The organism is Bradyrhizobium sp. URHA0013, from assembly GCF_000518345.1.
Taxonomy (GTDB): domain Bacteria; phylum Pseudomonadota; class Alphaproteobacteria; order Rhizobiales; family Xanthobacteraceae; genus Bradyrhizobium.
Map to the genome: position 1 here is coordinate 114,162 of NZ_JADK01000010.1, position 47,796 is coordinate 161,957.

40 protein-coding genes, 1 tRNA gene and 4 pseudogenes (1 of these 45 cut by a window edge) are annotated in these 47,796 nt (G+C 59.2%); 25 read left to right on the plus strand and 20 right to left on the minus strand.

The features are described 5' to 3' along the window. Positions 1-2,757, plus strand: partial view of a MupA/Atu3671 family FMN-dependent luciferase-like monooxygenase gene (locus tag N551_RS35650; RefSeq protein WP_051462782.1) — the 3' end only. It extends 2,805 nt beyond the left edge of the window; only the last 2,757 of its 5,562 coding nucleotides appear in the window; its start codon lies beyond the left edge, outside the window; it ends in the stop codon at positions 2,755-2,757. Positions 2,758-3,056: 299 nt separating this feature from the next. Here the strand turns inward: N551_RS35650 and N551_RS0116795 are convergent. The 3 genes and pseudogenes from N551_RS0116795 to N551_RS35655 form a co-directional block, all read right to left on the minus strand. Beyond that, positions 3,057-3,132 (minus strand) — tRNA-Thr (locus N551_RS0116795). Between the two features lie 12 nt (positions 3,133-3,144). Further along, positions 3,145-3,291 carry a hypothetical protein gene (locus N551_RS38015; protein ID WP_155809749.1) on the minus strand — a complete coding sequence of 49 codons (147 nt, stop codon included), beginning with the start codon at positions 3,289-3,291 and terminating at the stop codon, positions 3,145-3,147. A 560-nt stretch (positions 3,292-3,851) separates the two neighbouring features. Then, a pseudogene (locus N551_RS35655) lies at positions 3,852-4,324 on the minus strand (NYN domain-containing protein); the annotation flags it as partial. Between the two features lie 249 nt (positions 4,325-4,573). On the opposite strand from N551_RS35655, the pseudogene N551_RS0116805 reads away from it, so the two are divergent. Continuing rightward, positions 4,574-4,850: pseudogene (locus N551_RS0116805) on the plus strand (DapH/DapD/GlmU-related protein); the annotation flags it as partial. Positions 4,851-5,397: 547 nt separating this feature from the next. On the opposite strand, the gene N551_RS0116815 reads toward N551_RS0116805, so the two are convergent. Further along, positions 5,398-5,781 (minus strand): hypothetical protein, encoded by a 384-nt coding sequence (locus tag N551_RS0116815; RefSeq protein WP_245287791.1) that lies wholly within the window; start codon positions 5,779-5,781, stop codon positions 5,398-5,400. A 668-nt stretch (positions 5,782-6,449) separates the two neighbouring features. On the opposite strand from N551_RS0116815, the gene N551_RS35660 reads away from it, so the two are divergent. The 6 genes and pseudogenes from N551_RS35660 to N551_RS0116850 all read left to right on the plus strand — a co-directional run bounded on the left by N551_RS35660 (position 6,450) and on the right by N551_RS0116850 (position 12,901). After that, positions 6,450-6,902 carry a hypothetical protein gene (locus N551_RS35660; protein ID WP_051462784.1) on the plus strand — a complete coding sequence of 151 codons (453 nt, stop codon included), beginning with the start codon at positions 6,450-6,452 and terminating at the stop codon, positions 6,900-6,902. 153 nt (positions 6,903-7,055) lie between these two features. Then, positions 7,056-8,115, plus strand: a pseudogene (locus N551_RS39295) (IS1182 family transposase); the annotation flags it as partial. A 121-nt stretch (positions 8,116-8,236) separates the two neighbouring features. Then, positions 8,237-8,545, plus strand: a complete 309-nt coding sequence (locus N551_RS0116830; protein WP_027567905.1) for a hypothetical protein — start codon at positions 8,237-8,239, stop codon at positions 8,543-8,545. Continuing rightward, entirely contained in the window at positions 8,542-9,075 is a 534-nt protein-coding gene (locus N551_RS36605; protein WP_027567906.1) for a sensor histidine kinase, read from the plus strand. Before N551_RS0116830 ends, N551_RS36605 begins: the two co-directional genes overlap by 4 nt. Further along, on the plus strand, positions 9,062-9,370 hold the full coding sequence (locus tag N551_RS36610) for a sensor histidine kinase (protein ID WP_027567907.1): 309 nt from the start codon (positions 9,062-9,064) through the stop codon (positions 9,368-9,370). Before N551_RS36605 ends, N551_RS36610 begins: the two co-directional genes overlap by 14 nt. Positions 9,371-11,293: 1,923 nt before the next feature. Continuing rightward, positions 11,294-12,901, plus strand: a complete 1,608-nt coding sequence (locus N551_RS0116850) for an NAD(P)/FAD-dependent oxidoreductase (RefSeq protein WP_027567909.1) — start codon at positions 11,294-11,296, stop codon at positions 12,899-12,901. A 410-nt stretch (positions 12,902-13,311) separates the two neighbouring features. Here N551_RS0116850 and N551_RS0116855 read toward each other — a convergent pair whose 3' ends face one another. Beyond that, on the minus strand, positions 13,312-14,283 hold the full coding sequence (locus N551_RS0116855) for an MBL fold metallo-hydrolase (protein WP_027567910.1): 972 nt from the start codon (positions 14,281-14,283) through the stop codon (positions 13,312-13,314). A gap of 623 nt (positions 14,284-14,906) precedes the next feature. Between N551_RS0116855 and N551_RS0116865 the strand changes: the two genes are divergently transcribed. Genes N551_RS0116865 through N551_RS0116885 form a run of 5 tightly spaced genes read left to right on the plus strand, consistent with a single transcriptional unit; the run spans position 14,907 to position 19,454 of the window. Then, a complete protein-coding gene (locus tag N551_RS0116865) occupies positions 14,907-16,142 on the plus strand; it encodes an ABC transporter substrate-binding protein (RefSeq protein ID WP_027567912.1) in 1,236 nt (411 codons plus the stop codon). 6 nt (positions 16,143-16,148) lie between these two features. Beyond that, positions 16,149-17,048: a branched-chain amino acid ABC transporter permease gene (locus N551_RS0116870; protein ID WP_027567913.1), complete on the plus strand. Its 900-nt coding sequence runs from the start codon at positions 16,149-16,151 to the stop codon at positions 17,046-17,048. Then, positions 17,045-17,998: a branched-chain amino acid ABC transporter permease gene (locus tag N551_RS0116875; protein WP_027567914.1), complete on the plus strand. Its 954-nt coding sequence runs from the start codon at positions 17,045-17,047 to the stop codon at positions 17,996-17,998. The genes N551_RS0116870 and N551_RS0116875 overlap by 4 nt, the downstream gene beginning before the upstream one ends. Next, positions 17,995-18,747, plus strand: a complete 753-nt coding sequence (locus tag N551_RS0116880) for an ABC transporter ATP-binding protein (protein ID WP_035961470.1) — start codon at positions 17,995-17,997, stop codon at positions 18,745-18,747. Before N551_RS0116875 ends, N551_RS0116880 begins: the two co-directional genes overlap by 4 nt. Continuing rightward, complete coding sequence (locus N551_RS0116885; protein ID WP_027567916.1) at positions 18,744-19,454, plus strand: ABC transporter ATP-binding protein; 711 nt, start codon at positions 18,744-18,746, stop codon at positions 19,452-19,454. The genes N551_RS0116880 and N551_RS0116885 overlap by 4 nt, the downstream gene beginning before the upstream one ends. 59 nt (positions 19,455-19,513) lie before the next feature. On the opposite strand, the gene N551_RS35675 is transcribed toward N551_RS0116885, so the two are convergent. Further along, a complete protein-coding gene (locus N551_RS35675; protein WP_197031147.1) occupies positions 19,514-20,191 on the minus strand; it encodes a winged helix-turn-helix domain-containing protein in 678 nt (225 codons plus the stop codon). Positions 20,192-20,337: 146 nt separating this feature from the next. On the opposite strand from N551_RS35675, the gene N551_RS0116895 reads away from it, so the two are divergent. Next, complete coding sequence (locus tag N551_RS0116895) at positions 20,338-21,315, plus strand: tripartite tricarboxylate transporter substrate binding protein (RefSeq protein WP_081747855.1); 978 nt, start codon at positions 20,338-20,340, stop codon at positions 21,313-21,315. A 21-nt stretch (positions 21,316-21,336) separates the two neighbouring features. After that, a complete protein-coding gene (locus N551_RS0116900) occupies positions 21,337-22,350 on the plus strand; it encodes a methyltransferase (protein ID WP_027567918.1) in 1,014 nt (337 codons plus the stop codon). Positions 22,351-23,086: 736 nt separating this feature from the next. Here N551_RS0116900 and N551_RS0116905 read toward each other — a convergent pair. The 10 genes from N551_RS0116905 to N551_RS38040 form a co-directional block, all read right to left on the minus strand. Continuing rightward, positions 23,087-23,563, minus strand: a complete 477-nt coding sequence (locus N551_RS0116905) for a hypothetical protein (protein ID WP_027567919.1) — start codon at positions 23,561-23,563, stop codon at positions 23,087-23,089. 87 nt (positions 23,564-23,650) lie between these two features. Continuing rightward, positions 23,651-23,980 (minus strand): hypothetical protein, encoded by a 330-nt coding sequence (locus N551_RS38830; RefSeq protein ID WP_027567920.1) that lies wholly within the window; start codon positions 23,978-23,980, stop codon positions 23,651-23,653. A gap of 595 nt (positions 23,981-24,575) precedes the next feature. Beyond that, positions 24,576-25,013 (minus strand): hypothetical protein, encoded by a 438-nt coding sequence (locus N551_RS0116915; RefSeq protein ID WP_027567921.1) that lies wholly within the window; start codon positions 25,011-25,013, stop codon positions 24,576-24,578. Between the two features lie 53 nt (positions 25,014-25,066). Beyond that, the gene (locus N551_RS36615; RefSeq protein ID WP_155809752.1) at positions 25,067-25,909 is read right to left on the minus strand and encodes a hypothetical protein; all 843 of its coding nucleotides are present in this window, start codon (positions 25,907-25,909) and stop codon (positions 25,067-25,069) included. Positions 25,910-26,635: 726 nt separating this feature from the next. Continuing rightward, positions 26,636-27,079: a DUF4399 domain-containing protein gene (locus tag N551_RS0116925; protein ID WP_027567923.1), complete on the minus strand. Its 444-nt coding sequence runs from the start codon at positions 27,077-27,079 to the stop codon at positions 26,636-26,638. 17 nt (positions 27,080-27,096) lie between these two features. Then, positions 27,097-28,650, minus strand: coding sequence for an SUMF1/EgtB/PvdO family nonheme iron enzyme (locus tag N551_RS0116930; RefSeq protein ID WP_027567924.1), 1,554 nt, complete (start codon positions 28,648-28,650; stop codon positions 27,097-27,099). 795 nt (positions 28,651-29,445) lie between these two features. Continuing rightward, complete coding sequence (locus tag N551_RS0116935) at positions 29,446-29,880, minus strand: nuclear transport factor 2 family protein (protein WP_027567925.1); 435 nt, start codon at positions 29,878-29,880, stop codon at positions 29,446-29,448. Between the two features lie 29 nt (positions 29,881-29,909). Continuing rightward, positions 29,910-30,068, minus strand: coding sequence for a hypothetical protein (locus N551_RS38835; protein ID WP_197031148.1), 159 nt, complete (start codon positions 30,066-30,068; stop codon positions 29,910-29,912). 421 nt (positions 30,069-30,489) lie between these two features. After that, on the minus strand, positions 30,490-30,759 hold the full coding sequence (locus N551_RS0116950; RefSeq protein ID WP_051462794.1) for a phasin family protein: 270 nt from the start codon (positions 30,757-30,759) through the stop codon (positions 30,490-30,492). Between the two features lie 193 nt (positions 30,760-30,952). Next, positions 30,953-31,108, minus strand: coding sequence for a hypothetical protein (locus N551_RS38040; RefSeq protein WP_155809754.1), 156 nt, complete (start codon positions 31,106-31,108; stop codon positions 30,953-30,955). A gap of 445 nt (positions 31,109-31,553) precedes the next feature. Here N551_RS38040 and N551_RS38045 point away from each other — a divergent pair, with 445 nt between their 5' ends. After that, positions 31,554-31,721, plus strand: coding sequence for a hypothetical protein (locus tag N551_RS38045; RefSeq protein ID WP_155809755.1), 168 nt, complete (start codon positions 31,554-31,556; stop codon positions 31,719-31,721). Between the two features lie 782 nt (positions 31,722-32,503). On the opposite strand, the gene N551_RS0116965 is transcribed toward N551_RS38045, so the two are convergent. Beyond that, complete coding sequence (locus N551_RS0116965) at positions 32,504-32,773, minus strand: hypothetical protein (protein ID WP_027567927.1); 270 nt, start codon at positions 32,771-32,773, stop codon at positions 32,504-32,506. 693 nt (positions 32,774-33,466) lie between these two features. On the opposite strand from N551_RS0116965, the gene N551_RS0116970 reads away from it, so the two are divergent. Genes N551_RS0116970 through N551_RS0116985 form a run of 4 tightly spaced genes read left to right on the plus strand, consistent with a single transcriptional unit; the run spans position 33,467 to position 37,195 of the window. Continuing rightward, positions 33,467-34,381, plus strand: coding sequence for an ABC transporter permease (locus tag N551_RS0116970; protein ID WP_027567928.1), 915 nt, complete (start codon positions 33,467-33,469; stop codon positions 34,379-34,381). Beyond that, the gene (locus N551_RS35685) at positions 34,378-35,265 is read left to right on the plus strand and encodes an ABC transporter permease (protein WP_081747856.1); all 888 of its coding nucleotides are present in this window, start codon (positions 34,378-34,380) and stop codon (positions 35,263-35,265) included. Before N551_RS0116970 ends, N551_RS35685 begins: the two co-directional genes overlap by 4 nt. After that, a complete protein-coding gene (locus N551_RS35690) occupies positions 35,265-36,242 on the plus strand; it encodes an ABC transporter ATP-binding protein (RefSeq protein ID WP_035961472.1) in 978 nt (325 codons plus the stop codon). Before N551_RS35685 ends, N551_RS35690 begins: the two co-directional genes overlap by 1 nt. Then, positions 36,239-37,195 carry an ABC transporter ATP-binding protein gene (locus N551_RS0116985; RefSeq protein ID WP_027567929.1) on the plus strand — a complete coding sequence of 319 codons (957 nt, stop codon included), beginning with the start codon at positions 36,239-36,241 and terminating at the stop codon, positions 37,193-37,195. Before N551_RS35690 ends, N551_RS0116985 begins: the two co-directional genes overlap by 4 nt. A 30-nt stretch (positions 37,196-37,225) precedes the next feature. On the opposite strand, the gene N551_RS0116990 is transcribed toward N551_RS0116985, so the two are convergent. Next, entirely contained in the window at positions 37,226-38,806 is a 1,581-nt protein-coding gene (locus tag N551_RS0116990; RefSeq protein ID WP_245287795.1) for an ABC transporter substrate-binding protein, read from the minus strand. Positions 38,807-39,012: 206 nt separating this feature from the next. Between N551_RS0116990 and N551_RS0116995 the strand changes: the two genes are divergently transcribed. Genes N551_RS0116995 through N551_RS35695 form a run of 3 tightly spaced genes read left to right on the plus strand, consistent with a single transcriptional unit; the run spans position 39,013 to position 41,485 of the window. Then, positions 39,013-39,423: a hypothetical protein gene (locus N551_RS0116995; RefSeq protein ID WP_027567931.1), complete on the plus strand. Its 411-nt coding sequence runs from the start codon at positions 39,013-39,015 to the stop codon at positions 39,421-39,423. 50 nt (positions 39,424-39,473) lie between these two features. Continuing rightward, positions 39,474-40,727 carry a YcaO-like family protein gene (locus N551_RS0117000; protein WP_027567932.1) on the plus strand — a complete coding sequence of 418 codons (1,254 nt, stop codon included), beginning with the start codon at positions 39,474-39,476 and terminating at the stop codon, positions 40,725-40,727. Beyond that, on the plus strand, positions 40,724-41,485 hold the full coding sequence (locus N551_RS35695; protein WP_081747859.1) for a TfuA-like protein: 762 nt from the start codon (positions 40,724-40,726) through the stop codon (positions 41,483-41,485). The genes N551_RS0117000 and N551_RS35695 overlap by 4 nt, the downstream gene beginning before the upstream one ends. 24 nt (positions 41,486-41,509) lie before the next feature. Here N551_RS35695 and N551_RS0117010 read toward each other — a convergent pair whose 3' ends face one another. Continuing rightward, on the minus strand, positions 41,510-42,610 hold the full coding sequence (locus N551_RS0117010; RefSeq protein ID WP_027567933.1) for a hypothetical protein: 1,101 nt from the start codon (positions 42,608-42,610) through the stop codon (positions 41,510-41,512). 364 nt (positions 42,611-42,974) lie between these two features. On the opposite strand from N551_RS0117010, the gene N551_RS35700 reads away from it, so the two are divergent. Then, positions 42,975-46,325, plus strand: a complete 3,351-nt coding sequence (locus N551_RS35700; protein ID WP_081747860.1) for an adenylate/guanylate cyclase domain-containing protein — start codon at positions 42,975-42,977, stop codon at positions 46,323-46,325. A gap of 270 nt (positions 46,326-46,595) precedes the next feature. On the opposite strand, the gene N551_RS0117020 is transcribed toward N551_RS35700, so the two are convergent. Beyond that, positions 46,596-47,117 (minus strand): hypothetical protein, encoded by a 522-nt coding sequence (locus tag N551_RS0117020; RefSeq protein WP_027567934.1) that lies wholly within the window; start codon positions 47,115-47,117, stop codon positions 46,596-46,598. Between the two features lie 452 nt (positions 47,118-47,569). Here N551_RS0117020 and N551_RS38050 point away from each other — a divergent pair. Continuing rightward, positions 47,570-47,796 (plus strand): annotated as a pseudogene (locus tag N551_RS38050) (IS21 family transposase); the annotation flags it as partial.

Sequence of the window (47,796 nt, forward strand, 5' to 3'; positions counted from 1 at the left end):
CCGTTCCTGGAATACCTCAAGACTTCGACCGACCTCATCTCCAAGATGCGATGGGAGATGACCGCATTCGCCAAGGGCGATGAACGGCAAGCATCGGCCGCGCCGCAGATGAGCCTCACGAATCTGGACGCCGAGGAACTCGACGTCATTATGGAGCACGCGTTCGAGCGATACTTCACGACCGCGGGCCTGTTTGGATCACCGAGCTCGTGCCTGGCGGCGATCGATAAGCTGAAGCAGTCCGGTGTCGACGAGATCGCCTGCCTGATCGATTTCGGCGTTTCGGCCGACGATGTGTTGGCCAGTCTTCCCTATCTGGACGAATTGCGCCGCTTGGCCAATCCATCCCTTGCTCCGGTCTCCACCGAGCCCGATCAGGATGTCGCTTCGCAGATCCGCCGCCACAGTATTTCTCATCTCCAGGCCACCCCGTCGCTGTTGGGCATGCTGGTGTCCGACGATGCCTCGCTCGATGCGTTAGGCTCGCTGCGCATGCTGCTTCTGGGCGGCGAGCCCCTGCCGCAGACATTGGTTGAGCGATTGCGGCGACGCTATCAGGGTGAAATCCGCAATATGTACGGCCCCACGGAGACATGCATCTGGTCAACCACCAGTGCCGTAGGGGGCGCAGATGACGCGATCACGATCGGAAGCCCAATTGCGAATACCAAGGTTCACGTCGTCGATCGAGCTCTGCGACCGCTGCCAGTTGGCGTCCCCGGTGAAATCCTGATTGGAGGCGCCGGCTTGGCGCGGGGCTATCTGGAACAACCGGAGCTGACCGAAGAACGCTTCGTCCCTGATCCCTTTGGCGATTCCGGAGCTCGTCTCTACCGAACCGGCGATCTCGGAATGTGGCTGCCCGACGGAACGCTTGCACACCTCGGACGTCTCGACCATCAGGTCAAGATCCGGGGTCACCGGATCGAGCCGGGCGAGATCGAGGCTGCATTGAACCGCCATCCCTCGGTGCAGCAGAGTGCGGTCGTGGCCAGACCGGACGCGACAGGTGTGCAGCAGCTCGTCGCTTACATCGTCTCGCCCAATCGTGGCAGCGCTCCAACGATTGATCACTGGGGGGCAATTTGGGACGAGACCTATCAGCATGGCGGCGACTCCGAGACCGCCGGGTGGAGGAGCAGTTATACCGGCGATTCCATCCCTGAAGCACAGATGCGCGAGTGGATCGCGTGTACGACAGAGCGGATCCAGCAACTGCTGCCCCGCAGGGTGCTGGAAGTCGGCTGTGGAACCGGCATGATCCTCTTCCGCGTCGCGCCGAACTGCGAACTCTATCATGGCATCGACCTATCCGAGGCAGCCCTGGCGCGAGTGAAGGCCGAGGCCACGCGGCGAGGTCTTGCCGGCGTAGTCTTGGAGCAACGCGCCGCCGACGCGCTGGCTGCCGTCGAGGGCGGTCCCTTCGACACGATCGTCATCAATTCAGTCGCCCAATATTTCCCGAGCGTGGCGTATCTCATGGACGTGCTGGCGGCCGCCCTCGAGAAGCTGGCTCCAGGCGGCGCAATCTTTGTCGGCGATGTGCGTCATCGCGCGCTGCTGGAGGTAATGCTCTGCGAGATCGAATTGCAGAAGGCCGCGTCCGACGTTCCGGCAGGCGAACTTCAGGCCCGGCTGCGGAAGCGGCTCGAAGAGGAGCCGGAACTGGTGCTGGATCCGCATCTGTTCTTATCTCTTCCACTGCGGCTTGCTGATATCGAGGAAGTACAGGTCGAACTCAAACTCGGCCGCGAGCCGAGCGAGATGACTCGCTTCCGCTATGACGTGGTGATCAGCAAGCGCGGCGGATCCCCGCGGCGGTCGATAGTCGCGGACATCGAGAAAGCTCCCGAGCCTTGCACGCTGGAGAGCTTGAGGACAATGGTACGGTCCCGGACGACCTCACTGCGTATCACCGGCATCCCCAACGCGCGGGTCGCGGCGCCCCTGGCGGCGCTGCGCGCTGTGCAGTTGCGCTCTCCCACCATTCGCCTGGGTGAGATCGCCGTGGGTCCAACATCGGGAGTCGATCCCGAGGACGTGCGCATGCTCGATAAAAGCTATGAGGTGGCCATCGAATGGTCCGCCGCGGGGCCGGGATGTTTCGATGCCGTTTTTAGGCCCTCGCAACGGATGGAGGCAGTCGGGGCGATGGCGGGCATTGCGGTAACGGACAAAGCTCCTGCCGACGTTGACGTGTCCGCGTACGCAAATCGGCCGGCGCTCCGGGGCGCTTCTGGAGGCAATCGCTTGCCCGACCTTCGACAGCATTTGCGCAGCGCATTGCCGGAGTACATGATTCCCACGGCGTTCGTGCCGCTGGAAGCGCTGCCGCTGACCCCCAACGGCAAGCTGGACCGCCAGGCGTTACCTGCACCCGATGGTGCACGTCGCGAGACCACGACGCGATTTAATCCGCCAGCGACCGAGGTAGAGCGCAAGCTTGCAGCCATCTTCCAGGAGCTGTTGGGCGTGAACGAGATCGGGATTGACGATAATTTCTTCGAGTTGGGCGCCAATTCGCTCATGATGGTCCGCGTGGTGGAGAAGATCCGCGCGGAACTGGGACTGCAGATGTCCGTCGTCCGTGTGTTCCAGTATCCAACGCTAAGCAGCTTGGCCGGCGCAATCGCGAATTCCGGCACCACTCGCGGCAACACTGCAGCGCCTCCGGAACATAACCGTGGGCAGCTTCGCAGGGACATGATGCAGCGCAGACGCGAGATACGGAGCGGCTCCAAGACCAATAGAAATTAGGAGACCGCTAAGGCGCATCATCCGAAGCAGCGGAGACGAAAGCTGACCAGAATCCAACCGAGCTGTGGAACGGCTCGGTGCATAATCGGCAAAGCCACTTCGTTCGCTTAAGCATTTGCGAAGGTAGCGGACGAGAGCTCGCAGCATTGCGGCGACGTCCCGTAGATTCTTAGTATTGCTGTCCGATGTTTTGGTGAAGGCGCAAAACGCTAACGTCGCTCATCTTCCCTGGATTCATGGGAGCAAGAATGCCGAGAAACGACGAACGCAATCAACGCGTGCGAGCGTTGGGGAAATGGTGGTGCCGATTGAGAGGAATCGAACCTCCGACCTCCGCCATACAGGGACGGCGCTCTACCACTGAGCTAAACCGGCTTTAGAATATCTTCACTGCAACTGCTCGCGTCCAGGCTCAGTCCGAGCGAGTGCACTTTTGAGACGTCGCTGCATATTGGCAATCATCGCCAAGCGTTCTTCAATCGCCTCAATAGAGTTCAACTGGCAATCATTTGGCGTCTGAGCTGAAGCGCTCATTGATATTCTCCCAGCAATAAAAAAATAGATCGCAATCGAAGGGCTGTGCCGGCCCCTATCTCTACTGTGCAAGAACGAACCGGCGGAAGCAATATAGCCGTTGGATTATCCTAACTCGGCAAGGTTAACAGCGCTATCCCTCTCGCATCTCAAGGCAGCGCGTTCCGTCGAGCTTTGAAGAGGACTACCTTGGGGTACGGCTATGTTCGTCGCCTCACTTCACCGCGCTTGTCGGAGGAAGAAATCAGCGCGGCAATGAAGGAGTTGCGGAGACTGCGCGTTGAGGTTGCGGTAACTGAGATTGAGTCAGCTCTTCGTCGTTCCAATGTGCGAGTCCTGCGGCCGCGAGGAATTGCCCACCATCGTTGCCTCTCTCAAGGCGCACAGATCCGTAATCTATCGCATCCTGACGGGGGTAGAATCAGATCAGGCTCTCAACGGATCACGTACAATGCCGGGAGGTTGAGGTGGTAAACGACCGTTTTGATCCTATGGCGGCGGACCTTGCGTAGCGCTTAGAAATACAGCGACGATCTCGGATGCAATCCAGTTGCTACAGGTTACTCTCGAGGATCATTTCTCTTTGGTTCCGGTGAGAATCTTTGCAGATGACCGCGCCGCTCGCGCTCGCCGCGATCACGCGGGGTGGGGCGTTCGGAAGGGTCGCGGCCGAGCTTGGACCGGAGCTCGACGAGATCGGTGAAGACGTCGGCCTGGCGGCGCAGCTCGTCGGCGATCATCGACGGCTGGCTGGCGATGGTGGAGATCGCGGTGACCCGCACGCCGCGGCGCTGGACGGCCTCGACCAGGGAACGGAAGTCGCCGTCGCCCGAGAACAGCACCATCCGATCGATGTGCTCGGGAGTTCCATGGCATCCACGGCAAGCTCGATGTCCATGTTGCCCTTGACCTTGCGGCGGCCGGAGGCGTCGATGGACGCCTTGGACGCCTTGGTGACGACGGTGTAGCCGTTGTAGTTCAGCCAGTCGATCAGCGGGCGGATCGAGGAGTATTCCTGATCCTCGATGATGGAGCTGATGTGGATCGCCCATGCGCCGTTAGTCTCATGACGAGGTGTCATCCAGCGGGCGTCATGCTTTTGGCTGCTGAAGCGGGCTTGCGGCGATGGCCATCTCTCACCCGGTCCACGCGCGGCGATACCGGCTTGGATTATGTGCCAGTGCTCGCTTGAGCCCTCGGCCCTGACGGCACCGGTTTGCAGATCCGATGGCATCTCCCTTTCAAGCTTCGAGAGGCCTATCTGCTCAGGGACGCGCCGGCCGCTGAATCCAACATCGGCGCCGGCACCATTACCTGCAACTACGACGCCTTCAAGAAGCACAAGACGATCATCGGGCAGGGCGCCTTCTTCGGCACCAATTCCTCGCTGGTCGCACCTGTAACAATCGGCAGCGGCGCCTATATCGGCTTGGGCTCGGTGATCACCCGCGACGTGCCTGATGACGCCATGGCGTTGGAGTAGCCCGCAGACCATCCGCGAAAGTGGCGCTGCCCGCTATCGCGAGATGAAGGCGGGTGGCAAGAAGCCGGCGAAATGAGCGCCGCTAACCGAGGCGCGCGGTATGCTTGCGATCTTTGGAGCAAGGCCCGCGCGCTTTTTTGTCATAATTGGTCCCAACTGTCCCATCTGCTTCGGCTTAGATTTTGTCTGCGAGAACCACCCGGACCGGGCTTGGAGCGAGTGGGGCCGGTGAGCCGTGCGCCTGCAACAGTCGCCGGACATAAACGGGGGAATTGAAGAGCCGGATGCCAGCCATATCATCTAAGAGGCAGGTGCGAAGAAGCGCCACCAGTGACAAGCCGCCTGATCGGCTCAAGCGAGCCGCGGATCGCGAAAACATCGGCGTAGCAGTCCTCAATTCAATGGCGCACTTATCATGGTAGCGATTTGGCGCTCCTTGGTCGGATGCACCCAGATGTCAGGCGTGATCTGCCGCACATCGGTCAACTTGAACATGCGTACAGGCAGCCAACGCGGCGTATTCACAGGCCGGCGGTCGGACTGCCTCGGGCCGGCGTGTTTGCTCTGACACATGCGCGGGAGCCGCGGGTTGCCGTCGGCTCCGACGCAAAGCAATCATTGTGCTAGGTCTGACATCGCATCTGCAGGTTCAATGCTTTGAAAAGGCCATCGAAGGCAACTGACGGGCACGGCTTGGCCTCAGCGACAGGTTTTGCGCGACTGGCGCCAATGATTGCCTTGGAAGTTCCGTACCGGGGCCGAGGTCTGGGGAGCATGATCGCTGATTTTGTGTTTGCGCTGAGCTTCTGCTGCTCGATGATCTTCGAAGGTGCTTGCGCGATGAACGCGATGTGGTCCGGTGGATGCACCAGTTCGCTCGAGGAAAGCGGCTGCGGCCGCGCCTTGAATTGCGGAATTTCGAGCCGGTCAGCCTTCATCAGTGTATCGCGAGAGGGGCGCATGCCGGTCGTTTCCTGAACAGGCGTCACCTTCACAGGCTCCTTCATGCGTGGCGCTCCTTCGAGCTCCATCGCGGCGAGGGTACCGAGGCCAACGAGTAAGAGTGCCACTCTCATCTGATTTCACGCTCTCCGAACGAGAAACTTGGCTCAAATCCTCTTGAAGGTGAGCTCCAGAATGGAGAACGATTGCAACCGTCCAATAGGGCCGTTTAGCGGCAGAGGTGAACGAGGGAGAACAGCTACGGGAGAAGATCAACGACAGGGTTAACGCGGGTCGTGCGAACTGGCCCGCTGAAGCGGACAGCTAGCTCGCCGACGATCCTTAAGCTTTGAGCCACCGTCGCAACCTAAGCCAAACTATGCTCAGAAGCGATAGTTTTACTGATGATCTCTACCTTAGGTCGCGCAGCAAAACTCGGAGGTCAACGTGGTTGGAAGCTTTTTGCATTCTTCGCTGTCTTGCTAGCGTGGTATGGTATCGCCGACGCCGGAACTATCAATGCGGTGCAAATTGTCGATCTCGCAATTGAGGTGCTCGCGGCCAGTGGTCTCGTGCTGATGGCATTCGAGATTGATTTTCTTCCGGGTCGATTTGGCGCGGGTTCGCTGGCGCCTATTTTGCCTATGTTCTGTTTGGTTTGCCGAGAAAGCTTTCATCACCGAGGGCGGGCCTGCGGCCGTCGTCATCGAAAATGCACATACGCTGCGTTGCGATGCCGTTTCACGATTCGACCTTCAGCAAGGCCTACATGCTTCATGTCGGCATGAACATCGAAGACAAGGAAAATCTCTGTCTTGAAATAGCGCGTGTTTTGCAACCAGGGGCGCTTTTCGCAATCTATGACGTCATGCGAAAAGCCGAAGGCGAGTTGCTGTTTCCTGTGCCATGGGCCACCACAAGCGAGTCGAGCGCCGTAGGCTCTCTCGAGCGCTACAAGCGTGCGTTGGAGCGAGCGGGCTTCGCAATCCTGTCGGAACGCAGCCGAAAGGACTTCGCGCTTGCTTATTTTGCCGACCAAAAAGCCCGCTCGCTCGCCGCCGGCGTTGCTGCATCTCTGGGTCTGCACACGATGGGTGAGAGACGGCAAGATCAAATACGCAGTATGACTGCATGTATCTCAAAGGGCATCATTGCTCCGTGCGAACTGATTGCGCGCAAGGCTTGAGCCGCGGTCCAAGTGCGATCCGCCTCTGGCCATGTCTGTGTTTGGCTCATTGATGACCTGCCACTCGCAGCCGGTGGAGGACCGCTTGTGACCCTGGCTGTGTGAAAACGCCGTGCCTGTTATGATTCCCGCACTGAATCGGCGGGGGCTGGCATGGCTCGTTTCGTTCAAGGAGCTGATCGCGGGCAATCTACTTTGTTGCCGGAATGCCTGGACACTGGGTTGCAGATGACAATCCGGTTCGCGTGATCGACGCCTTCGTTGCAGCCCTCGATCTGGCTGAACTTGGGTTCGGTGGCGTTGAGCCTGCCGGCACAGGTAGGCTGTCGTATCATCCGGCCGCGCTCTTAGGGCTCTACATTTACGGTTATCTCAACCGTGTCCATTCGAGCCGCCGGCTTGAGCATGAAGCTGGCCGCAACGTCGAAGTGATGTGGCTGCTCGCCAGGCTTGCGCCCGATCACAAAACGATTGCCGATTTCCGCAAGGACAATGGTCCCGGCATCAAAAAAGTCTGCGCGCGCTTCGTCGAGGTGTGCCGCAAGATGGGGTTGCTCGCGGCAGCCAGCGTCGCCATCGACGGCAGCAAATTCAAAGCTGTCAATAATCGCGACAAGAACTTCACGCGCGGCAAAGTCGAGCGGCGGCGCACGCAATTGGAAGAGAGTGTTGCGCTCGCTCAGCTCGATACCGCCGACCGGCAGGAGTCGTCGGAAACGCTGGAATTAAAAAGACGCGGATCAAAGAACGGCTCGAAAATCTGACCGTTGAAATGGCGAAATTCGCAGTTATTGAAAAACAGGTTCTGGCGTCGCCCGATCAGCAGATATCGTTCACGGATCCTGACAGCCCTTCGATGGCCACGAGCGGCCGTGGTTCCGGCATCGTCGGCTACAACGTGCAGACGGCGGTCGATACAGAAAACCATCTGATCGTCGCGCACGAGGTGACAACAAGTGGCTCAGACCGGTCACAACTTGCAAACATAGCACAGCAGGCCAAAGCCATCCTTGAGGCCGACACGCTCGATGTTGTCGCCGATCGCGGCTACTTCAAGGGCGAAGAAATCCTGGCGTGCGAGCAATCTGGCATCACGGTGACGTTGCCTAAGCCGATGACATCGGGTGCGAAGGCTTCGGGGCGCTTCGGCAAACAGGACGTTGCTTATCTGCCAGATGAGGATGTTTATCGCTGCCCGGCCGGTAAGCAACTCAAACGAACTGTCGTTCGAGGAGATGCTCAAACGTGCGGCCTATCTTCCTCCGCACAGCGCCATCTTCTTCGGGATTCTTTCGGTGGACGCTGCGGGAGTTGCGCATGAGGAGAGCAGGGCAATGGCCCGTCTTCACGCGGCGGCAAACGCGCCGGTGTTCAGCCATATCGACATGTTCTTCGGTCAAGCAATAGTCGGCGGACCGATTACCCTCATCTCAGACGTCAGCCGGCAGGCGGTTGGTGCCGGCATTCGCATCTTGGACGGCGAATCGCCCGCCGCGATCGGCAAGGTAGTGGTCGGACCGGGAATGCCGCGATATGACTGGAAGGAGCTTCAGCGTTGGGACATCAGTGAAAGCAACCTGCTTGCCGGAAGCGAGGTTTTTTTCGTGTTCCCGGCCTATTGGAGCAATATCGGCCCCATATGATCGCCGGGTCGTCACTCCTGCTGCTACAAGCGGGCATCATTTCGTGGCTGCTCTTCGAGCGCCGGCGCCGACATGTTGCGGAGCTGGAGGCTGGCAGTCGCCGCCGGGAGGTCGTTCGCCTAAACCGGATTGCTACTGCTGGCGCACTATCATCATCCATTGCCCATGAGCTGAACCAGCCCCTTGGAGCCATCCTGAGCAATACGGAGGCGGCGCAGACATTGTTGAAGGCTGACCCGCCCGACCTCAGGCAGATTGGCGAAATTCTTGCCGAAATTGTTCGAGACGATCAGCGCGCCAGCGAGATCATCTTCGGCTTGAAAAACCTACAGGACAACAAAAGGGCTTCCGATCTGCAGGCGTTCGACCTCAACGAAGCGGTGCGCGATGTCGCCGGTATCGTGGGGCCCGAGGCTGTGCGGCGGGAGATCATTTTTACCACCGACTGTGCAACCGATGGATTGCCAGTAAGAGCTGATCCGATCCATATGCAGCAGGTGATACTGAAACCCTGCGATGAATGCCCTTGATGCCATGGACGGGTGCGATCCAAAACCAGGCAAGCTGAAGATCCGCACCTTCAAGGATGCAGATTCGGGGACCGCCAGATTGGCCGTGACAGACTCAGGCCGGGGCATTCCGGTGGACAAACTGACCACGATTTTCGAAGCGTTCTTTACGACTAAGGCCCAGGGGACTGGGCTGGGATTGCCGATCGCGCGTACGATCATACAGACCTATGGCGGGAAAATCTGGGCCGAGAACCGCCTGCGCGGCGCAGCATTCTACGTCACGCTTCCATTGGAAAAGGCCATTACCGTTTGAAGTGGAATGTAACTGCTGGGGAGCGTCGGAGGACGCCTCGATCGGACATCGGTGTCGCAATAGATGGGCAGCTCAAGCACGGTTCAGGCCACAGCATCCCATTCCAGGCCTTCTCTCGGATCGAAATCGATCACGGCTCGGCCGGCACGCTGCTGCAGAAGGTCCGGGACGAGGGCACGTCGGCTAAGGCGACAACGGCCGCCAAGAAGGCTCGCAACGCTGCCGCCGGGCAAAAGGAGATGCTGATGCCCATCGCTGAGAAGAGACAGGCGAAGGAAGCGGTAGCCAAGAAGCCGACGGCCAGGTCGCACCGGAAGACCGCCTGAGAGCGTTAGTCTTCCAGGCGCTCGGGACATCTATGGCCGGTCGCATCATAGCACGTCGGCAAGCGCGGCAGCAGCCGCCTCACGAGTCCACCCGGCAGTACCTCATAAGCGATCTCGAACGCGCGCTCGCGGGCGTGAGGGTCAGTACTGTCCTTTCCAGCCGTGATCGTCGCACTCGCGGATTGCGCCAGCTTCGTGCAGCACCGAGTTCGCCGAGCGGTGCAATGTCCCGTTTTCAGCCGCTTGTACTTGGTCACAAGCATGTAGCGCTCCTGCAGTGACGAATCCGTTCGGCCCTCGCTGCTCCCGAGCGGTTAGCATGAGACGGGGATTAGCAATCGGCAGAGCTTCGACCTGGCCACGTGCACTTCACGTCAGTCAGACCGGCAAGACGAAATTCGAAGTAGTCGAGTGCTCGCTCGAAAGCTACGCGGCCCTCGTGCGGCAGCAAAATGAATGGGTTGCAGAGGTAGCCCTGCAGACCGAAATCGCCAAACTGCCGTACAGGGTTGAACTGAGGCGACAATCTTGGAGAGCGTTGATTGTGTTTTATTTTTCGGTCCGGCGATTTGATTTTGTTTGGCACCCTTGAGGGGCGCCGCGCGATGAGGATTACCACATTTGGCGCGACTTGGAATTTCCCGTTCTATCAGCATGGGCACGTCTCTCTTTGGTCCAAACCGGACCTTGAGCGGGACACCATCTGAGGCCCAGCTTCGGGCCGAGAAGCTGACATCGGCTGTCGCCGGTCCTGCGCTCGCTAAGGGCGCGTAAGCAACGTCGGTGTTGGTCTCGATGACCGAAATCAACAGGCCATGGCGCCCGAGCGAACAGATGGGGCTGCTGTTAGAGTTCATTCGTTCGAGGAGTTGGAGACGCCCTCTCCGGTCTTCGCCCGATTGCCGGGTGCCGCTGGCTCCCGATCGAAGAGGGAGTAGATTGGCCGGGAACAACCCCTGATGCCGGCTGAACAAGGATCGGTCGGGACACGTCTCGAGGAACAGCTCCATCGAATAGCGCTGGACAGTGCGCTGAGCCGTGCCAACCGCGAGCGTACGGTTCGGGTTCGAAACCGCCTGCTGGCCGGTCTTGCGCCGGCGTCGTTTGAGCGGCTTCGTCCCTTCCTTCAACCCGTTGCGCTCAAGCGCCGGGAGGGGGTGTGAACTTCCAGGGGCGGTCCTCAAGATTCTGGTGAGCTATCCAGATGGCTTCGCCGACATGGAGGACCTCGTGCGCGACATGGCTATTACGCATGTCTGCGGCCAAGGTCGCGGTCGCTCCGATTCGATACAGACCGAAAAATTGAATCTAGCGGCCGCTGCAACTCCTCTCATGGTACGTCGAGACGGCAGGTCCGAGAAATGGGGTCTCCGCAAATCGACCTTGATTGCTTCTGGACCGGCTCGGTCTTTGAAGGAGTGCATTCCAGATTTGAAGGCGACGCCCGGCAGTGAGGTGCATTGAGCAGAGAAGGCGAGTTGAGCGCACCGACCGGGACGGTTATAATAATCCAATTCACTTTGACGCAGCGCACTTTACGGCGCTGACGTATACCTACCCTTATGTTTGTGGGGCGGCGTAATGAGCGAGTGCGGAAATGTCGAATGAACCGGTTGAGCTAGACGCGCTGGTTGTTGGTGCGGGCTTTGCGGGTCTCTACCAGCTGTTTCGGCTTCGGGATAACCTTGGCTTGAAAGTCAAGGCCGTAGAAGCGGCCCAGGGTGTTGGGGGCACGTGGTTCTGGAATCGCTACCCTGGAGCTCGGTGCGACTCTGAAAGCCATGTCTATTGGTATACGTTTTCCCTGGATTTGATGCGACAATGGGAGTGGTCCGAACGCTATCCGGGCCAAGCAGAAATTCTGCGTTATCTGAATTTCGTTGCCGACAAGCTCGACCTGAAACGCGACATTCAATTTGGTACCCGGGTTGCGTCGGCGCATTACGATGAAGCGACGAATCGCTGGCACATCCGTGCAGAAACGGGCGAGACCTTCATCGCGAAGTTTCTCATTACCGCGGTCGGCTGCCTCTCCACTGCCAACGTGCCCGACATTCTGGGACTGAAGACCTTCAAGGGTGAGTGGTATCATACAGGGCAGTGGCCGCACGAAGGCGTCGAGTTTGCGGGCAAGCGAGTGGGGATGATCGGCACCGGATCGACCGCCATCCAGGCGGCGCCGGTGATCGCCGATCAAGCCAAGCATCTGACCGTATTTCAGCGTACCGCGAACTATTCAGTACCAGCACGCAACGTCCCATTGACGGCGGACTTCAAGCAATATGTCAAAAACAGCGCCAGCGAAATACGCGCGACTACGCATCAAACCTACAATGGCATGGGCTTCAAGGTTGCGGAACGCAAAGCGGTCGACACGCCGCCAGAGGAGCGCGAGAGAATTTATGACGAGGCCTGGGAGCGTGGCGGGCTGCAGTTCCGCGCATCCTTTGAGGACATGCTCGTTTCTAAGGAAGCAAACGACACCGCTGCCGATTTCATAAAAAGGAAGATCCGCTCGATTGTGAAGGATCCCAAGACCGCGGCGGTCCTCGCTGACATTGATCATCCGTATGCGGCCAAGCGCCCGCCGATCGATACCGACTATTTTGAGACCTACAATCGGCAGAATGTCACGCTGGTGGACGTCAAAGCTGCGCCAATCCGGCAGATCTCCGAGATTGGAATTCGCACGGATCAGGCCGAGTACCCCCTAGACATCATAGTTTTTGCGACAGGGTTCGATGCGTTGACGGGACCGCTGCTCAAGATGGATATCCGCGGGCGGGGCGGGATCGCACTCAAGCATGTCTGGGAGGCAGGACCACGCAATTATCTAGGTTTGCAGGTCGCTGGTTTTCCAAACCTCTTCACCATCACGGGGCCCGGCAGTCCATCGGTTCTGTGCAACATGCCCGTAGCCATAGAGCAACATGTCGATTGGATCACCGATTGCATCGCTCATATGCGGACTAACGGGCTGGAGCGGATCGAGGCACGGGCCGACGCCGTCGAGAAATGGGTAAGCGAAGTCAACGAGGCGGCTGCACGAACACTACTGCCGCAGGCAAAGCATTCCTGGTACCTCGGGGCGAATATTCCAGGCAAGCCGCAGGTATTCATGCCATATGCAGGTGGCTTGGTCCGTTATCGCGAGATCTGTCAGAAGGTCGTCACCCGCGGCTACGAAGGTTTCGCTCTGTTATAGTCGTTTGCAATGAGTTCGGCTCGTCTTCCTCGGCGATGGTTCGGTCGTTAACCTGAATCGTGCCTAGCGGAGCTGCAAGCACCTATCCTTCCGAGGCCACCGCCCCTCACGGCCGAAGCGCGCCCCAGAAAGCCGCCAGCTGCAGGTGGAAAATCCTACAAGATTGACGCCTAAGCCGGTGTTCTCCTAAGTCGGGATGTGCGGAGCACAAGCCTGCGCAGGTTGAGCTCCAGCATATCTGCGAGGACCATTATCGTGCGTCGTGGGTTTGACTAACACGTCCGAGTCTGGCTCGAAGGCCACATCGCAGTCCGATACCGTTCTCGTCAGAGACAAGGCGCAAAAATGCCCCGTCAAGTCCGGGGCTAGAGTTTGCTTTGGAGGTCGTCTCTTTTGTCTGCGCTCGGAGTTCAGAGATTCAAGCTCATCGCTTCGGGGTAATAGTGGAAGCCCTCCGATGTCTTGGCGATATGGCCGTAACCTGGCCAGGCAAAATGATAGGACATCACAGGAATCTTGTTTGCAGCAATCATATCTAGCAGTTTGACCCGGCTTTCAGCTGCCTGCTGCGGATCGGTGTCGTACGAGAACTGCATCCGCGGTTTTTCAAGCAGCAGTATCGGATGGTGAGTAAGATCACCGAGGAAGGCGAACGATTTCCCTGCCGACGAGACCATGAAGATTGTGTGACCTACGGTGTGGCCAGGAGCTGCCATGGCCTGCACGCCGGGAAGGAATTCCTGACCGTCCTTGAAGAACACAAGGCGATCTCGTATCGGAAGTAAGTTCTTGCGTGCATGAACGACAAAGTCCTTCAATGGACTGCCAAGCTTGCCTTCATCGGTCCAGAAATCGAAATCGCTCTGAGCTATGTAGTACTGTGCGTTAGGGAATAATGGCTTACCGTCCGCGTCCACAATGCCGCCGATATGATCGATGTGCGCATGTGATAAGACCACGGCGTCGATGTCGGCTGGTTTAATGCCAGCCTCTGCCATACTCTTCTGCTGACGGCCGGTGGTCGGTCCGAAGGCCTTAGACGTTCCCATGCCAGTGTCGAATAGAACTAGCCTGTCACCCATATTCACGATCGGCGAATTCTGCTCCAGCACCACATTTTCCGGTGAGAGGAAATTGTCGCTCAGCATCTTCTTCACTTCTTCATCAGGCACGCCGATGAAGGTCCCTTTCGGAGGACCGAGTGGCAGCGGACCGTCAGAAACGACCGTCACTTCGGCGTCTCCGAGACCGAAGCGATAGAAATAAGCTGGCTGCGTCCCAAGCTTGGGTGCTCGCGCAAAAGCGTTACTGCCCAGCACGGTCGATGCGCCTAATCCTGCGCCGAGGGCGAGCAAGGAGCGCCGCGAAAGGTCGTATGTCATGTTTCCTCCTTTTGTTATTATGAAGTAACATAGCAGGATGCGCTCGTTCCCGAAGGCTGGCAAGGGGCGTCCGTCTTGTGCGAGCGAGCCGTCCGTACATCTCGCTCGTCGGCTCGAAATGACCCGCGTACTGCCGTAGATCGCTCCTGGTGAGCGGAGCTGCGTCACATATCATTTGCGTCTGAGTTCTCCCGGGTCGCCATCTGTCCGCAGTTAAGGTTGGAAGGGAAATGACCGGCGCTGGATGAGCTCGACGTGAGGGACCGCGAGTAGACGTCCTTCCTTCGCGCTAAACACCTCGAGCGACAGGCGCCGAGCGCTCATCTTGCGATCGCTATGTTGTGAGTGTTCATTCCCGAAGCGGATCCGCTTCGCGAAAGTCCATGCGATGAGCGGAATGGGCAAGGTGGATAGCGCGGCACCAGCGCATCGCGGTAAGATCCCGTGACGTATATTGAGCAGCAAGGCGGCGCCCAACTCTACCGGAAGGTACAATGCCCATTACCGAGGCTCCGGCCTCGCTCCATCTTTATGTCGCTTGATCAGCATGGCCTCGCTGATCTACAGTCGGGCACAACACGACTGGTTGATTCAACAGCCGGATCACAGGGAGGTGCAGTTCGATGAGCGGACCCGTCACGCGTCGCACGCTTTTGGCCGGTGGCACGGCTACTTTGGTGGCCGCCCCATGGGTAGCCAGGGCACAGGCAAATACTCTCCGCATAGGCATGCAAAGCATCCTATCGGGACCCATCGCGCTGCTCGGCACCTCTTCGCGCAACTCGCTCCTCATCGAGCAAGATCGCATCAATGCCGCTGGCGGCTTCCTGGGCCGGCAAATCGAGTTCGTATTCCGGGATTCCAAAGGCCAGCCGCAGGAAGCCGCGCGCGTCGCACGTGAACTGGTGAACACTGCAGGCTGCGAGCTGCTGGTCGATGCGGAAGCGTCGTCCGCCTCATTCGCGGTGCAGGAGGTTATGCGGGACCTCAATGTGGCCTGCATTCACACCAACAGCGAGACGTCATCGCTCACCGCTGATCCGAAGATCCGGGTGCCCACCGCATTTCGCGTGGCGCGTCAGGGCGTGCACGATGCTGTCGCCGGCAGCCTCTACCTCGCCGACTTCGCCAATGCCAAGAAAATCAACAAATGGGCGACTTGCTCACCGGACTACGCCTATGGGCGCGACACGACGGCGCAGTATCTGCAGTTCTTCAAGAAGTTCAAACCGGATGTCGAGGTCGTAACCGAGGCCTGGCCCAAGCTCGGCCAGCCGGACTTCACCGAAGTGATTACCAAACTTATCCAGGCCAAGCCGCAGGCGCTGTTCACGCTGCTTTATGCCGGCGATCTCTCGGCGTTCGTGAACCAGGGGAATGTCTATGCTCTGTTCGGGCAGATGACCGTCGCAACTCCGAACGTCGACTATCCAGTGCTGGCCGCGATCAAGAATCTGCCCGCGGGCATCCAGTCGGCCACGCGTTATCTTGAGACATTCCCGGATACGCCGGCGAACAAGGAATGGGGTCAGGCGTACTTCAAAAGGTGGAACGAACGGCCGACTAATTGGTCCTGGCAGAATTCGGTCGCCATGCACTTCTATGAGGCAGCCATCAAGAAGGCCAATTCTTTGGACGGCAAGGTGATAGCGGCTGCCCTGACGGGACTGAAGATCAATTCGCCTTTTGGCGCGGACGGCACCATTACCATGCGGGACGATCACACGACAATCGGCTATGCGATCGGGTGGGGACAGACCATTCCGAAGGATCCGTTCATCACCGACATCAAACCCGCCGATTGGGGCAAGATTATCGAACTTGAGACGGAGTGGAAGAAGCAGCAGAATTACAGCTGACGATCGATGGACTTCAACGCGCTCGGCGCATGTTTTACGACCCCCGCCTGTGTGGTGACGCAGGCCACCAGCGGCCTGATCGTGGGCATGCTGTTGTTCCTGGTGGCTGCCGGCTTGACGCTGATCTTCGGCGTTCTCAAGATCGTCAACTTCGCCCACGGCACCTTCTACATGCTGGGCGGCTATGTAGCTTACAGCGCATACGCCGCGACGGATAGTTACGCGCTCGCCGTGTTGGCGGGCGCGGTGGCCATGGCCTTGTTCGGCGTGCTCTTCGAACGCGTGCTGATGAGCAGGGTCTACGGCAGCAACGTGCTTATGCAGCTTCTGGTGTGCTACGCGGTGGTGCTGATCTTCGACGACATCGTCAAGATTGTCTGGGGGCCCGAGTTCCGCGCCATGGGAATGCCGGCTGCCTTTCAGGTCCCGCCGCTGTTCATTGCAGGCGGCGTCGTGCCTCCGTTTTACGCCGTGCTGATCGGAATAGCTGCGCTGATCGCCATCGTGCTCAGCCTCGGGCTGTCCAGAACGCGCCTCGGCAAGACAGTTCGGGCCGCGGCGGTCAATCCGCAGATGGTCTCGGCGCTGGGGGTCAATACGACGGTGCTGTTCGCGATCGTCTTTGCGATCGGCGGCGGGCTCGCTGGCCTCGCAGGCGCGCTCGCGGGTCCCGTTCGCTCGCTTTCGCCCGGCATGGGCTTTTCGATCCTGATCGAGGGATTCATCGTCACTGTGATCGGCGGTATGGGCTCGATCGCAGGCGCGATGGTAGCGGCGCTCGTCATCGGGCTCGTTCGAGGCTTCGGCACGATCGGCTTCCCCGGCTTCACAGATGGGCTTATCTACATCGTCATGATTGGTATCTTGGTCCTGCGCCCGCAGGGACTGTTCGGCCGCCCCCTATGAAGCGCAATCCTGCCTCGCGCGATGCCCTGTTCGCCGCGATCGTGCTTATCTTGCTGCTCGCGATCCCAATCTTGCACCGTAGCCCGGCCTTCGAGGACTTCATTATCCGTCTCAGCGCGATGGCGCTGTTCGCGACGTCGCTCAATCTGCTGGTCGGCACCACAGGAATGGTCTCATTCGGCCACGGGATGTTCTATGGCTTCGGCGCCTATGCATTTGGCCTCACGATGCAGTTGACGGAATTGTCTCTGCCCGTCGCGGCGCTATTCGCGGTGGCTCTGACGACCATCGCCGCTCTCGTGGTTGGCGCAATCTGCGTCCGACTAAGCACGGACTATTTCGCTTTCATCACCCTCGCGGTGCAGATGCTCTTCTTCAGCGTTATTGTCTCATGGCAGAGCCTGACCGGAGGTGATCAGGGGTTGCGCGGTGGTATTCCTCGCCGTCACATCTTTGGTTTCGACCTGGGTTCGCAGCTTCATCTATACCAGTTCTGCGCCATCGTAGCCGTACTCGGATTGTTGGCGCTCCGCCATGTCTCGATGAGTCCGTTTGGGAATACGTTGCGCATGATCCGCGACAATGCGGAACGCGCTAGCTTTGTCGGCATCGTCCTGTGGCGCGCCCGGCTGCTGGCGTTCACGATCGCGGGCGGCTTCGCCGGGATGGGAGGCGTGCTGGCAGCCCTGTTCGTGTCAGGCGCCTATCCCGAGCTGGCCGATTGGCCCAACTCGGGCCAGGCCATTTTTGCGGTCATGCTGGGAGGCATCAACAGCTTTCTCGGGCCCGTGCTGGGCGCGATGATCCTGCTCGCGCTGAATGACTTGGTGCAGCGTTTCACGGAGTATCACGGACTTGTCCTGGGCGTCGTGATCCTCGCATTCGCGCTTGGCCTGCGCCGAGGCGTACTCGATTTCATCCACCTCGTCTGGAGCAAGCGCGCGCGATGAACGTTGAGATCAATCATCTCACCAAGTCATTCGGCGGCGTACGCGCGATCGACGACGTGTCGCTTGCCTTTCCCTCCGGCAGCTTATCAGCAATTATCGGACCAAACGGGGCCGGCAAGACCACCTTCTTCAACCTGATCAGTGGCGCGTTCATCGCCGATTCTGGCGAGGTGCTGCTTGACCGTGAGGACATTCTCCAGCTCTCCAAAACGGAACGCATGCGGCGGGGCATTGGGCGTGCCTTCCAAGTCGCGAGTTGTTTTCCGACCATGACTGTGCGCGCGAACTTGATGGCTGCGGTCACGGCCCACGCCGGCCGCTGGGCCAGCCTGTCTCATCGCTTTCCGTCCCCTGGCATGCGCGAGCGTGCGGACGATGTGATGGAGTTCGTCGGGTTGACCGATGTTGCCGATGTCGAGGCGAACATCCTCTCGCATGGCGATCAGAAGCTGCTTGATATCGCTATTGCGCTCGCGTTGGAGCCCAAAGTGCTGTTGCTCGATGAACCTACGGCTGGCATGGGCCCGGACGAACGCTGGCGCATGATTGAGCGCGTTCGCGCTCTTTGGGAACGCCGAAAGCTCACACTTATTTTCATCGAGCACGACATGGATATCGTCTTCAAGGTTGCCAGCAGCATTCGCGTGCTCTGCTACGGCAAGGTGCTGGCCGAGGGCACCCCAGACCAGATCCGCAACAACCAGGCTGTCATCGACGCCTATCTTGGGGCAGAGGAGAACGCGACTTGACCGAGCTCTTGCGTGCGGAGGGCGTAAGCGTGTTCTACGACGCGAGCCAGATCCTATTCGGTGTCGATGCTGCGCTCCAGGAAAAGTGTACACTAGCGCTGCTCGGCCGAAATGGCGCGGGCAAGAGCACGACAATGAAGGCGCTCGCTGGCATTGTCCCGGTGCGCAGCGGCCGCATCTTCTTCGCTGGCCGCGACATCACGCACGCACCGCCTCACGCGCGCGCGCAGCTGGGTATGGCTTATGTGCCGGAAGACCGGCAAGTATTCCCCGAGCACAGTGTGGAGGACAACCTCCAGATCGCGGCCAAGAGCGGCCCTGGCGGCCGGCGTGACTGGACGCTGCCGCGGATCTGGGAAACGTTCCCGCTTCTTACAAGGCTTCGATCCCGCCAGGCAGGCCGCCTTTCCGGTGGCGAGCAACAGCTGCTGGTGATCGCTCGTGCGCTGATGGGAAACCCGCTGGTCCTGCTGCTTGACGAGCCTAGCGAAGGGCTGGCGCCGATCATTGTCGCCGACATCAGCAGGGTCTTGCGAGAATTGGGCGCGGGTGGCGCCACGATTTTGCTGGCTGAACAGAACATGCATTTCTGCCTGCGGATTGCACAGGAGGCCCTCGTCATCGATAAGGGCAAAGTCGTACATCGTGAAAGCACGGCAGGCCTTTCAGGAAATGATGATATTCGAAGGCGCTATCTCGCGATGTAGACCCTGCAGAGCAGACATGACGCCTCCGACAGGTTGTTCCCGAAAACCGACCTCCTGCCTCAGTCACGTGTCAGCCGGTCGCCGCGCGCATTGCCCGTCTTCGCATCTATCAGTTGAACCGTAATCCGTACCCGATCCCCGGCCTTTCGCACGCTTCCTTCAACAAGGTAACGGACGCCCAGATCGTGCCCGATCTGCTTTAGGTCAACAGCTTTTCCCTTATGAACAAAACTGGAATTGCGGGCGATCACGAACAGCCACTTGATGCGTGACAGGCCCGTGATGATGTCTTCAACGATGCCATCCGCAAAATATTCTTGTTCGGGATCGCCACTCATGTTCTGAAACGGTAAGACCGCGATAGACGCGCCCGGTATGACGAGCCCTGCAGGGCCGCCCATTTCGGATTGGTCGGTTTCTGGTGGGCGCTCTAGTCCGACGAGGCGATAACCCCGGCCCGGCATAGTAATGATAAAACTCTCGCCATCGGTTCGCCTGTCCAGTTCTTTTCTCAATGCGGAAATGTGGACCTGGATATTGTTCTCCTCCACGGCCAGGCCAGGCCATACCGCGTCAAGGAGTCGATCCTTGGACACAACGTTGCCCTTCGCCAACGCGAGGACACGCAGAATATTCAACGCGCGGCTACTTAGGGCAATCGGCGCGCCCTGAAAGCTCAGTTTGCTGTCGCTCAGATCGAAATGGAAGGGTCCGAAGCTGACCTGATCTTGATCCATCGAGGCCGCCATTCTGCCAGCGGATTCAGGACAATTAAGTTTCTGAACCAAGGAGCTTAAGGGCTACGCGGGGTACAGTCCAGCAGTTACCGCGCAACTTCCTCAAAGAAGGGTGCGCATCAAAACGTGCCGAGGAGGGGTTGATTATGCACTCGACACTGGCAAGGACATTGAGCGTTTTGGTCTGTTTTGAAAGCGTCGACATTGCGCCGGCACCATCGGTGGCAGAGGTCTGGCCCGAGCGCGGCGTGAAGATCATCACTTCGTTCCCCGCGGGTACAGGCGGCGACCTTTCGGCGCGTCTTTACGCTGAGCGACTGGCGCTGCGTTGGGGCAAACCGGTCATTGTCGAGAACAAGCCGGGAGCGGACGGAATCCTGGCGGTCACGTCCGTCATCGGGATGCGTGACAATCACACCCTTCTCTATACCAATGGTGGTCCAGTCACGACCAACGCGTTCAATCATGCTCATTTGCCCTATGATCCCGTGCGCGATCTCATTCCGATATCCTCGGGCGCCGATGTCTCGATCGCAGTGTCGATTCCGGCATCATTGAAGATCGATACACTTGCGGGCTTCATAGCGCTCGCTCGGGCGCAACCGGGTAAGCTCAACTGGGGCGCTACTCCCGGTGCCCTCGACTACGTCGTGCCAAGTTTTTTCAAACGCACCAATCTCGATCTAACCCACGTCTCTTATCGGGAGATCGCACCAGCGCTGCAGGACTTGGCTGAGGGCAGAATTCACTTCTACGTTTCCGCCCTGGCAAGCCAACTTGGTATGGTCGGCAGCGGAAACATCAAAGTCATCGCGGTCACCAACCGAGAGAGAAGCCCATTGCTTGCCGAAGCTCAGACCACGGCTGAAGCTGGCTTCCCCGATCTATCGTTGGAGGGTTTCCTCGGATTCTTTAGCCCACAGGGGATGCCGAAGGATCTGGCCGAGCGGATCGGCGCTGACATTCGCGCGGTTGGTGCTGATCCGGCGATTGGTGCTCGCCTAGCCAGCGGCGGGCTGATCGCTCGCACCAACACGGCCGCGGAATTCGGGGAGATCATTGAAAATGAACGCGCCAAGGTCGCGGCCATCGCGCGTGCCGGCGATGTCAAGGCAAAGCCCTGATCTGGCCGGAGGCAGAACGTCATGCTGCATAGCGACATCACCCCCGATCGGTTGTTTTCACTGGGTACCGGCTATCGATGTGCCAAAGTTTTGCTTTGCGCGGTTGAACTGGACGTGTTCACAGCGCTTGGTGGGCAGCCGCGAGCGGCTGCAGATCTCGCGCGGATGGTCGGTGTCCATAGCCGCTCAGCATGCGATTTCTTCGACGCGCTGGTCGCACTCGGGTTGCTGGAGCGGGATACCGCTGGACGATACGCCAATACCATGGAAGCCAGCCTCTATCTCGATCGGAATAAGCCCTCATATCTTGGCGGTATGTTCAACCAGTTCAATGCCCGTGAATACCAGATGTGGTCGAAGCTAGGTGATGCATTGCGAACCGGTGAGCCTCAGATTGGCAGCACGTCCGCGGAGCATTTCGCGACGATTTATGGTGAGCCGGCACGCTTTCGGACGTTTGTAGACGCGATGACAGCAGGCAGTCTGACGGCGGCGAAAGTCATCGCGGAAAAGTTTCCCTGGTCGAACCACCGGACGCTGATGGATATCGGTACAGCACAAGGGTGTCTTCCAGTGCAGGTCGCTCATTTTCATCCCCACATCACAGGTGGCGGCTTCGATTTACCCGAGCTTTCGAAGGCTTTCGCAGATTATGTCTGCGATAACGAGCTTTCTGAACGCCTGCGTTTCTACCCGGGGAGCTTCTTCCGTGACGATCTTCCAGCCGCGGATATGCTGGTGTTCGGCCGTGTCCTGCACAATTGGGACCTGGCTACAAAAAAAATGCTCTTACAAAAGGCCTATCAGGTGATCCCAAAAGGCGGTGCGGTGGTTGTTTACGACATGCTGATTGACGATGAGCGACGCACCGCCGCGGGTGGATTGTTATCAAGCCTGAACATGTTGCTGTGGACCAACGCTGGGTTCGGTTACGGTGGGTCGGAGTGCGCCGATTGGATGCGCGAGGCGGGATTCAGTGAAACGCGCATCGAACCGCTTGTAGCCGGGCAATCGATGGTGATCGGCCAGAAATGAGGAGAACCGGGCTTCGACGGCCAATGTTCGGTGCGGCCACAAAAGTCGACCAGAATGTCGGATTCTCTCAGTTGGTGACCTGAAATAAACTTGCTAACCGAGGCTCGAAAGTCCCGCTCTGGATTCGGACCATGCCGCAAAGACGGCCCGTCAGGCGCGCTCATGTACGTGCGGGTCATCTCATCCGATATGACGTGCTTCGACGAGGCCACCGAAACGCCGGCGTAGGTTCCTCTCGACTTGGGTTGTAGGGACGATAGCCCGAGAAAGAGCGCAACGATCCTCCAGAACGCGGATCAGGCCTTCCTCGATCGATGTTCACTCAACTCTGTCTGGATAATAGACGCTAACGCCAAGCCGCCCTCTGGCAGCAGGCGCATTGCCAGGTTGGTGAACACTCATGGCCTGTCGGCGCGCACTTTCAGAGGCCGACCACGCTTCTCGCTGCTGAGGCACCGTGCCTGGGCCTGGCCTGCGCAGCAGTTCTTCGGTGCAAGGCGCTGCGCTTCGCCGACCCCTACCGGGCAGCCAGGACCGCCTTCAAGACGTAATGCGATACCGCAGCCGTCTACAGCCCCAAATCCTCGTTGATGAGGCTAGAACCACGGGTAGAAGCCCTGCGTACTGGAGGTGCGTCGGGCCGCGCTGCGCTTCTTCAGTACGCCTAGTCCAACCGCAGCGGGCGATCCGATGCTCTACCGATCGCTTGCATGTGGGCCGCCCAGAATCTAAACGATCAGCCGCTCAACAGGCTCCTCATGCGATCCCGATCGATGACGGAGCAGTCAGGCGGCAGAGAGCAACCGTCCCATTCGGCTATTTTCGCGGCTATATAAGGCCGGGCGATGACATCTTGGGGCAGGGCGACGCACATTGCGATCTCAAGCACGCCGCGGAACACCTCTGCGTCGTACGTCGCGGCAACAAGGAGTTTTGCCATGATTGGATTTGATGGCGGTACCACTGTGCCGTCCTCCAGTGCGTTCATCTCTGCGATCCGCGCGCGGTCGGCAACGATCTGACTCCGATAGAACGGGGCGACTTCAAGCTCAGTCTTAGCGTCATAATCTCCGGCGAGCGCCGCGGGTTCGAAGAGGTTTCGGCGCACCAAATCGCGCAGCACCTGTGCGTGCAGAAGACCGACGCTCAGACCCCGTCCTGCGGATGGATTGGTACACGCCCATGCGTCGCCAACGGTCGCAAACCCCGTCATGACGGGGCGACTGTCGATGGCAAATCGGCGGTATCGATCAAGGACGCCTGCCAACACGTGAACAGGTGAGATCGGCTCTCCATCAAGTCAGTGAGCCTGCTGCGGGCACGCCGACACGACACGATGAAAAGTGGTCGCATCGCGCAGGGCTCGCATCCCCTTGTTCTTCGCTGAGGTGAACAAGGTGATTGACCACGTATCGTTGTCACCATGCAGCGTCAAAATGGAGAACTGCCCCATCGGCGTAAGGGTACGTTCCGTCCTGCGAGGTCGCTGGGAGCTTGAGAAATATCGCGTAAAGTAGACGAAGTTGCAGTCCTGCGCCTCCTCGGTTGGGCTCTGGCCACCCGCGTCGATGATCCATTCGCCGGGCCGGGCTCCGCCGTCCCATGGCGTCGACGACCAGATCGGCGACAATGCGCTCCCCGGACGTTGTGCTCACCCCGGCGACGTGCGGCACACCGGAGATGGCCGATGCGCCGGTAATCAAGCTTTGAACCTTAGCAGCCCGGCGGATGGTCACGTTTGGTGCGTTTTGTGCCAGCGCAGCGACCACCCATTCAATGACCGGCCTGCGTCCTGCAACGCAGCGCATGGCTTCATCGCCGGGACGCGGTGCCCTGTCCGTTATGGTCGGGGGGAGAGACTCACTATCGAGATTGTCCACCCAGACGCAACCAGCGCGAAGCAAGCCATCCGTGAGCCCGGGCAATTCAACGTCACTGATCATCCGGAAACGCGAATGGAGACTATGGGGCTGCCTGAATTGGGCAACGCCGGGGCGGTTCCAAGAATTCCAACCACCGATAGGAGTCTCTGGATGATCTGCCGGGTCGGCCTCCAGGACTGTGACGCGGTGACCGTCGCGTCCGAGCATCATTGCCGCGCACAATCCAATGGGGCCGCCGCCGCAAATGACGATCTTACTCATCTGTTCTCCCTTGGCTGTCCGAATGCGGACGATGCGCGACGTGGACTTCTTCTCTTGCCACCGAGCCGCGACGCTGAGCTGTCAGTTCCCATCGATCTCGTCGAGCAACAGCCATCGCGAACCGTCGAAGCGTGCCATCCTGGCTTTCTTCCATCCGACCCGGGCCGAGGGGGAAATGTTGATGGTTACGCCGGGTAGGAACATCGACAGTTGCAGGCCGCGAACGTTGGTTGCCTGATTGATGAGATTTTCGCGCGAGAGGTCGTCGCCGCAGTTCTTTAATATCTCGACGATCATCTGGGCGGTTGAGTACTCGAAGACCGAACTCTCGATGGCTTCATTCGGCGCCCACTCCTTCATGAACGCTCGATATTCATTCATGCCGTCATCGCCGTCCCATATCGAATCTTCCGGCGATTTCAGCCAGAGCGCCGTGACGGCACCGGTCGAAGCATCAAACCCCGCGGGACGCAGGACCGTGGATATGCTGCTGACGCCTGACAGCAGGACGTGCTGCACCTTCCAGCCGAGTTCATGGGACTTGCGGAGCGCCTGGGCGGCAAACCTTGCATTCAGTGGTTCTTAGCGAAGAACACCTGTCGATTGCGATCGAAGCCGATCAGCAAAAGCACGTGACCTCCGATGTTCGGGGTCTTGTGGAAGACATCGCAGATTACTTCGCGGTCCGCGAGGATGGTATTCTCCAGCGCGATGATGCTCGGGTTGTTGCCAAGAGACCCCCAACCCGCCGCTCTGTAGCGAGCGTTCACCCGCGCCAGGAGCGGAATGTGTTGTTCACAGAATTCAACGGCGTCGTAGTCCTCTTGGCTCGCCAGTGCTTCCATGCCGGCAAATCCCAACACGGGTAAGATGTTCAACAACGTCTGCTGATTTTGTAAGTATGGAGCCGCATCCTCTGGAGGCGCGGCGTTCTCTGAGATCTTCTCCGCGATATCGCCGCTGCCCTGGAATCCAGTCAGACTGGAGTTGTTCTCTACCGGCCGCGCTGCCGCCCCCGCGCTGTCTCGGTTCAAAGCAAACGCTTTGCCCATATGAAAGATGTATTCTTCGGATACATCGATGAGCAGACCATACTTGCGTCGATATGCCGCCTCCAAAGCCGCGGCACCCGCAAAAGCCCAGCATGTACCGCGGTCATTCTGGAGCTTGAATCCCGATTGCCATTGCGCCAACGAATAGACGCCGCTGACGGGCTCCCGGAGCGCTCGCGGTCCAAGCACATCCACGCGTCCAAACTTCGTAGAGGCTCGCAAGCCTTCGGCCAACGCCCTAGCATAGGCATGTTTGTCCAAAACCGGTGACGGAGTGACCCTGACGTGCTCCGGTTTTGTGGTCGAGTGCGGGTGATAGTGTTCTCTGAGAAGCTCTGCTGTCTGGGATGAATAGTGAAGCATGATACCTCCGACGGTGTTGTCGATGTGGTGGTTTCATCTATCCTTTGTCCCCTAAAGTTGAATACGCCCGGACGCGCGGAGCGCGTGTGAACTCGCTCACATCGGCAAATGAATATACGAGTTGGTTTGCACCTAGAGATTGGCGCTTGGCCGATTGTCATTAGTGGCGGCCCAAGCCTGGTTTCAGCGAGCGTCTCGGATCTAAATCGATAGGTCCGCTGGAAAGCGTGGAAGCTCCAGGTCGATCAGCTTCTGCGACGCTTGGCCAAGAGCGCTCTTTTCACGATGCGTACACCGCCGATGACAATGACGTATGCGACAGACCGTTATTTGGGTAAGACGTTTCAAGAACAGGAGTGGTGTTGGTGCGGCTAGTAAGCCGTAGAACGAACCAAGCTTGCTCGCGGTGCCGCTTGGAAAGCTTGGTGCGTTGATGCAGCGCGCAAAAGCGAAAACCCCGCGGGGGGAAGCGGGGCTTTCTGGTGGGAGTGAAGCTTAGGGAAGCTTCAATTATAAGACGCTGGCATCGCGAAAAAGGTTCAAAGCTCTTAAAGCGAACCACGCCAATATCGCCATGATCGGGGTGACTGCCAGGCCGAAAAGCACCAAGGGTGCGGTTCATTGCCAGTCCTGTCGCTCGAAGCTGATCTCCTTAAAAGTATACGCATCGCAGCAGCGGCGGCCAGTGGCGGCAATGGTGGAATGACACCTGACCCTGCTTGCGATTTACTTCGCCGTCACGGGCTGCCTGACCCGTATCGTGATCTTCTCCGAAACAATGGGCGGCTCGAACGGATAATGCTTGGCATCGCCTAGCACGAGCTGAAGCGTGTGCGTCCCGGGCGGAAGTTCGAGCAGCGTTTCGGTTTGTCCCGCCCCGAAATGCAGATGCGACTTGTCCTGGAGGATCGGCTCCTTGGGATCGATGGGGTCGTTGACGTCAATCAGCAAATGATGATGTCCGGCGTTCTGATACTCGTCGCCGGCATGGGTCACTCCCATGTTGCGCAAGCCGAACCGGATCCAGAATCCGCCGCGGACCTTCTGCCCGTCGTGCGGGGTGATGAAATACAGCTTTGCGTCCTTGGGAGCTGCCTTGCCTTGCGAGAAGGCTGCCGCCGGGAGCAATGCGAGCGCCGCCGCCAGCGCGACGCAACGAAGGACCTGCATCAAACCAACTCCTACACTCAAGGACTGAGCGCCACGCGGAATCCGTGCGTCGGATAACGAACATTGGTGTCGTAGCCATCGCGGTTGGGCGGCCGCACATATCTCGAATCGTTCTTCCAGGAGCCCGAGCGCAGGACATGAGCGCTGCAGTCCCCGCTGCTCCATGCCGAGCCGTCGCCGGGCGCGCCCTGATAGGTCTTGTGCCAGCAGTCCTCGACCCACTGATCGACACCGCCGCCCATGTCGTGGAGCCCGAACGGATTCGGCCTGAAGCTGCCGACCTTCGCCGGCTGCTCGACCGCGAGATCACCGCAATCCTTGCAACCGGCCATGCCCGGCTGGAGCTTGTCGCCCCACCAATATTTGGTCTGCGTTCCGCCCCGCGCGGCATATTCCCATTCGGCTTCGCTCGGAAGCCGATAAGTCTTCTTCGTCGCCTGGGCGAGATAGGCCGCATATTGCTGCGCGTCGGTCCAGCTCACATTGCTGACCGGCGCATCGTCCTTGCCGATGGCCGTGAAGCCGCACGCCTTTGCAGCGGCGCAATCGTTCCATTCCTGCACGGTCACCGGATATTTGCCGATCGAGAACGGCTTGACAGTCACCTGATGGACAGGACGCTCGGTCGGGTCGTCGTTGCTTCCCATCGTAAAGCTGCCGCCGCGAACGGCGACCATCTCGGGTTCGCGGACGGGAACTGTCGATGGACTTGGCAGCGGAGCGGGCGAGGGAGGCGACGAAGCCGAGGAGGGAGAAGGCTGCGGCCTTTGCGCGACGCCCTCGCGCGGCGGCGGCTGCGGGCTTGGCGATGCGGCAGGAGAAGCGTTAGGAGAAGCGTTAGGAGAAGCGGCGGGCAGGGCGGCATGCTCGCTCACCTTGCCCGGCGCCTGCGTCAGCAGGTACCACAGCACGCCGGTGGCAATGACCAGCAGCGTGAGGCTCAGGAGGAAGATCAAGATATTCTCGCGCCGGCCCTTGGTCTTGCCGACTGCATCTGCATCCGGCAGCACGCGATAGACGCGCACGGGATCGGTGATGTTCTTGACCTTCCGGTCCCCGAGTGACTCGTAGCCGCACACCACCTTGTGCTTGATCTGCTCGTAGATCGCGCCCGAGATGTAGACCTGACCAGGCTCGGCGATGCCCTCGATACGTGAGGCGATGTTGACGCCGTCGCCGTAGATATCGTCCGACTCAACGATGACGTCGCCCAGATTGACGCCAATCCGGTACTCGATCCGCGTATCCTTCGGAAGCGAGGCGTTGCGCCCGATCAGGTTCTGCTGGATGACGATGCTGCATCGCACGGCCTCGACCGGACTGTCGAAAATCGCGATGAAGCCATCGCCCGTCGTCTTCACCAGGCTCCCATGGTGCTCAACGATGCTGGGCTGGATCAGATCCCGCTCGATCCGCTTGACGCGGACGTGCGTGCCCTCTTCGTCGGCCTGCATCAGGCGGCTGTAGGAAGCGATGTCACCGACAATGATCGCTGCCAGACGGCGAGGCCCGACGCCGTGTGAAGGGGGGTCACCGTTGTTCCCGGATCGGAAGTTGCGAATTTCGCCCATAGCGGACCCACAAAACTGGCGAACGCGACGCAGCATACGATCCCCAAAAGGATCGAGCTCCTAAAAATATCACATCGATGAACGCAGACAATATCGAAGCACTCGTCTGTATCGCGTTGCCGATCGAAATGCCATCCCAGATTACCTGCCGGCCGTCGGACGCGGTCTCGCCGCCGATGACTATCTTGCGTACGTATTGGGCGCCGCGACCAGGGGGCGGCGTGAGAGCATGTCAGCGGCGCAGAGACGATTGGGCTGCTAGCAGCCGGTCCCAGAACATTCCGATAACCTTTCGGCATTGCATGGAATGCGCAGGTACTAGTTTCACTTTGAAGGAAGTCGCCCCCATACTAACCATACGGGCGAACTCCTCAAGACGACGAGGCTGCCTGGGAGCGGCCCTTCGGCTTGCCCGTGACGTTGAGCATGGGCTACGACCGGTGAAAGTTGAAGACTTCGCGTCGTCAGTGAGACGGGACCAGTGTTCATCGTGACGATGACGCAAAGCGCTGCTAGGGACCAGGATCATTGGCGCCCGAGCATCATCTGCGTGCTCATGCCAACCCCACCAGGCGCAATTATGAGACCCCCGCCGCCGCGGTGGGATGACTGCGGCATCCGACAAGAGTGCCGTCGTTCACCGGGTTCGCGAGCGGAGGAACGCTCTTATAGGCGGAGTTGCCTATCAGGAGCGCGATCCGGCGTTCGGCGTGAACTGAGCCGCAAGTTTGCACAGCTAGAAGAACAATGCCAACCAGCGCAGCACGCCGATCTCCGCCTCATGATAAGGCTTCATCACTGCCCAGGAGCAGCAATGGTCACGGTCTCTTCCATGATCTTCGCCACGCTACCGTCTCGGACCACGATTGCGGTATAGTAGCCGTGTAGAGGTTGGTCGCCGAGCTTGGCCTGCCACTCGCCAGCATTGAACACGAAGTTGCCGAAAGACCGCGACACGTTGCGCTCGACCGAGTAGTCGTGCAGGTCCAAGTTGACGACATCCTGCAGGTTACGGCGAATCGCTTCTCGGCCTACGAAGATACCGCTTGGCGTCACCCGAATAGCGTCGTTGGTAAAAGCTGCAGCCATGGCATCGACGTCTTTGCGATTGTATGCCTCGGCGAAATCCTTCTGCAGGTCGGCATACTGGTCGGCCGTAATCTGCTGAGCGGCGGCAACATAGCAAGCCGACATCAATAAGAATGCGGCAAGTACGATCGTACGCACCATCGGGGTTCGCCTTCGTCAGGACGATTCGGTCAGAACCACTCGCCCGGCATGTACTTGTCGGCAACAATAATGCTCACAGACACGAGCAAGCCGCCAAAACAGAATAGAGATACCGATAAGAACGCCTCGAAGTCAGCAATCGTCTCGACCGACGCCTTGGGAAAAATACGGGTAGTCAATGCCGCCATGTTGCCCTCCAATTTGTTCTATCGCGGCTGAGCCAAAACTCGCGCTCAGCCCATCACGGCGCGGAGTCAGCGCCTATTTTACAGCATCGATCCGCAGCATCTCGTCGAGGCGAGCCTGGCAGTACTCTTCATAGAGTGCGTTGATGATCGTCCACATGACGTGAGGTCCCCTATCCACCTGATGAAGGCTAGTGCCGTTCTGTTTCAGGATCGCTTCGTGGGACCTGCCATATGGTTTCGAGCTGACGGCCTTCGCGCATCTTGCAGCGCACAGATTTCGCGGACAAAGCGTGTCACAATCGAAGTGCTACGGCGCGAAATCCTTACTTGCGTTAGTAATCCAAGCACCGTCGTTGGCCGCCGGGGCCTGATGCAGCTTATCGCTGCTTCTTCAATGCGTCGGAGTGGCCGAGCGATGCGGTCACTTGGGCAGAAAGCTTGAGGTGATCGGCTTGAAGGCTTCCTGCGCAAAAGTCCTGTAAAGCTCGCCGATCTTGGTCGCTTCAGCGAAGAACGTCTCTTGTGCAGACTTGGCGTATTCGGTTGTCAATTCGGTGAACTTGTCGGGGGACTTCACGGCTGCAAGCTTCTCGAAATAGGCCTTGCTGGCCTCGAACGACGATTTCGCGAAATCGGTCTGGGCGGTTGTAATAGCGGTAAGATGCTGCTGAATGTTGGAAAAATCGGTCATGTTAAATGGTCCTTGGTCGATCAGTCCCGGAGGAGATCTCCGATCCAATTGATCACGGTGTCTTATGAAGGTGAGGATGCCTAAAAAGCAAGCATAGTTGGTGCACCGCAGCAATGACAGTTCGTAGACTGTAGTCTTACGGAGTTCACATTTGAAGATGGACGGCTTCGAGTCACAGGCTGCCTCTAACGGCCTAATGGCCCTTCCGGTTGGCGTTTGAGGCTCCGCCGTCCTTGTGGGCTAGCTGCTCAAGAAGCAGGAGAATTGCGCGGCGCGTGCCGCGACTCTTGATCTCTTTGAACGCTTTGATCAGGCGAAGCGTGTCGCGATCGATCTTTGGGAATTCCATGGTCGCCCCGGCAAAGGCCGCAGCAGAGAGATCCTGCTGCGGCCCCGCGCGGTCAAAAATCCGGGTGGAAAGATCTAAGTGAAATATGGAGCCAGCCCCGGTGAACCGATCATACCGGGCCGTCGGGCAAGGGAAATATGATCTAAATCACAAACCGCATTAGTGATCAACCTGAACCATCCATGCGGAGGGAGAGCGCCGCCGAGGCTGGCTAGCTGGCGGGCTCTCACCCCGAGCACAAGGCCGCGTATGTCCCCCACGGCCCCATCCCAAGCAACAAGCTACGCAGTCGCCGCTAACAAACTGTAAACCTAGTTGCGTTCATATTCGTCGGTCGCAATGGTGAACTCGCTGCGACCTTCGGCCGGAAGCCCGCTAGATAACGCACCTGGCGGGCTTTCTTCCTATCTGAAACCAATCCGATGATCCATCAAGCATCGCGTGGATGAAGAGAAACGACAAACCCAAAGAATGGACCGATGCAGAGGTGCAACTTCTGCTCGCGCTGTCGCGCGAAGGCGCCGGCGCGGTACAGATTGCGAGTGCGTTGGATAGATACATTTCATCAGTGAAGCGTGTGGCGGAAAACTTTGGCCTTCAACTGCGGGGTTAAGGGCTGCCGGTCATGCGGGCCGGCCTAGCACTCCCGGCGCTCTAATCCGCAATTGGATCGGCTGCCGGGAGCATTGGGGGCTGGAAGCCATGCGATGCCACGTTAGCCCTATATCGACAATGCGTACAAAACCGGAATCCGGTAGTTATCCGGAGTCCATTTTCGGAACGGGGTGTTCTACTGTGAGAACACCGGCGCGATTTAAATACCAACAAATTTCAAGTTGACCGGGAATGCCGCAGTGGGGCTGGAACCACGCTGCGGCTTTTCCGTGAAAATAGACTTCCGCGCGCATCGAAATTTTTCGTCAGACGACATTCTTGCGTAGCAATTTGATCCCGAAGTTTATCTGGAGCGCGGGCGAGCGCAGTTGGATATGGGCAAGATCGGATTTGCAATCATCTTTGCTGCGATTGCGGCATATGCAGTGGATTATCGCTGGAACGATGGCCGCTATACACGAAGCACAGCTACGGTGCTTCGCGTTGTGCAGCATGCGATAGGTTGGTGACCCTCAGGGGCAGCCGTGATCATTGACCCTGTTCAGCTTGCGTCAGCCTCAGTGTGGTTCTAGTGCCCGTTCAACGCCCGCATGATACCGATGCGGGCAAACATGGTCGGGTTCCACCTTCCGCGACCAAAATCAACGGTCCATCGCGGCTTGCCACTCCGGCGCCTGATGCTCCTCTTCGGCAAAGCACTGATGTACTCGTCGGCGTCAAGCAGCGTCACTAACTTGCCGCGGTTTGGCAGCACGATCGACTCGTCGAAAGCGGACCACGTCATGCCTTCGCCAGCAAATCCTTGCCCGGCGTCAGCAGCCGCACATAGGTGCCGCTTTCGTGCAGATCGAACCAGCCGCGCTCGACTGCAGACTTGATGCCGGCGCCGAACTCCGCGCCGCTTCCCTTGAGCGTGTAGAGGAAGGGGTAGTTGATCTTCTCGATAAGGATTCTGCCGTCCTGTACTGCCCCAATGCCCGAAGCCAGCTGAACGAGCTGGCGGGCTGCAGCCTCTGGATTGGCAAAAGGGCGTTCCGTGACGTGCTTCATCGCTGGAATCAAAACCTCAAGCGCCTATGCTTGGCCTGACTTGCCCGCTACTGTCATGCCCCTTCGGGACGATATGCACAGATCCTGCCGCGCCGCATCTTGAGCAGACCAGGCGCAAACCGACGCGCGACCACGGCTGATCCTGGGGGAGTGCGTCGAGTCGCACGCCGACCCTGCTATGTCAGGGACCATTCAAGCACTGGATGCTGTAGATCACGTGCCCGTCAGCCAACGATTCCGCGGGGCTGCCGGGCGGATAATGACGGACTATTTCGCGTATCGGCGAGTGCGCACGCCGCCATCAAAGCGGCATCGTAAGTGCTGGTGCAGCCGCGCGACTGAAATGTGCTCACCGGGCGAAGCTGAGTGGATATTGGGTACAGCAACCAGATACTTCACCTCGACCCCGCCGAAGCCAAGCGCCACGCTGCGGGGACGTACGACGAGCGGCTCTCAGCAAAGTCATGCAGTTAGTGCTTGCGGAAGAATGTCTCCCGGGACGTATGAACGTCGACTTCGATCGCACGATGAAAGTCGAATCTCCGAGCGAACGGGCGCTGCGGCAGAGCTCCAGCCAGTTCGTACCTCAACGCAGTCTCTGCTCTGCCGCGGCTGCCGGTTGGCTCAAAAGGACTGGAGGTCTGCCTACACCTCAAACTTGCCCTTGTGCATCTGGTGTTCTACTTGTCGACCATGCTGTCGTTCATCTTCCGCAGATTGTGGTTGTCCGCGCTGGTTTGCCTGACCGTACTGGTCATCAGCTTCATGCTGACGCATCTCTCCGGCGATCTCGCGGCCTCGATCGCAGGTCCAAACGCCACCGCTGCGGATATTGCGATCATCACGAAAAATTACGGACTCGACCGGCCGCTCGTGGTGCAGTTTTTCGATTGGGCCGGCCATGTCGCCGAAGGCGATCTCGGCCGCTCTTACCTATTCCACGTCCCAGTCTCGGGGCTGATACGCGAGCGGCTTCCGGTGACCCTGGCTCTTGGCTTGACCGGCCTGATCATCGCCATGCTCATAGCCCTGCCACTCGGCATTATCGCTGCGATGCGCGAGGGGTCAGCGGTCGACCGGGGTATCATGCTAATTGCGCTCCTAGGGCAGGCAGTGCCGGGCTTCTGGCTCGGTCTGCTCCTCATCGTCCTGTTCGGTTTGAATCTGCAGTGGCTGCCAATATCGGGTATCGACACTTGGAAGGGCTACATCATGCCGGGATTCGTGCTGGCCTTCTCGGCCATCCCAGCGCTGATGCGTCTAACTCGATCGGGTATGATCGAGGCACTCTGCGCGGATTACATTCGCACCGCGCGTGCCAAGGGTCTGAGCAGGCCGACGATCGTTCTCAAGCATGCTTTGCGCAACGCCGCCATGCCCGTTGTTTCGATTACGGCCGTGCAACTCGGCTTCATGCTTGGAGGCTCCGTTGTGACGGAATCCGTCTTTGCGGTCCCAGGCGTTGGCTATCTTGCTTGGGAATCAATCACCAAGAACGACTTTCCCGTGGTTCAGGCCGTGGTGCTGTTCCTGGCCGTCATCTACATCGCGCTGGCACTGCTGGCGGACATGATGAACGCGCTGCTCGACCCAAGGCTACGAATATGAAAACGGCTGACGACACGCAGCCCCTGTGGAGGCGCCGCCGACTGCCTGCATTCGGCCGGCTCGCGACGCTGCTCGGTGCCTCGATCGTGATCACTGCATTCGTGGTGGCGATATTCGCGCCCTATTTGACCCCATACGATCCGTTCGCACAAGATTTGAACTTGCGTCTCGTTCCTCCGGTGTGGATGGAGGGCAGCCATGCTGCGCATCTGCTGGGCACCGACCAGATTGGACGCGATTACCTGTCGCGCCTAATCTACGGCACGCGCATCTCCCTTCTGATCGGCGTGCTGACCGTGATCACGTCGGGCCTCATTGGCGTCACGATTGGTATCGTCGGTGGGTTCTATGGCGGTCGGGTCGATGCCCTCGTGATGTTCCTGATCACCTGCCGCCTTTCGATCCCCCTGATCCTGGTGGCGCTCACCGTGGTGGCTTTGGTCGGCAGCTCCCTGACTGTGGTGATCCTCACACTCGGGTTGCTGCTGTGGGAACGGTTCGCGGTCGTGGCGCGCACCACGACGATGCAGGTGCGAAATCTCGACTACATCGCCGCCGCTCAGGCGGCCGGCGCCTCGCGCGCGCATGTTCTCGTCCGGGAGGTGCTACCCAATATCGCCAGCCATCTGGTGGTGGTGGCAACGCTGGAGATGGCCCTCGCGATCCTGCTCGAAGCAGCGTTGTCGTTCCTCGGACTCGGTGTTCCGCAACCTCTGCCGAGTTGGGGACTAATGATTGCTGAGGCGAAGGAGTACATGTTCTTCAGTCCGTGGGTGATTGTAACACCGGGCGTTGCGCTTTTCATACTGGTGCTCGGGATCAATCTACTGGGTGACGGGCTGCGCGACATGCTGCGCACCGACTTACGGCATAGGGGCTGGTGATGGCGCCCGTACTCAGCATCGCCAATCTGCGGGTGTCGTTCCCCCGAATGGAAGCAGTTCGTGGCGTCTCACTCACGCTCCGCCGGGGCGAAACGCATTGCCTGGTTGGCGAATCTGGCTGCGGCAAGTCCATTTCGGCGCTGTCGGTGATGAACCTGTTGCCGCGGAGCGCCGTCCGCAGCGCCGACCACATCCGCTTTCACGAGCATGATCTGCTGGCTATGTCGGAGCGACAGATGGCTTGGCTGCGCGGGGACAAGATCGCGATGATCTTCCAAGAGCCGATGACAAGCCTGAACCCGGCCTACACGATCGGTTCGCAAATGGCAGAGGTGTTGGAACGCCATCGACGGGCCTCCCGGCGGCAGGCTCTGGACAGAGCAGCCGAGTTGCTGGCCCGCGTCGGGATCACCGCGCCGGGCATGCGCCTCGCCCAATATCCGCACCAGCTCTCCGGTGGTCTGCGCCAACGCATGATGATCGCTACGGCGCTGATGTGCGATCCGGAAGTTCTGATCGCCGACGAGCCTACTACGGCTCTGGATGTGACAGTCCAATCACAAGTCCTGCGCCTCCTCAGGAAGCTGCAGCAGGAAATGGGCTTAGCCCTGCTGCTGATCACACATGATTTCGGCATCGTGGCACGAATGGCGGAGCATGTCTCCGTAATGTATGCAGGCGAAGTGGTCGAGAGCGGGCCAGTGGAACAGATCATCAAAGCGCCAACGCATCCCTACACGCGGGGTCTGCTGAATTGCATTCCGGTGCCCGGCATGACCAAGCCAGGGGAGCCCTTGGGCAGCATTCCGGGGGGCGTCCCTCACATCGGGCGCGGTTTCCTTGGTTGCGGCTTCCGGGAGCGCTGCCCGATGGCCGCGCGCGAATGCGCTGAGCCCGTGCACTTGCATGATGCAGGCGAGAACCACTTCTATCGCTGCCGGCTGCCGCCTGACTGGAAGATGGACGCTTCACCATGACGCACGCCATCGAGGTGCGGAATGTGTACCGCGAGTTCCAGCAACGTAGCGCTGCTGGGCGCGTGCGTAGCGCGGTGCACGCCGTGGATGGAGTGACTTTCTCTCTGGCCGCAGGGAATGTCCTCGGCATCGTAGGTGAATCCGGCTGCGGCAAGTCAACGCTCGCCCGACTGATTTTGGGGCTGTTGCCGCCTAGCTCGGGCGAGGCTCTGGTGGATGGCCGCAGCCTTGCGCACATGGACCGACGCGAACGCGCCCGCTTGATCCAGCCGGTTTTTCAGGACCCATTTGCATCGCTCAACCCGCGCCAGCGCGTGCGGGATATCGTCGGCCTGCCACTGGCATCGCAAGGCGACCTCACGAAGCCGCAGCAAACCGATAGGATTATGGAGATGTTGGCGCGGGTTGGAATCTCCACCGAGATGGCCGACAGACTCCCTGGCCAACTCTCCGGTGGCCAGCGGCAGCGCGTTGCTATCGCCCGTGCGCTGGTGCTGCATCCGCGCATCGTGGTTTGCGATGAGCCGACCAGCGCGCTGGACGTGTCAGTGCAGGCGCAAATCCTAAACCTGCTCTCGGACTTGCGGCGCGAGCTCGGGCTGACCTATCTGTTTATCAGTCATAATTTGGCGGTGGTCGAACATATTGCGACCGAAGTGGCAGTGATGTACCTCGGGCGGTTTGTCGAGCACGCGCCGACGCAGGATTTGTTCCGGCGACCTATGCACCCATATACGCAAGCCCTGCTTGCTTCTGTACTGACTCCGGAGCCGGCGCTAGGCATCCTCGACGTGGGTCTTGGCGACGCCTACCCTGATCCCACCGACATCCCTTTGGGCTGCCGCTTCCACCCCCGCTGCCCGAAGGCGCTTTCGGAATGCCGCACCGTTGTCCCGGACAACATCCGCAAGGATGGTCGTCTCATCGAATGTCTTTTGGCGGCTAGCAGCTAGTCGATCGCAATCGAGAGACGCTCTGTAGGCTTACTTCCAGCTTGAGAGATAGAAGCGTGGTAGATCGTCCGGGAAACCCTGGAAGGTCAACTGCTTTGAAAAAGCGACGTAGCGGACGGCGCTGAACAGCGGTACGAACTCAGCCCGTTCCGTAGCGAGCCGGATAGCCTGACTATAGGCTTGACGGCGCACGTCGGGATCCAGAGTGTTTCCTGCCGCTTTGACGAGCTCCTGCACATCGGGGTCGCGCGCGTAGTCGTCCAAGCCTCCGCCAAGGAAGTAAGGTATGAATGCGGAGACGTCATTGATGGAGTTGCTGCCCCAACTGCCACAATACAGCGGCGCCTCGCCGGCCTCCGCCTTTCTAATCACGGCGCCGATCTGTAGTTGCTGGATGCGCAGGTTGATGCCGACAGCTTTGAGGTAGTTCTGCAGAGCGGCGTTTATCTGCGGCGTATTGTAGGAAATGATCTCGGTTTCGAAGCCATTGGGGTAGCCGGCTTCAGCAAGAAGCTGCTTCGCCTTTTCCGGATCATAAGGATATTTGACGGCTGCCGATACGTCGCAACCAAACTGGCTAGGATAACATGGTGTATCGATCACCTGCGAGTCGCCCTGGATCAGTTGTTTGGCCATGGTCTGGCGGTCGATTGCGGTGAGTATCGCCTGTCGCACTTTCAGCTTGGTCAGCGGATTGTCTGCACCCGTTCGGCCAGCCGCGTCGATAGTCATGAAATGGACCCGCATGGTGCCGAACCGCATCGCCTCAAGATTGGGCACTTTCGCGAGGTTGGCGAATTGATCGGCATTATAGCCCCAGATCCAATCGGCCTTGCCACCTAGCAGCTCCGTCATCTCGGTCGTGGCGTCAGGCACCTGGTGAATTTTGATGTAGCGGATCGCGGGTCGTCCTTTAGGGCTGCCAGCGTAGTGACCCTCATATCGCTCCATCTCGATCTGGGTGGTGCCGTCCACTCTGGTGATCTTATAAGGGCCAGTGCCGATGGGGGCGCGAGAGAAGCCATCGGGACCGAGCTTCTCGCGATAGGCCTTTGGCCAGATCGGCGTCACCATCGCGAGGTATTCCATCACGGCCGGCGACACGCCGGTCAGCTTGATGCGTACTCGAAAGTGATCGAGCTTCTCGGCCGCAGCGAACGATGAGTAGTAGGCGGGAATCGCCACCCGTTTGTCGCGAATGATTGTGTTAAACGTGTACACCACATCATCGGCGGAAAATGGATCTCCGTTCTGGAACGTGACGCCTTGGCGCAAAGAGAAGTCGATGGTGGTCAGATCCACCTGCTGCCAAGAAATCGCCAGCGCCGGCTTGATCTCCATGCTTATCGGATCGCGATACACGAGGCAGTCGAATGCCTGGAATGCGACGACCATGCCGGTGCGCTGGGAATTGTAGTAGGGATCGACGTCAGGAATCGCGTCGCGCCAAGTGATGCGCAGCGTGTCAGCCGACTTTTGTGCAAACGATGGGGTCACCGTCGCGAGTGCAAAGCAAGCCACGAATATCGCGTTGCGAAGCCAAAGACCTAATCTCATTTTCTTGCCTCCCAATTCCGAAAAGCAGTTCTGAAGGAAAGACCAGCGCGGCATCAGAAGCAACCCAGGATCCTTTGGCTGGGTGCAGATTGCGGCGCTGAGCGATCCAGGCGGCCGAAGTTCGAAGTGGGGTATTATCCTTTCGGCGAGCGCCGATTTAGTGACCCTCTGCATATCGACGGTCCGCACAGACGCTTGACACCGTGATGCCGTGCTGTGTTTTATTGAACATTCATGTCCTGCCTGTGTGAGGAGGTCACATGTCGCGCGCAAAGCTAAGAAAGTTCTGGTCTCACTTACCCGGCTGGGGAGCGCTCCTGCTGGGCTTTGGAGCGCTTGCTGGCGACGCCCGGGCAGACAGGCCGCAGCTTGGCCCGCCCGGCTCTGCTCCCAGGCCTTCGAGCCAATCGGCCTCACAGCCCGGCGAAGTTCGGGTCGTGATCCAGGGGGAAAAATTATACATCTCACAGGATGGCCGGCCGTTTGAGCAATTGGAGTTGAGCGATACGCCCGAGGCGGCGTATTTAAAGATGCTTTTGCGGGATGAGGGCGCTGACCGGCGCTCCGTGTCCATCCCGGTCGACGCGATGATCGTCGCGAGCGGGGGTGGGGGCGCCAAAGGCGAGAAGCCCAGGGACTCGCGAGCAGCGAACAAGGGAACCGGCAAATGATGCAGTTGTTGCCGCTTCACGCTTCTCTTCACTAGAGATCGTCATTGCCCGTGCACCGGCCGGACGTTGCCAGCCTTGCCAACAGTCTCCATGGCCCGGTTCTCAAGTCTTTCATACGTGGCACCCATCGGACAGTCGCGCCAGAAGCAACCTTGGCGCGTGCCAAGGCGATGGCGCGGCAGATCGGGGTGACTCGTCTCGGCAATGTGACGGGATTGGATCGAATCGGAATTCCGGTCACGGTCGCCGTTCGTCCGAACTCGCGCTCAGTGTCGGTATCGCAGGGCAAGGGTCTTGTACTCGCTCAGGCATTCGCCTCTGCCATGATGGAAGCCATCGAGCTGTTTCATGGCGAAGAACTTACGGAACGCACGCGGCTCTCGACTTTTCAGCGGCTCTCAACTGAGAATCGCGTAACGTCTCCCCTCTCGCTTGCTGGAACCGGCATTGCGCTTTCTGATCGAACCGAGATCGCCTGGATCGAGGGATATGATTTGCTTTGCCGTGAGCCCTGTTGGGTGCCTTGGGAGGTCGTGCATACCGACTACACACTCCCGAGCTCCCACAGCGGCGAGCACTTTCTGTCCGGCACCAATGGATTGGCGTCCGGCAACCATCTTTCCGAAGCGATCAGCGCGGCCATTTGCGAGTTGGTCGAACGAGACGCCGTTGCCCTGTGGCATGCGCAGGACATGCGCGTCCGCTCCAACTGCCGCGTCGACATCGCCTCAATCACTGACGAGGACTGCCGCAGCCTGCTCGACCTGTACGAACAAGCGCGAATGGCGCCGCGGCTTTGGGATGTCACATCCGACATTGGCATTGCCACATTCATTTGCGACATTCCGGCAACGATCGGCGATCCCTCGGGTGGATTGAGACGATTTCGCGGAACGGGCTGCCATCCCAATCGCGCCATCGCGTTGGCTCGGGCCATGACCGAGGCCGCGCAAACCCGGCTGACGTATATCGCCGGAATCAGGGACGATCTCCTAGACTACACCGAATCGGCCAAGGACAAGCTTGGCGCAGCCCTGCTCGATGCTGCCTCGCAGGCGGCGGAGGCCCGATCTTTTGCTGACACCCCCGACTTCTACTCCGACGATGTGGCGGCCGATCTGCGATGGGAACTGACGCGATTACGTGCAATTGGCATTGAACGGGCGATCGTCGTCGATCTCACGCGTCCGGATCTTGGAATCCCCGTCGTCAGGTTGGTAATCCCTGGCCTCGAGTGGGATTGCACCCACCCCCGCTATGTTCCAGGTGTTCGGGCGCGTCGCGTCCGCGGCGGCAGTGCATGAGTGCCATCATCTTCGCGGGTCCGTCACTGCCGCCAGGTGAGCGCCCCACCATCCCTGGAATCGAATGGCGGCCACCAGTGCTGCGCGGCGATCTGTATCTGAGCGCTCTGCGGCGACCAGACCTGATCGGCGTGGTAGATGGCTATTTCGAAACGGTGCCGACCGTCTGGCACAAGGAGATTCTCTGGGCGATGTCGCAGGGAATCCACGTTTACGGCGCCGGTAGCATCGGTGCGCTGCGGGCCGCCGAACTGGCCGAGTTCGGGATGATTGGAGTCGGAGACGTGTATCGACAATTTCGCACGGGGGAATTAACCGATGACGAAGAAATCGCGGTTCTTCACGGGCCCGCGGAGGTCGAATACCTTATGCTCACTGAGGCCATGGTGAACGTTCGCGCCACAGTGAACAGTGCGCTGAGGTCGGGGATCGTGCAACTGGACGTCGCATCCGCGCTGATTGGGATCGCCAAGGCACTGTTCTACAAGGACAGGACGTACGACGTCATCCTGAAGACCGCGGCTGGCCGCGGCCTCGCGCCCTGTGCGCTCGATCGCTTCGCGGCTTGGCTTCCATGCGGTCAAGTCGATCAGAAGCGCATGGACGCGCAAGCGATGCTTCGCGCTATGATCGGTCATCTCGACGGCGGCGTGGTTCCGCTTAAGGTGTCCTACCAGCTTGCCAAGACGTTCGCTTGGGAAGAAGCCCGCCGTCTGATCGAGCGTACAAGCGGTCGCACTCAGGACTCCACCTCCTGAGTTGGTTGGGGCCCCCGTATCCGGTCAAGGCTGGGCCGTCAGGAATCCGAGATCGCGCAAGCACTGCACCTTCTTGGCGAGAATGTCGGATTTGAGCCAGCTTTGCACATCGATGGATTTACCGTCCAAACGAAGGACCGGCCCCCTTGGACTTGCATCCACCAACACCTTGTACCTGTACATCTCCGCGAGGTCTTCCTCAGGGGCAACTTTCGCCTGTAAGCTTACGAACTCATTGTTCCGATAGACATTTCTGATCGCATCGCTTGCAACGCCGAAGTTGCGTGTCCGAACGGCGGCTCTGACGCCCTCGACGTTGAATGCACTGTCCGGATTTTTTTGTACGTTGTTGTTCTGGAAGCCAAAGTCGGCCCATCGTCGCATATTCTTGTGGAATATGTCCGCATTCCACGAAGTCCCCAGGAACGCATCCTCGAAGCACGCGCTCCGGGGAGGACCGCTGACCCTTCGTCGCGGATGAGCAGCGTCTTCACCATCCGCATTGGCATCGGCTAGCAAAACGTGCCCCATTTCGTGCGCAACCTCCGACAGGATGGTTAGAACCGGATCGGCAACCACACCTTGCAACCGCGTCACAGGCGCTCTGCGGCCCCCGCCAGCATCCCGAATTCCAAGAAGCTGGTTGACGGTTTCGTTCTCAAGCTCCGCAATCGATTTTTTGCTTCTCAACTCGCGAGAGGCGATCGCGAGGTAGACGCCAGTCCCCGGCGGCCGATCCGGCCCCTCCCAAAAGCCCCACCCAACGGGGCCCCACCATTTGGATTGAGTTACAAACAACTGCGTCAGCCGACACAGCTTTGCCTGCAGGTAGTCCGGGGCCCGGCTGTATATCTTCGCCAGGACTTCCTTTTCGCGTTTCCTGAGCGGCTTTTTCATGCAAACCGGGGGGCTGTACTCGTTCCCAAAGCCTTGATCGCCGGGATAATACGTCGTGTAGCAGGCTCTCGCTGCGAACTTGGTCCCATCGGAATCGATCTCGCATGTGCCCCGGAAATGACTGACCGGCGGTTGGGTTGGGTCATTCTGGTAGGACACCTCTGCGGCCTGCACCGTACAACCAGCCGCGATCAGGAGAATAAACGGAAACAACGCGCTCGACTTCATCGCTTACGCCTCCAATCCCCAAGTAGACCCGCCGAAATGGCCGGTCCGCCTTCGAATTTGTTCGAGCGACTGTCATGACCACGGTGGCCAAATCGCGTTGCTCGGGACACCCATTCAACAGGCACCACTGCTGGAAATACAAGTGCAATTTCCACCGACACCCGGCGCTCGTCCTCGCAACCGTGGCGTCGGCAGCCGGGTCGATCCGGCCCTGATTGTCTATGTCATGATTTTATGATGACAATAATGCCTCGAATTCATCTGCCAACTTGGACGTCGGATCGTCGGCGCGCCCATCCGGCAGCCGGATGGGCGTCGAATGAGGACCGTGCTACCATGATCGATCCAACCGGTAAGGTGCGGTATGGAGTGCCCTAGCTGTCGCGCAGACGTCTCAGAACTTGCCAAGTTCTGCAGCCAGTGTGGATCGGCGTTGATGCTCAGTTGCGGCTCTTGCGGCAACAGTGAAGCGCTGGGCTCGAACTTTTGTGGAAAGTGCGGTGCAACACTCGTTGGCGACGTATTTCGAAGTCCAGAACTTGCGCCGATCCACCCCCGCGCGGCCCCTGCGGAGCGCAGCCACATCACAGTGATGTTCTGCGACCTTGTCGGCTCAACGGCTCTGTCCGTGAATCTCGATGTTGAAGATTTTGGCGAAGTCATCAGCACTTACCACAAGCGCGTTGCAGAAATTGTACCCGGGTTCGGCGGCTTCGTGTCCCGCAGAGTTGGCGATGGTGTTCTGATCTATTTTGGTTACCCGAACGCTCATGAAGACGATCCTGAGCAGGCCGTGCGGGCAAGCTTGGCCTTGATCGAAGGCATTGGGCGTCTCGGCCGCCCCGAGCCGCTTCAGATCAGGGTTGGCATTGCCACCGGCTTGGTGGTTGTGGGTGACCTGATCGGATCAGGAAATGAGACAGAGGTTTTGGGCGAGGTGCCCAATCTGGCGGCCCGCTTGCTTGCATTGGCCGAACCCAACACGGGCGTGATAGCGGACAGCACCAGGAAGCAGATTGGATCGGTGTTCGCGCTCGAGGACTTAGGGTTCAAGAACCTAAAAGGGTTCACCGAGCCTCAGCGCGCTTGGCGTGTGCTAGGCGAAAACCGCTTCAAAAGCCGTTTCGAGGCGCTGCGCTCCGCCGAAACTCCACTCGTCGGCCGCCAAGAGGAAACGGAGCTATTGCTGCGACGTTGGGCGCAGACCAGAGCTGGCGAAGGACGCGTGATCCTATTCTCAGGAGAGGCTGGCATCGGCAAGTCACGCCTGACGGTCGCAATTAGGGATCTGATTGGTGCGGAACAATACACCGAGCTGCATTATTTCTGCTCACCTCATCATCAAGACAGCGCTCTATTCCCCATCATCAATATGCTCGAGCGTGCGGCTGGATTTGGACGGGAAGACACGCCCGCGATCAGATTGGACAAACTAGAAGCATTAATGGCTGAAACCTCCGCGCCCGAGCAGGACGTCGCGCTTGTCGCTGATCTCCTCTTGCTGCCTACCGCACGCTATGAGGCAGTCGAGCCGAATCCGCGACGCAGAAGGGAAGAAACTTTCGAAGTGCTGAACCGGCAGCTCACCGCGTTAGCACGAAAAAAGCCAGTGTTGATGATCTTTGAAGACCTGCATTGGATTGATCCGACCACACGCGATCTGCTCGACATCTTCATCCGTCGAATCGAGCGCATGCCGGTCTTGCTGATTGCAACCTTTCGCCCAGACTTCGCGCCACTATGGGCAGACCAGCCGCACGTTACCGTGCTGACGCTCAACCGTCTGAACCGATTTGACAGCGAGGCTCTGGTTCGACTGCTCGCCTTGAAGACGAAATCGTTGCCGAACGACCTGATCGGCGAAATCGTCGAACGCGGTGACGGCGTGCCGCTGTTCCTGGAGGAAGTGACCAAGACGGTTGTGGATGCGAGTCCACCTCGACGGGGATCGTCGACGACGCGGCCGTCACTTTCCGTGCCATCTACGCTACACGCTTCACTAATGGCCAGGCTTGATCGGATCGGACCCGCGGCCAAGGAGATCGCGCAGATCGGCGCGACGATCGGCCGGGAGTTTTCCTACGAGCTCGCTGCCAAGGTAGCTGAGCGCTCCGAGGTGGAGATCACGGAGACGCTCGGCCGGTTGGTCGAGGCTGGCCTCATCTTTCAGCGAGGCGAGCTGCCGCAGTCGAGCTTTATGTTCAAGCACGGCCTGTTGCAGGACGCAGCTTACAGCACTCTGCTTCGGGACCGGCGCCGGAGCCTACACGCACGAATTGCGCAGGCGATCGAGGAGATGTTTCCCGAGATCGTCGAGAAGCAGCCCGAGGTGGTCGCGCGCCACCGAACCGAAGCAGGTTTGGGTCAGGAGGCGGCGGTTTATTGGCAGCGCGCCGGTGAGCTGGCTTTGCGCCGTTCAGCCGGCAGCGAGGCACTGAAGCATTTTTCCAACGCTTTGCGGCTTCTGGAGGAGATGCCTGACTCGGCGGAGCGCTGGCAGCAAGAGCTCGACATCCGGCTCGGGCTCGGCACTGCACTGGTCAGTGCACGGGGTTTTCGTTCTGCGGGGCACGAAATCGTTGATCATTACGCCCGAGCGGTCACGCTTGGTCGGGGACTGGGCGACGACAAAAAGCTTTTCCGGGCGATGTGGGGAAATTGGTACACAAGTCTGATTACAGGGCACACTGAGCAAGCGCTTGGGATGGCTAACGAGCTCGTCGAGGTGGCCGAGCGGCTCGTTGATCGGGATCTGATGCTGGAGGCATATCACTCGCGTTGGGCAAACTCCCACGTGTTGGGCCTCAATGCAATCACGCTCGCCGACACCGAGCGGGGCATTGCGCTCTACGATCCCGAGCGTCATCACGCGCACGCTTACGACTATGGCGGTCACGATACCGGCGTTTGCGCCTACGCGCACAGCGCTATCACCCTCTGGGTCACCGGCTTTGCGAACCAGGCGATACAAATGTCCGCTGCCGCGCTCGAACTCGGCAATCGGCTAGGCCATCCTCCTAGCCTAGCTCATGCGGCTTGGTGGTCTGCAGCACTTCGCCAAATGCTTCGCGCCGCAGAGCCCTGCCGCGAATACGCCGAACTGACAATACGCATTGGCCGCGAGCAAGGAAGCAACATCTTCGTTGTGTGCCCCCTACTGCTTGGCTGGACGACGTTTCAATCTGGCCAGATAACGGAAGGCCTAGAGCGCATGGAGGATGCCGTCGAAGCCACGCGGCAGTCGGTCCGACGCTTTTACTACGATTATGAACTCCTGGTGTTCGCGGAGGCCCTTCTCAAGGCTGGCGAGGTGGATCGTGCCGAGCAAGTTGTTCAGGAGGCCATCGAGGTCATCACGACAAGTCGCAACCGCCTCTTTGAGGCGGAGGCGCATCGTCTGCTGGGTGCGTGTCTCGCAACTCGCGGCGGCGAAGCGGTACCGGAGGCCGCGCGGCGGCTGTTGCAGGCGATAGAAACAGCCGATCGACAAGGCGCGCTCGCATTCAAGCTCCGCGCCGCCACTAATTATGCCCGTCTGTGGCAGACACGGGAACGCCGCCGCGAAGGACGCGAGCTTCTCCGGCAAACCTATTGTCAGTTCACGGAGGGTCTCGACACCCCGGATCTCAGGGAGGCCAAGGCGCTCTTGGACGAGATGGACGTCAACGGCGCTGCGCCCGCAGGAAGTATGTCGCGCGTCCGGCGCGGAGCTTAGGCCCAAGCCGGGCAGCGCATGCGTGCACCTGTCATAATTTGGCAGGGAACATTGATACTGGTGTGGAGCATTGTCCCTCTACGCATATCTATGCGGGGCTCAAGGTCCACCGGCTTAGCGCGGCACTACAATTCTTGTGGCGCTGCGGATCCACTCAGCCTGCTGGCGGCGCCTTCCCCGCCGCTCCTCTATCTCGTATAGCATCCATACAAGACACACGCCCAGGCAGAGCTCCGAGGAAGCCCACGACCTGCTCTTCTGCTTGCATGGTTAGTGCTGCGCGAGCGAGAGTGCGTGGAGACGTGCGTAATCGCCGAGCTGGACAGTCGCAGTCTCATCCTGGACGCACATGTGCCCCATGCCACGGAGCAGATCTAATCCCTCCGGTCGAGCGAGCTCCACGTTCATGACAAGGTTGCGGCAACCGCGCCTTCCCGCTTCAAAGGCCGCGAGCTGGAGGACGTGGCCATAGATCGTGATCGCGTCGATTGTGTCCCGACCAGCGAGTGCTAGCTCCATGCAATCGCCGTGTGGGTGGAGCTCAGCGACAGCGACCAGGCCATCCGGCGCCAGGCAGCCGATCACGACAACTTCCCTACGGGGTAGCTCACGGCAGTAGCGGGCTATCGATCCGTCCGACACCGCGCCTCCGAAGCGCGCACGCCTCTCATCAAAGGGAAAGCCGAGATAAAAGAGACGAAGCAGTCCCTCAATCTCGTCGGCGGACAACGACCGAAACGAAAGGGAGCCTGCAGCCGGCGTAAGAAACTGAACGGCATTTGAAGTCTTCATCGCTTGTGCCCAATGGTTAAATGAAGGTTGCCAAATCGAGTAGCATTCCTTCCGAAGTGGAGCGCGGTGTGAGAGCGGAAATTGTCTCTGCAGTCGAAGCTCTTTGATATGAGGGTCCGACCGCGCACGTTGTGGTCTCCTTCACAAGATCTGATCACAATCCTGTTGGGACTTTTTTGCGCACTCACGTCCTGTCGGCTCCAGTTAGGAAGACCTGCCTTAGACCACGACCAGAGCTGCATGTAGCAGGTGATGAGAACCTTCGTGCGGACCTTCCGGATTGCTGAGCTCTATTTTCCGGATTATGCGGGGCCCTCCGTGGTTGAATGGCCTCGAGGTGTCATTCGGCCTGCAATATTGACCCCCTAAGCCGGGGGATCGGCGTCCAAAATTGACCCCCTACAGGTTGGTCTGTTGCGCTGCCTGCTTCGTCATGAAGCAGGTGGTCGGGGATGCTGATCGTGGAGACAATCGCCCGGATACGGCGCGAGCACTTCATCAAGGGCAAGACGATCAAGGAGATCGCCCGTGACCTGAAGGTGTCGCGGAACACAGTCCGGAAGGTGCTGAGATCGGGAGAGACCTCATTCGAGTACGAGCGTGTTGTCCAGCCGCGGCCGAAGCTGGGACGATGGGCAGCAGAACTCGACGGGTTGTTGTCAGGGAACGCGGGCAAGTC

Coding starts and splice junctions, on each gene's coding strand:
- N551_RS38015 (WP_155809749.1), bottom strand. CDS start 3,291: ATGAGCGCTTCAGCTCAGACGCCAAATGATTGCCAGTTGAACTCTATT.
- N551_RS0116815 (WP_245287791.1), bottom strand. CDS start 5,781: ATGAAGGAGCCTGTGAAGGTGACGCCTGTTCAGGAAACGACCGGCATG.
- N551_RS35660 (WP_051462784.1), top strand. CDS start 6,450: ATGCCGTTTCACGATTCGACCTTCAGCAAGGCCTACATGCTTCATGTC.
- N551_RS0116830 (WP_027567905.1), top strand. CDS start 8,237: ATGGCCCGTCTTCACGCGGCGGCAAACGCGCCGGTGTTCAGCCATATC.
- N551_RS36605 (WP_027567906.1), top strand. CDS start 8,542: ATGATCGCCGGGTCGTCACTCCTGCTGCTACAAGCGGGCATCATTTCG.
- N551_RS36610 (WP_027567907.1), top strand. CDS start 9,062: ATGAATGCCCTTGATGCCATGGACGGGTGCGATCCAAAACCAGGCAAG.
- N551_RS0116850 (WP_027567909.1), top strand. CDS start 11,294: ATGTCGAATGAACCGGTTGAGCTAGACGCGCTGGTTGTTGGTGCGGGC.
- N551_RS0116855 (WP_027567910.1), bottom strand. CDS start 14,283: ATGACATACGACCTTTCGCGGCGCTCCTTGCTCGCCCTCGGCGCAGGA.
- N551_RS0116865 (WP_027567912.1), top strand. CDS start 14,907: ATGAGCGGACCCGTCACGCGTCGCACGCTTTTGGCCGGTGGCACGGCT.
- N551_RS0116870 (WP_027567913.1), top strand. CDS start 16,149: ATGGACTTCAACGCGCTCGGCGCATGTTTTACGACCCCCGCCTGTGTG.
- N551_RS0116875 (WP_027567914.1), top strand. CDS start 17,045: ATGAAGCGCAATCCTGCCTCGCGCGATGCCCTGTTCGCCGCGATCGTG.
- N551_RS0116880 (WP_035961470.1), top strand. CDS start 17,995: ATGAACGTTGAGATCAATCATCTCACCAAGTCATTCGGCGGCGTACGC.
- N551_RS35675 (WP_197031147.1), bottom strand. CDS start 20,191: ATGGATCAAGATCAGGTCAGCTTCGGACCCTTCCATTTCGATCTGAGC.
- N551_RS0116895 (WP_081747855.1), top strand. CDS start 20,338: ATGCACTCGACACTGGCAAGGACATTGAGCGTTTTGGTCTGTTTTGAA.
- N551_RS0116900 (WP_027567918.1), top strand. CDS start 21,337: ATGCTGCATAGCGACATCACCCCCGATCGGTTGTTTTCACTGGGTACC.
- N551_RS0116905 (WP_027567919.1), bottom strand. CDS start 23,563: ATGACGGGGTTTGCGACCGTTGGCGACGCATGGGCGTGTACCAATCCA.
- N551_RS36615 (WP_155809752.1), bottom strand. CDS start 25,909: ATGCTTCACTATTCATCCCAGACAGCAGAGCTTCTCAGAGAACACTAT.
- N551_RS0116925 (WP_027567923.1), bottom strand. CDS start 27,079: ATGCAGGTCCTTCGTTGCGTCGCGCTGGCGGCGGCGCTCGCATTGCTC.
- N551_RS0116930 (WP_027567924.1), bottom strand. CDS start 28,650: ATGGGCGAAATTCGCAACTTCCGATCCGGGAACAACGGTGACCCCCCT.
- N551_RS0116935 (WP_027567925.1), bottom strand. CDS start 29,880: ATGGTGCGTACGATCGTACTTGCCGCATTCTTATTGATGTCGGCTTGC.
- N551_RS38835 (WP_197031148.1), bottom strand. CDS start 30,068: ATGGCGGCATTGACTACCCGTATTTTTCCCAAGGCGTCGGTCGAGACG.
- N551_RS0116950 (WP_051462794.1), bottom strand. CDS start 30,759: ATGACCGATTTTTCCAACATTCAGCAGCATCTTACCGCTATTACAACC.
- N551_RS38040 (WP_155809754.1), bottom strand. CDS start 31,108: ATGGAATTCCCAAAGATCGATCGCGACACGCTTCGCCTGATCAAAGCG.
- N551_RS38045 (WP_155809755.1), top strand. CDS start 31,554: ATGAAGAGAAACGACAAACCCAAAGAATGGACCGATGCAGAGGTGCAA.
- N551_RS0116965 (WP_027567927.1), bottom strand. CDS start 32,773: ATGAAGCACGTCACGGAACGCCCTTTTGCCAATCCAGAGGCTGCAGCC.
- N551_RS0116970 (WP_027567928.1), top strand. CDS start 33,467: ATGCTGTCGTTCATCTTCCGCAGATTGTGGTTGTCCGCGCTGGTTTGC.
- N551_RS35685 (WP_081747856.1), top strand. CDS start 34,378: ATGAAAACGGCTGACGACACGCAGCCCCTGTGGAGGCGCCGCCGACTG.
- N551_RS35690 (WP_035961472.1), top strand. CDS start 35,265: ATGGCGCCCGTACTCAGCATCGCCAATCTGCGGGTGTCGTTCCCCCGA.
- N551_RS0116985 (WP_027567929.1), top strand. CDS start 36,239: ATGACGCACGCCATCGAGGTGCGGAATGTGTACCGCGAGTTCCAGCAA.
- N551_RS0116990 (WP_245287795.1), bottom strand. CDS start 38,806: ATGCCGCGCTGGTCTTTCCTTCAGAACTGCTTTTCGGAATTGGGAGGC.
- N551_RS0116995 (WP_027567931.1), top strand. CDS start 39,013: ATGTCGCGCGCAAAGCTAAGAAAGTTCTGGTCTCACTTACCCGGCTGG.
- N551_RS35695 (WP_081747859.1), top strand. CDS start 40,724: ATGAGTGCCATCATCTTCGCGGGTCCGTCACTGCCGCCAGGTGAGCGC.
- N551_RS0117010 (WP_027567933.1), bottom strand. CDS start 42,610: ATGAAGTCGAGCGCGTTGTTTCCGTTTATTCTCCTGATCGCGGCTGGT.
- N551_RS35700 (WP_081747860.1), top strand. CDS start 42,975: ATGGAGTGCCCTAGCTGTCGCGCAGACGTCTCAGAACTTGCCAAGTTC.
- N551_RS0117020 (WP_027567934.1), bottom strand. CDS start 47,117: ATGAAGACTTCAAATGCCGTTCAGTTTCTTACGCCGGCTGCAGGCTCC.